At 62.3% G+C, this 57671-nt stretch carries 50 protein-coding genes (1 of these 50 running past the window's edge); 31 read left to right on the forward strand and 19 right to left on the reverse strand.

Annotated elements, in window-relative coordinates:
• Positions 1–158: 158 nt before the first annotated feature.
• Positions 159–1436, reverse strand: a complete 1278-nt coding sequence (locus tag ACQ4WN_RS23080; RefSeq protein ID WP_436553632.1) for a maltoporin — start codon at positions 1434–1436, stop codon at positions 159–161.
• 66 nt (positions 1437–1502) lie between these two features.
• Here ACQ4WN_RS23080 and ACQ4WN_RS23085 point away from each other — a divergent pair, with 66 nt between their 5' ends.
• Positions 1503–1745, forward strand: a complete 243-nt coding sequence (locus tag ACQ4WN_RS23085) for a hypothetical protein (protein ID WP_436553633.1) — start codon at positions 1503–1505, stop codon at positions 1743–1745.
• Between the two features lie 160 nt (positions 1746–1905).
• Entirely contained in the window at positions 1906–3960 is a 2055-nt protein-coding gene (locus tag ACQ4WN_RS23090) for an esterase-like activity of phytase family protein (protein WP_436553634.1), read from the forward strand.
• A gap of 67 nt (positions 3961–4027) precedes the next feature.
• On the opposite strand, the gene ACQ4WN_RS23095 is transcribed toward ACQ4WN_RS23090, so the two are convergent.
• Positions 4028–6118: a S9 family peptidase gene (locus ACQ4WN_RS23095; protein WP_436553635.1), complete on the reverse strand. Its 2091-nt coding sequence runs from the start codon at positions 6116–6118 to the stop codon at positions 4028–4030.
• Positions 6119–6356: 238 nt separating this feature from the next.
• Between ACQ4WN_RS23095 and ACQ4WN_RS23100 the strand changes: the two genes are divergently transcribed.
• Together ACQ4WN_RS23100 and ACQ4WN_RS23105 are read left to right on the forward strand one after the other, a co-directional pair.
• Positions 6357–6953 carry a hypothetical protein gene (locus tag ACQ4WN_RS23100; RefSeq protein ID WP_436553636.1) on the forward strand — a complete coding sequence of 199 codons (597 nt, stop codon included), beginning with the start codon at positions 6357–6359 and terminating at the stop codon, positions 6951–6953.
• A gap of 577 nt (positions 6954–7530) precedes the next feature.
• Positions 7531–9165, forward strand: coding sequence for a methyl-accepting chemotaxis protein (locus ACQ4WN_RS23105; protein WP_436553637.1), 1635 nt, complete (start codon positions 7531–7533; stop codon positions 9163–9165).
• Here the strand turns inward: ACQ4WN_RS23105 and ACQ4WN_RS23110 are convergent.
• The 3 genes from ACQ4WN_RS23110 to ACQ4WN_RS23120 all read right to left on the reverse strand — a co-directional run bounded on the left by ACQ4WN_RS23110 (position 9137) and on the right by ACQ4WN_RS23120 (position 11998).
• Positions 9137–9985, reverse strand: coding sequence for a DUF2071 domain-containing protein (locus ACQ4WN_RS23110; RefSeq protein WP_436553638.1), 849 nt, complete (start codon positions 9983–9985; stop codon positions 9137–9139). The two genes, ACQ4WN_RS23105 and ACQ4WN_RS23110, sit on opposite strands and share 29 nt — an antisense overlap.
• A 61-nt stretch (positions 9986–10046) precedes the next feature.
• Complete coding sequence (locus ACQ4WN_RS23115) at positions 10047–10829, reverse strand: 3-hydroxybutyrate dehydrogenase (RefSeq protein ID WP_436553639.1); 783 nt, start codon at positions 10827–10829, stop codon at positions 10047–10049.
• Positions 10830–10921: 92 nt separating this feature from the next.
• The gene (locus ACQ4WN_RS23120) at positions 10922–11998 is read right to left on the reverse strand and encodes an AraC family transcriptional regulator (RefSeq protein ID WP_436553640.1); all 1077 of its coding nucleotides are present in this window, start codon (positions 11996–11998) and stop codon (positions 10922–10924) included.
• A 139-nt stretch (positions 11999–12137) separates the two neighbouring features.
• Here ACQ4WN_RS23120 and ACQ4WN_RS23125 point away from each other — a divergent pair, with 139 nt between their 5' ends.
• From ACQ4WN_RS23125 to ACQ4WN_RS23145, 5 genes are all read left to right on the forward strand, one after another.
• Positions 12138–13748 carry an FAD-binding oxidoreductase gene (locus ACQ4WN_RS23125; RefSeq protein ID WP_436553641.1) on the forward strand — a complete coding sequence of 537 codons (1611 nt, stop codon included), beginning with the start codon at positions 12138–12140 and terminating at the stop codon, positions 13746–13748.
• Positions 13749–13759: 11 nt separating this feature from the next.
• Positions 13760–15313 (forward strand): glycerol-3-phosphate dehydrogenase/oxidase, encoded by a 1554-nt coding sequence (locus tag ACQ4WN_RS23130; RefSeq protein ID WP_436553642.1) that lies wholly within the window; start codon positions 13760–13762, stop codon positions 15311–15313.
• Positions 15314–15448: 135 nt separating this feature from the next.
• The gene (locus ACQ4WN_RS23135; RefSeq protein WP_436553643.1) at positions 15449–15685 is read left to right on the forward strand and encodes a hypothetical protein; all 237 of its coding nucleotides are present in this window, start codon (positions 15449–15451) and stop codon (positions 15683–15685) included.
• A 4-nt stretch (positions 15686–15689) separates the two neighbouring features.
• Entirely contained in the window at positions 15690–17279 is a 1590-nt protein-coding gene (locus tag ACQ4WN_RS23140) for an FGGY-family carbohydrate kinase (RefSeq protein WP_436553644.1), read from the forward strand.
• A 234-nt stretch (positions 17280–17513) separates the two neighbouring features.
• Positions 17514–19775 carry a TonB-dependent hemoglobin/transferrin/lactoferrin family receptor gene (locus tag ACQ4WN_RS23145; protein WP_436553645.1) on the forward strand — a complete coding sequence of 754 codons (2262 nt, stop codon included), beginning with the start codon at positions 17514–17516 and terminating at the stop codon, positions 19773–19775.
• Between the two features lie 7 nt (positions 19776–19782).
• On the opposite strand, the gene ACQ4WN_RS23150 is transcribed toward ACQ4WN_RS23145, so the two are convergent.
• The 3 genes from ACQ4WN_RS23150 to ACQ4WN_RS23160 all read right to left on the reverse strand — a co-directional run bounded on the left by ACQ4WN_RS23150 (position 19783) and on the right by ACQ4WN_RS23160 (position 23786).
• A complete protein-coding gene (locus ACQ4WN_RS23150) occupies positions 19783–21141 on the reverse strand; it encodes a diguanylate cyclase domain-containing protein (RefSeq protein WP_436553646.1) in 1359 nt (452 codons plus the stop codon).
• A 357-nt stretch (positions 21142–21498) separates the two neighbouring features.
• Entirely contained in the window at positions 21499–22692 is a 1194-nt protein-coding gene (locus ACQ4WN_RS23155; RefSeq protein WP_436553647.1) for an aminotransferase-like domain-containing protein, read from the reverse strand.
• 176 nt (positions 22693–22868) lie between these two features.
• Positions 22869–23786: a DMT family transporter gene (locus ACQ4WN_RS23160; RefSeq protein WP_436553648.1), complete on the reverse strand. Its 918-nt coding sequence runs from the start codon at positions 23784–23786 to the stop codon at positions 22869–22871.
• Between the two features lie 127 nt (positions 23787–23913).
• Here ACQ4WN_RS23160 and ACQ4WN_RS23165 point away from each other — a divergent pair, with 127 nt between their 5' ends.
• The 3 genes from ACQ4WN_RS23165 (at position 23914) to ACQ4WN_RS23175 (ending at position 27612) form a co-directional block, all read left to right on the forward strand.
• A complete protein-coding gene (locus ACQ4WN_RS23165; RefSeq protein WP_436553649.1) occupies positions 23914–25347 on the forward strand; it encodes an aminotransferase-like domain-containing protein in 1434 nt (477 codons plus the stop codon).
• 99 nt (positions 25348–25446) lie between these two features.
• The gene (gene htpG, locus ACQ4WN_RS23170) at positions 25447–27366 is read left to right on the forward strand and encodes a molecular chaperone HtpG (protein ID WP_436553650.1); all 1920 of its coding nucleotides are present in this window, start codon (positions 25447–25449) and stop codon (positions 27364–27366) included.
• 72 nt (positions 27367–27438) lie between these two features.
• Positions 27439–27612, forward strand: coding sequence for a hypothetical protein (locus ACQ4WN_RS23175; RefSeq protein WP_436553651.1), 174 nt, complete (start codon positions 27439–27441; stop codon positions 27610–27612).
• Here ACQ4WN_RS23175 and ACQ4WN_RS23180 read toward each other — a convergent pair.
• Positions 27589–28320, reverse strand: a complete 732-nt coding sequence (locus ACQ4WN_RS23180; protein ID WP_436553652.1) for an alpha/beta fold hydrolase — start codon at positions 28318–28320, stop codon at positions 27589–27591. The two genes, ACQ4WN_RS23175 and ACQ4WN_RS23180, sit on opposite strands and share 24 nt — an antisense overlap.
• A 134-nt stretch (positions 28321–28454) precedes the next feature.
• On the opposite strand from ACQ4WN_RS23180, the gene ACQ4WN_RS23185 reads away from it, so the two are divergent.
• On the forward strand, positions 28455–29492 hold the full coding sequence (locus ACQ4WN_RS23185; protein ID WP_436553653.1) for a hypothetical protein: 1038 nt from the start codon (positions 28455–28457) through the stop codon (positions 29490–29492).
• A 2-nt stretch (positions 29493–29494) separates the two neighbouring features.
• Here ACQ4WN_RS23185 and ACQ4WN_RS23190 read toward each other — a convergent pair whose 3' ends face one another.
• The 5 genes from ACQ4WN_RS23190 to kynU are packed head-to-tail and all read right to left on the reverse strand — an operon-like array spanning position 29495 to position 35384.
• Complete coding sequence (locus ACQ4WN_RS23190) at positions 29495–30520, reverse strand: leucine-rich repeat domain-containing protein (protein ID WP_436553654.1); 1026 nt, start codon at positions 30518–30520, stop codon at positions 29495–29497.
• A 2-nt stretch (positions 30521–30522) separates the two neighbouring features.
• Positions 30523–32628: a hypothetical protein gene (locus ACQ4WN_RS23195; RefSeq protein WP_436553655.1), complete on the reverse strand. Its 2106-nt coding sequence runs from the start codon at positions 32626–32628 to the stop codon at positions 30523–30525.
• Positions 32629–32685: 57 nt separating this feature from the next.
• Positions 32686–33231, reverse strand: a complete 546-nt coding sequence (locus tag ACQ4WN_RS23200) for an RBBP9/YdeN family alpha/beta hydrolase (RefSeq protein ID WP_436553656.1) — start codon at positions 33229–33231, stop codon at positions 32686–32688.
• 9 nt (positions 33232–33240) lie between these two features.
• The gene (kynA, locus tag ACQ4WN_RS23205; RefSeq protein ID WP_436553657.1) at positions 33241–34113 is read right to left on the reverse strand and encodes a tryptophan 2,3-dioxygenase; all 873 of its coding nucleotides are present in this window, start codon (positions 34111–34113) and stop codon (positions 33241–33243) included.
• Between the two features lie 20 nt (positions 34114–34133).
• Complete coding sequence (gene kynU, locus ACQ4WN_RS23210) at positions 34134–35384, reverse strand: kynureninase (protein WP_436553658.1); 1251 nt, start codon at positions 35382–35384, stop codon at positions 34134–34136.
• A 606-nt stretch (positions 35385–35990) separates the two neighbouring features.
• On the opposite strand from kynU, the gene flhD reads away from it, so the two are divergent.
• The 15 genes from flhD (at position 35991) to ACQ4WN_RS23285 (ending at position 49638) form a co-directional block, all read left to right on the forward strand.
• Positions 35991–36308: a flagellar transcriptional regulator FlhD gene (gene flhD, locus ACQ4WN_RS23215; protein WP_034758381.1), complete on the forward strand. Its 318-nt coding sequence runs from the start codon at positions 35991–35993 to the stop codon at positions 36306–36308.
• Positions 36309–36347: 39 nt separating this feature from the next.
• On the forward strand, positions 36348–36911 hold the full coding sequence (gene flhC / locus ACQ4WN_RS23220; protein WP_436553659.1) for a flagellar transcriptional regulator FlhC: 564 nt from the start codon (positions 36348–36350) through the stop codon (positions 36909–36911).
• 103 nt (positions 36912–37014) lie between these two features.
• Complete coding sequence (locus ACQ4WN_RS23225; RefSeq protein ID WP_436553660.1) at positions 37015–37776, forward strand: SAM-dependent methyltransferase; 762 nt, start codon at positions 37015–37017, stop codon at positions 37774–37776.
• A gap of 219 nt (positions 37777–37995) precedes the next feature.
• Positions 37996–38856: a flagellar motor stator protein MotA gene (motA, locus tag ACQ4WN_RS23230; RefSeq protein ID WP_077401985.1), complete on the forward strand. Its 861-nt coding sequence runs from the start codon at positions 37996–37998 to the stop codon at positions 38854–38856.
• 58 nt (positions 38857–38914) lie between these two features.
• A complete protein-coding gene (gene motB / locus ACQ4WN_RS23235; protein WP_436553661.1) occupies positions 38915–39892 on the forward strand; it encodes a flagellar motor protein MotB in 978 nt (325 codons plus the stop codon).
• Positions 39893–39938: 46 nt separating this feature from the next.
• Positions 39939–40487 (forward strand): chemotaxis protein, encoded by a 549-nt coding sequence (locus tag ACQ4WN_RS23240; protein ID WP_101480496.1) that lies wholly within the window; start codon positions 39939–39941, stop codon positions 40485–40487.
• 83 nt (positions 40488–40570) lie between these two features.
• Complete coding sequence (locus ACQ4WN_RS23245) at positions 40571–40936, forward strand: response regulator (RefSeq protein ID WP_034758362.1); 366 nt, start codon at positions 40571–40573, stop codon at positions 40934–40936.
• 43 nt (positions 40937–40979) lie between these two features.
• Positions 40980–43172 (forward strand): chemotaxis protein CheA, encoded by a 2193-nt coding sequence (gene cheA / locus ACQ4WN_RS23250; protein ID WP_436553662.1) that lies wholly within the window; start codon positions 40980–40982, stop codon positions 43170–43172.
• Between the two features lie 31 nt (positions 43173–43203).
• Positions 43204–43710: a chemotaxis protein CheW gene (locus tag ACQ4WN_RS23255; protein WP_034758356.1), complete on the forward strand. Its 507-nt coding sequence runs from the start codon at positions 43204–43206 to the stop codon at positions 43708–43710.
• 195 nt (positions 43711–43905) lie between these two features.
• The gene (locus ACQ4WN_RS23260) at positions 43906–45624 is read left to right on the forward strand and encodes a methyl-accepting chemotaxis protein (protein WP_436553663.1); all 1719 of its coding nucleotides are present in this window, start codon (positions 43906–43908) and stop codon (positions 45622–45624) included.
• 70 nt (positions 45625–45694) lie between these two features.
• Positions 45695–46567, forward strand: coding sequence for a CheR family methyltransferase (locus ACQ4WN_RS23265; protein ID WP_436553664.1), 873 nt, complete (start codon positions 45695–45697; stop codon positions 46565–46567).
• A 9-nt stretch (positions 46568–46576) separates the two neighbouring features.
• On the forward strand, positions 46577–47185 hold the full coding sequence (gene cheD / locus ACQ4WN_RS23270) for a chemoreceptor glutamine deamidase CheD (RefSeq protein WP_034758343.1): 609 nt from the start codon (positions 46577–46579) through the stop codon (positions 47183–47185).
• A gap of 107 nt (positions 47186–47292) precedes the next feature.
• A complete protein-coding gene (locus ACQ4WN_RS23275) occupies positions 47293–48363 on the forward strand; it encodes a protein-glutamate methylesterase/protein-glutamine glutaminase (protein WP_100876375.1) in 1071 nt (356 codons plus the stop codon).
• Between the two features lie 147 nt (positions 48364–48510).
• Positions 48511–48909: a chemotaxis response regulator CheY gene (gene cheY / locus ACQ4WN_RS23280; protein WP_010396677.1), complete on the forward strand. Its 399-nt coding sequence runs from the start codon at positions 48511–48513 to the stop codon at positions 48907–48909.
• 336 nt (positions 48910–49245) lie between these two features.
• On the forward strand, positions 49246–49638 hold the full coding sequence (locus ACQ4WN_RS23285) for a hypothetical protein (RefSeq protein WP_436553665.1): 393 nt from the start codon (positions 49246–49248) through the stop codon (positions 49636–49638).
• A gap of 39 nt (positions 49639–49677) precedes the next feature.
• Here ACQ4WN_RS23285 and panC read toward each other — a convergent pair whose 3' ends face one another.
• The 5 genes from panC to metG all read right to left on the reverse strand — a co-directional run bounded on the left by panC (position 49678) and on the right by metG (position 54489).
• Entirely contained in the window at positions 49678–50517 is an 840-nt protein-coding gene (panC, locus tag ACQ4WN_RS23290) for a pantoate--beta-alanine ligase (protein WP_436553666.1), read from the reverse strand.
• A 54-nt stretch (positions 50518–50571) separates the two neighbouring features.
• A complete protein-coding gene (locus ACQ4WN_RS23295) occupies positions 50572–51498 on the reverse strand; it encodes a segregation and condensation protein A (RefSeq protein ID WP_436553667.1) in 927 nt (308 codons plus the stop codon).
• Between the two features lie 17 nt (positions 51499–51515).
• Positions 51516–51725: a DUF3460 family protein gene (locus ACQ4WN_RS23300; RefSeq protein ID WP_034778041.1), complete on the reverse strand. Its 210-nt coding sequence runs from the start codon at positions 51723–51725 to the stop codon at positions 51516–51518.
• Positions 51726–51833: 108 nt separating this feature from the next.
• On the reverse strand, positions 51834–52313 hold the full coding sequence (locus tag ACQ4WN_RS23305) for a GNAT family N-acetyltransferase (RefSeq protein WP_436553675.1): 480 nt from the start codon (positions 52311–52313) through the stop codon (positions 51834–51836).
• A 19-nt stretch (positions 52314–52332) separates the two neighbouring features.
• Positions 52333–54489, reverse strand: a complete 2157-nt coding sequence (metG, locus tag ACQ4WN_RS23310) for a methionine--tRNA ligase (protein ID WP_436553668.1) — start codon at positions 54487–54489, stop codon at positions 52333–52335.
• Positions 54490–54649: 160 nt separating this feature from the next.
• Between metG and apbC the strand changes: the two genes are divergently transcribed.
• The 3 genes from apbC to ACQ4WN_RS23325 all read left to right on the forward strand — a co-directional run.
• Entirely contained in the window at positions 54650–55738 is a 1089-nt protein-coding gene (gene apbC, locus ACQ4WN_RS23315) for an iron-sulfur cluster carrier protein ApbC (RefSeq protein ID WP_131687374.1), read from the forward strand.
• Between the two features lie 232 nt (positions 55739–55970).
• A complete protein-coding gene (locus ACQ4WN_RS23320) occupies positions 55971–56378 on the forward strand; it encodes a DUF4399 domain-containing protein (RefSeq protein ID WP_436553669.1) in 408 nt (135 codons plus the stop codon).
• Between the two features lie 139 nt (positions 56379–56517).
• Positions 56518–57671, forward strand: the 5' portion of a protein-coding gene (locus ACQ4WN_RS23325) for an alkaline phosphatase family protein (protein WP_436553670.1). 535 nt of this gene lie beyond the right edge of the window; the window shows 1154 of its 1689 coding nt (coding positions 1–1154); it begins with the start codon at positions 56518–56520; its stop codon lies off the right edge, out of view.

Below are 57671 nucleotides of genomic sequence, written 5' to 3' on the forward strand. Positions count from 1 at the left end.
TTTATAGCCTTGCCGGCCATCCAGATATTGCCGAACCACTGTCAGCTTGAACTGCTCGTTGTACTTGGTCATGAAAAAACCCCAAAAGTTGGTGTCCAACTTTTGGGGTTCAGTTCAAGATTCCGCCCTTTTTAATGGCTGCCGTTAGTGACGCTGGCTTAGAACCAGGTTTCCACCTGGAAACCATACGACGTGCCGCTGGTATTGTTGTTGTACACGGGACCGGAGTTGTTCGAGGCGTTGACCGAAGCGGTAGCCGCATCGTTCCATTTGCCGTACGTCACGAAAGCGCGCAGTTCAGGACGCGACCACAGGCCAGGACCGGCCGAGATCGTCGGTGCGATGGTCAGCTTGGTCAAACGCTTGGCCGGCAGGCCGCCCGCTTGCGTTACACGGTCCGTACCCAGTTCGCCCACCAGTTTGAAGTTGTTGGTGAACGCGTACACGGGACGCACGCCGACCGAGGTCCAGGTCGAGGAACCGGTGGCGTTCGACTCGTCTTTTTGCCACAGCGCGACGAATTCCATGCCGAAGTTTTCCATTGGCTGGATGGCCATGTCATTGAAGACGCGCGTGCGCTTCACGTCCGAACCGAACGAAGTGCTACCGGAGGCGCCCAACTGGCCGTTGCCGGAACCACCGACGCCGGGGCCGACGCCGTACTGCACGCCGAAGGTATTGCCGCCGCCGAAGACTTTGCCTTGACGGTGGAATGCCGACAGCTGCCAGCCATTGTGCTTCGGACCGTAGCCGTCGTTATCCTTGCCCTGACCGATGATGTAGGTGGCGGCGATGTCCAGCAAACCATCCTGGTTCACGGGAATGTCGCCGTAGATCAGGTTCTGGCGCACGGCCGAAGTGGTGCCCACCGCGTTGGTCACGGGATTCACGTTGCGCACGTCGTTATCCTTGAAGAAGGCATACGACAGCTTGCCCGTGCCCACAGGAATGCGGTCCAGGCCGGCACCGGTGCCGTTCATGTTGATGTATTGCAGATCCAGCATGTGGATGTCAGGACGGTAGTAGAAACGCTTGCCGACCCAGGCCGTGCCGCCGTTCAGGAAATCGAGTCCCTGCGCTTCCACGTAGGCTTTGACGATACCGAGCTTGCGGTCGCCGAAATCGGAGCTCGGCGCGTAAGCGTTGACCCAGATCGTGGCCAGGTAGTTCACGTCGCCGGACTTGGCGATGGCCTTGGTGTAGCCGAATTCCGTGTAGGCGTCGCACTCATTGCCCAGACGATATTTCATGGTATTGCCGCCCAGACCATAGCAGCTTTGCGGACCGCCGCCGTCAGCGGTAGTGCTGCCGGCGCCAGCGCGCAGGTAGCCGTGGAAGCCTTCCGCATCACCTGGGTACATGGGGCCGGCGGCGGCGGAAGCGCTGGCGATGGCCAGGATCAGGGCAGGTAAGGTTTTCAATGCAGTGCGATTCATGCGGTCTCCAGAAGAATGTAGGTGGTAGCGCTGGCGCCCCCGAGGACGGCCATCGCATACGGTCTAATGCCGAAAACTAAGTCTAGCAGCGCTTTTTTAACCAGCCTGATACAAAACGAACAAGTGACGATACTTTCTTCCAGAGTGTTGTTTTTGCTGCATATCGATACTCTTGCGCATCAACAAGGCAGCCAGGCCTGCCAGCTGCTGGTGCAGACGGAGCGTTATGGCAGCAACATCGTGGCTGACAACTACCGGCAGCACGATTCAATAATGTGGATGACTTCAAGCGCGGCTACCTGCAGGTGAAAGGCATCACGCCCGAGCAGGTCCGGCGCCACGCCGATGGCCGCTCTGGCGGTATCGGCGGGCCTGTTGCGGATACGCCACCGCCGTGACGCCTGTCATGGGCTTGTCACTTTGAACAGTTATCCTCCCCGGCTTGAACCCCACCTTCGCCGAGGAATGCATGAACACTGCTGTAACGTCGACCCCGAAACTGACCCTGCTGGCCATCGCCGCCAGCCTGACCCTGGCCGCTTGCGGCGGCAGCGACAATACGCCGGCGGAACCTTCCAAGCCCGTGGCGCAGACGGGCGTGTTCCTGGACGGTGCAGTGGAAGGCCTCGATTACGTGGCCGGTAGCGCGGCCAAGGCCAGCACCAATGACAAGGGCGAATTCATTTGCAACCCGGGCGATACGGTGGCTTTCAGCGTGGGCGGCCTGGCCCTGGGCTCAGCGCCATGCGGCGCTGTCGTCACGCCGCTGACGCTGGCCGCCAGCACGAATGTGGCGGACGACAAGGTCGTCAACCGCCTGCTGGCGCTGCAACTGCTCGATGACGATAGCGATCCGTCGAACGGCATCAAGCTCACGGCCGAAGTGAAGGCGGCGCTGGCCGGCAAGACCCTGGACTTTGCCGTCGCTCCGGCCGTCTTCAACACGGCCCTGGCCGCACACTTGAGCAGCGTGGGGGGAAAATTCGCCAGCCGCACGGTCGATGCCGAGCGCCGGGCGCTGGTGCGCGAGCATTTCGAAGACACGCTGGCCTCGAAAGCGGGCGCGCCCGTCAACGAAGCGCTGACGCAGGCCAACCCGGTGGGCGAAGTGAAAGTCACCGTGACGCGCTACCAGATCCAGGCGGCGGACAAATACTATGTGCCGTACGAAGGCGCGAATGCGAAGATCAAGGGCGAATTCCCGAACGGTTTCCTGCCATCGTATGGCTCGGGCCTGGCCTACAAGGGCAAGAATGCGGCCGGCGACCTGGAATTCTATGGCTTGACGGACCGCGGCCCGAACGGCGACGGCCCGCAGGTGCCCGACCCATCGGGCAAGGGCACCATCGGCAGCAAGATCTTCCCGTCACCCAGTTTCACTCCCTCGTTCGGCGTGATCACGGTGGGCAAGAACGGTGCCGTGCTGGCGTCCAGCACGCCGATCAAGGTATCGGCCACCGTCAACAGCTCGGGCTTGCCCGTGCCCGTAGGCGCGGTGGGCAATTCGGCCGAGATTCCCGTCATGGATGCGATGAAGTTCGACGCGACCGGCAAGGCTGTCTTCAACGCGGGCGGCCTCGATTCGGAAGCCATCGTCGTCGATGCGAAGCGCAATGCGCTGTGGGTGTCCGACGAATACGGTCCCTTCATCATCAGGATCGATGCCGCCACGGGCGTCATCCAGGCCAAGTACGAGCCAGGCAAGGGCTTGCCGGCGCTGTTTGCCAAGCGCCGCGCGAATCGCGGCATGGAAGGCATGACACTCGACACCAGCAACGACAAGCTGTATGCCTTCCTGCAAAGCCCCTTGTCTGACGGCAGTGCGCCGTACACGGTGACGAAGAAGAATGAACAGGTCGAGCGCTTCGCCCGCTTCACGCGCTGGATCGAATTCGATCCAACGACGGGCACCAGCGGCAAGATGTATGCGTATCCGCTGAATGCGGCCGATTACCAGGATGGCCGCACGGGCAACGCCAAGCTGGGCGACATGGTGGCGCTGGGTGGCGGCAAGTTCCTCGTCATCGAGCAGGGCGCCGCGCCATCGGGCAAGGTCTTCAACAAGCTGATGCTGGTCGAATTGAAGGGCGCTACCGATATCGCGGACGCCGCCTTCAATGCGACGACGTCCGACCTGGAAAAAAGCAGCATGGGCGGTGCCGCCGTCAATGGCGCCGACTGGGCGGCTGTCACGCCGCTCAAGAAAACCCTGCTGCTGGACTTGAACGCCATCGGCTGGGCGGCGGAAAAAGCGGAAGGCCTGACCCTGGTCGACGACTCCACCATCGCGCTGGCCAACGACAATGACTTCGGCCTGAAAACCAAGATCTTTGATGCAAATGGCGTGGAAGTGGAGAATGCCGACGTGACCAAGTGCACGGTCGACGCGAACGGCGCCATCGTCACCAGTGCTGCCGTCGGCTGCACCGCGGGCAATACCATCCGCGTGTCGCGCGGCGACGACCGCGAGCGCCCAAGCCGCTTGTGGATCGTGAAGTTCGCCAAGGCGCTCAATACGTATTGATGTAGTTTGACGGACGAAAAAAAGCCGCACAGCGTGAACTGTGCGGCTTTTTTACTGTGGGCCAGGCTTATTTTTTGGTGTAGGTATTGAGCCAATCGAGCACAGTGTGATGCCACAGCAGCGAGTTGGCCGGTTTCAGTACCCAGTGGTTCTCGTCCGGGAAGACCAGCAGCTTGCTCGGGATACCCTGGCGCTGCAGCGCCGTGAAGGTACCCAGGCCTTGCGCCGTAGGGATGCGGAAGTCCAGGTCGCCCTGTACCACCAGCATCGGCGTCTTCCAGTTCTTCACGAAGTTCACGGGATTGAACTGTTCGTGCTTGGCCGGCGCATCGTAGTACGGGCCGCCGTTTTCCCACTCGGTGAACCACAGTTCTTCCGTCGCGTAAGCCATGCCGCGGTTGTCGAACACGCCGTCGTGGTTGACCAGGCATTTGAAGCCGTCCGGCCAGTTACCGGCGATCCAGTTCATCATGTAGCCGCCATAGGACGCGCCCAGCGCGCAGCTGCGCTCGCGGTCCAGCCACGGGAACTTTTTGGTGGCCGCTTCCAGGCCCTTTTGCAAGTCGACCAGCGGCTTGCCGCCCCAGTCGCCGCTGATGGAATCCGTGAACTTCTGGCCATAGCCGGTGGAGCCGTGGAAGTCGATGAAGACGGTGGCGTAGCCGGCGCCCGCATACACCTGCGGATTCCAGCGGTAGCTCCAGCTATTGCCAAAACTGCCTTGCGGGCCGCCGTGGACGAGGAAAGCGATGGGATATTTTTCACCCGCCTTGGCATTCCACGGCTTCATCACGTGGCCGTAGACGGTGTCGCCATTCGCGCCCGCGAACGAGAATTGTTCATATTCGCCGAAACGCACATCGGCCAGCGCTTGCGCATTCTGTTTCGTCAGCTGGACCATCGGCGCGTTTTCCGACTTCGCGTCGAGCTTGCGCGTGTACAGCTGTGCGCCCGAGGCCAGGTTGGCTTGCGCCAGTACGATGGTATTGCCGCGCACGTCGAAGTCGCCCACGGCGCCCTTGCCCGTCAGCGCATTGACCTTGCCGCTGGCCGCGTCGATGTGGAACAGGCGGTGCTGGCCCACGTCATCGGCGGCGACCAAGAAGGCCTTGCTGTCCGGCGTCCAGCGGAAGTCCGCCACCGAACGATCCCAGTCATCGGCCACGGTGCGTTTCTTGCCCGTGGCGACATCCATCAAGACCAGGTGAAAGCGGTCCGCCTCGAAGCCCGGCTTTGTCATGGCGACATACGCCAGCGTGCGGCCATCGGGCGAGTAGGTGGCTTTCGCATCCCAGGCCGGATTGTCGGCGGTGAGATTGCGTGGCGCCTGGCCGCCGGCGGCAGGAATCGTGTAGACGTCGAAGTTGGTCGACCACGATTCCGTGCGGCCGGCCACGCGCACCGAGAAGGCCACCGTCTTGCCATCCGGGCTGAAATGGTATTCGCTGTTGTCGCCGAACGGCTTCGATGGCGCGTCGCCATCGAGGGTGCCGCTCAGGCTGACGGGCGCGGTGCTGACCTTGCCGCTGGCGTCGATGGGCGCCGAGTACAGTGCATTGCGGCGGCCATCGGCCCAGGTATCCCAGTGGCGCACGAACATCTGGTCGTAGACCATGCCGCTGGCCTTGTTCCTGGCTTTTTCATCCAAGCGTTTTTTCGTGCAGGCGAGGTCCGCGCAATCGAGGAAGACGCCCATGCTGAAGGCCAGGCGGTCGCCCTGCGGCGACAAACGGTAGGTATCGACATCCAGCGCCAGGTCGGTGACCTTGGCCGCTTCGCCGCCGTTCAGGGGCAGCCGCCACACTTGCGAGGAGCCGGAGCGGCCCGAGAGGAAGTAGATGGCGTCGCCGTTTGGCGACCATTGCGGGTCGCTGGCGCTGGACTCGCCGCGCGTGAGCTGGCGCGGCGCCGTGTTCGGCGCGCGCAGGTCGATCATCCACAGCTGCGTGTTGCCGCGGTTCTTGTCCAGATTGGTGCTGCGCACCGTATAGACGACGCGCGTGGCGTCCGGCGACAGCACAGGACTACCCACGCGCTCCATGGCAACCATGTCTTCCACGGTAAAACCGCGCGGCGCGGCCAGCGCAGGTTCTGCAGCAACGGCGGTGGTGGCCATGGCGGCACTGAATGCTCCCAAGAGCAGCAGACGTAAACTCATTCAAACTCCCGTTTTATATTGCGACGTTATCGATATGGTATTGACGTGGCCGGCTGTACCGCCGGCAGCCCGACATCATAGCAACAAAGACGCGCCAGCTGCGGGAGTTGACCGCCGGTTAGCCGGCTGGCAGTGCCAGTTGGTCGAGTGGTCGGGCGCGCAGATGTTTTCTTACAGAAACAGCTGTTTTTGTGCAAAGTGCTAGACTGCCGGCCTTTGACAACTACTCTCGACACCCATGCGCCTGACTTCCCTCGCCCTGACCGCCGCCGCCCTGTTTGCTACCTTGCCAGCCCAGGCGGCCACCATGCCGACGCTCGAAGAAATCCACGCCGCCGTGCAGGCGGGCGTGGCCAAGACCCGGGCCAAAATACAATCGACTTTGCCGGTACCAATCGCCGTCAAGGTCACCAGCTTGACCGGCTGCCAGGATTCGCAGGAAGTGCCGGGCGAAGTGGTGTGCCTGGTTGGCATGAGCGGGGGCATGCGCGATGCTTTCATGGTGCTGCCGCTGCGTAACGAGAACGGTACCTGGGTCGGCGTCGAGCGCAAGGACGCCAGGTTCGCGGGACCGTCTCCGGCCGAGGCGCAAGCGATGATACGCGCCTGGGCCAAGGAAGAAGTGGCGCGCGATCCGGAAGCGGCCAAGGATGTGCAAATGCAGGAAGCGCAAAGCACCATGCAGGTCAAGGCCGTCAACGAGTGCGATGTCAAGCGCAAGACGGGCTACCTGGTATGCGATACGGAATTGAGCGTGCCGAGCCGTCCGGAAGGCATCAAGACGGAACTGACCTTCATGCTGGAAAGCGGCAACTGGCGCTACGTGCCGCGCTAGGCAGCCGACCGCCCTCCGCTCTCGCACCAGCCTGAACCTTCTCCCTGCATAGCGCCAGCGCCTTTTCGGGACGTCTGGCGCTGGCGCACCCCATTCCTTTCCTGCACATCATGCCTATGTGGTGGCCCATGAGGCCGCCGGCAGGCATGCGCCTCCATCATCGGCAGGATGCATACAATTCCACGAAATCAATATAGCTGAATTAATATATTTATTGATTAGTTATTTATATCCAATGAAAACGATAGAATTGGTGATTATTTTTGAATTAGTGGTCATTGTGCTAGATAAACTAATTTATTTGTTTTAATCATTATTTTGTGCGTATGATAGTGATAATGCGAAAGTAAGCGCCGCGATGCCAATGTCTGGAGAGCCGCCTTGGTGAAAAAAATAACGAGTAGCGAACTGCTGCTGGGAATGTATGTCGAGCGCCTGCCAAGGCTGGAATAAAGTGAATTTTGTTATCAATAAGATATTAAAATAAAGGCGCCAGTGCCGCATCCTTTTCCCTGTCTGGCGACCGTTCCTTGTCCGCATACCCGTCAGCGTACGGGCTACTTCTGAGGATGTGACCATGCGACTCAATCTTCCCGTCAACGATACCGAGATCAAGCTGAGCGATACCGAGACCATCGTCTCGACTACCGACTTGCAAGGCAATATTACGTATGCGAACCCGTACTTCATCGCCGTCAGCGGTTACAGTGCGGAAGAATTGATCGGCGCGCCGCAAAACATCCTGCGCCATCCGGACATGCCGGTCGAAGCGTTTGCCGATTTCTGGGCCACCATCCGCTCGGGGCGTTCGTGGAGCGGCATGGTCAAGAACCGTTGCAAGAATGGCGATTACTACTGGGTGCTGGCGAACGTGACACCGGTGGTCGAGGATGGCGTCGCTGTCGGCTACATGTCCGTGCGCACCAAACCGACGCGCCAGCAGGTGGCGCAGGCGTCCGCCCTGTACGCGCGCATCAAGGCGGGACAGGCCGATGGCATCGTCATCAGCCAGGGCGCGGCCGTGCGCACGGGCTGGTTGGCCAGGCTGGCAAGCTTGCGCGACCTGGCGCTAGGCAAGCGCATCGCCTGGAACCTGGGCTTGCTGAGTCTGGTATTGCTGCTGCAACTGGCGTGGAATGCGGGCGTGCTGCCGGCCAGTGCGGGCGGCTGGCTGACGGGCCTGTCTGTGGTAGCGCTGTGCGCGACCCTGTATTTCTGGCACAGCTTGCACCGCGCCGTATTGCAGCCCTTGCAACAGGCGCGCCAGGCGTGCGACGTGATGGCGGGCGGCGATCTGACGGGCGAGCTCGATACCACGCGGCGCGACGAGATGGGGCAGCTGCTGCGCTCGCTACGCCAGTTGCGCGTGAATTTGCACTCCATCGTCGGCGATGTGCGCGGCAATTTCCTGCGCATCAGCATGGCCAGCCAGGAAATCGCCGCTGGCAATATGGATTTGTCGGGCCGCACGGAAGCGCAGGCGTCCGCCTTGCAGCAGACGGCTTCGAGCATGGAGCAGCTGGCGGCCACGGTGCAGCAAAACAGCGGCAACGCCGTGCAGGCCAGCGACATGGCGGGCAAGGTACATGGCTTGGCGGGGCGGGGCGGTGAAATCGTCGGCCAGATGGTGACGATGATGGCCGACATTAACGCTTCATCGAAGAAGATCGGCGACATTACCGGCATTATCGAAGGCATCGCCTTCCAGACGAATATCCTGGCCCTGAACGCGGCCGTCGAAGCGGCGCGCGCGGGTGACCAGGGGCGTGGTTTTGCCGTCGTGGCGGGCGAGGTGCGCAGCCTGGCTCAGCGCAGCGCGTCGGCCGCCACGGAAATCAAGCAATTGATCACGGCCTCGCTGGCACAAGTGCAGGCCGGTGCGAAGCTGGCGCAACAGGCGGGCGTCAGCAGTGCCGAGATGCTGGGCGCCGTGCAGGGCGTGCACGGCATCATGGAAGAGATTGCGTCGGCCTCGCGCGAGCAGAGCCATGGCATCGGCCAGGTCAACATGGCTGTCACGCAGATGGATGAAGTGACGCAGCAGAACGCGGCGCTGGTGGAGGAATCGGCGGCCGCTTCGGCGTCGCTGCAAGACCAGACCCTGCAGCTGGAGCAAGCGATGGCCCTGTTCAAGCTGGAACGGCGGCGCGGTGGCCAGGCAGGCGCCGCCACGCCCCGGCGCGCTACAGCAGGCGCTCTGACAGCGCCTTGAAGGGAACCTTGGGCACGAGGAAGGCAAACGGTTTTGACACGGGCGGCAACTGCTCCAGCAAGCCGCATTCGGCGCGCAAGGCAGTCAGCGCTTGCACTTGATCCAGATCTACGGGCAAGTCGATTTCACCGAAGACCAGCTGGTCGTTGCGTGGCACATGCGCGATGGCCGCATCCTGGCAAGCGAGGAAGGCGACGGCATCGTGCCAGTTGCCGAACAGCGCTTGCCAGTCGGTATCGAGGCAATGGGCCGCTGTGATCTCCGCCTGCACCTCCAGCGCTGGCGCGCTGCCGGCGCCGCTGGCAATGGTGCAATTGGCTTGCGTGGCGCTGACCTCCAGCGTCATCCCGGCGGCCAGGTGCGTCGGTAATATATCGCTGAACAGGCGCGTGCCCAACGCATGGGGCAAGCTATCCATGATGTTTTTCAGAAAGTACACGCAGGGCACGTCCGGCGCGCCCGCTGGCGTGTGCTCCAGGTACAAGCGCCAGTTGCTTTGCAGGGGCGATGGCAGCAGCTTGCGTAACGGACCGGGCAGGGCCGGGCCGAAATGCCCGTGGCGGTAGGTCAGCACGGTAAATGGCGTCTTGCCGCCGCGCTGCCACAGGGTCACGCCGGCGGGCAGCAGTTGCTGCGCGGCAGCGGCGTCCACCAGCCAGCTCACGTAGACGACGTCGCGCACGTCGCTGTGCAGGGTCAGGAAGGGCAGGCGGGACATCATCGCCTGGCGTAGGTTGGCAAAACGTGTGCAATTGGCGAGCGCGGCAAACAGGCGCCCCGGCCAGCCCACGCGCGGATGACGGTAAGAGTTGTCTTGCAATTGGGAACTTTCAGATGCGGTGATGCAGGCGGACGGCGCCGCCTGCCGGAGACGCTAGGTGTTATTGCATATGCCAGCCGTGGCTGACGACGATCGATTGGCCGCTCAGTGCCGTCGACGGGAACGCTGCCAGGAACACGGCTGTTTGCGCCACGTCCTGGGTGGTGGTGAATTCGCCGTCGATGGTGTCTTTCAGCATCACTTTCTTGATCACGTCTTCTTCGCTGATGTTCAGCTGGGCCGCCTGTTCGGGGATTTGCTTGTCGACCAGCGGCGTGCGCACGAAGCCGGGGCAGATGACATTGGCGCGGATGTGGTCTTTCGCGCCTTCCTTGGCCACTACCTTGGCCAGGCCCAGCAAGCCATGCTTGGCCGAAACGTAGGCGCTCTTGAAGGGCGAGCCTTCGTGCGAGTGCACGGAACCCATGTAGATGATGGCGCCGCCGCGGCCGGCCTTGATCATTTCGCGCATGCAGGCGCGCGTGGTGAGGAAGGCCCCGTCCAGGTGGATGGCCAGCATCTTTTTCCATTGATCGAACGGGTAGTCGACGACAGGGCTGATGATCTGGATGCCCGCATTGCTGATCAGGATATCGATGCCGCCGAAGTGGGCCGCAGCATCCGCCACGCCCTTGTCGACCTGCGCTTCGCTGGAGACATCCATGGCGACGGCAAACGCCTGGCCGCCCGACTGCTTGATTTCCTCGGCCGTCTTGCTGGCCGCTTCCAGGGCCAGGTCGGCGATGACCACCTTGGCACCTTGTTTTGCGTATTCAATGGCCATTTCCTTGCCGATACCACTGGCGGCGCCGGTAATCAGTGCGACTTTGTCTTTGAGTTGCATATTAATCCTTTGCATTGCGTGTTGGAGTGATCGTGGGAAGTCAGACTATGCCAGTATAGCCAGAAAACGTGCCGCGCATGGCCCGCGCACGCCTACAAACCGGCTTGCCTCGCCTGTAACTCTTGCAGGCGCCAGGCGCCGGGATTGGTGCCCGCCCAGGTGCGAAACGCGTGATTGAACGCGCTTTGTTCCTGGTAGCCGAGCAGGAAGGCGATATCGACCAGCGACAAGTCCGGCTCGCGCAAATAATCGCGCGCCAGGCCATAGCGGGCCTGGTCCAGCAGAGCCTGGAAACTGGTGCCCGCATCGGCCAGTTTGCGCTGCAGGGTACGTGGCGTGACGGCCAGGGTGGCGGCAACGCTGGCCAGCCGGGCCGAACCCTGGCGCAAGCCCGCCACGATGGCTGCATGGACCTGTACCTCGATGGCGCCGCCGTTCCCTGCGGCAGCCTGGCGCTGCGCGAGCAGTTGTTCCGCATGCTGGCACAGCACGGGGTACAGGCTGACGTCGGCGTTCGGCACGGGCCAGTCCAGCAATTGCGCGTCGAAGCTGGCCGTGTTGGCGGGGCCGTTGAAGGCGGGCAGGCTGCCCAGCACGCGCACGTATTCGTCGCGATGCGCGGCGTGGCGCAGCAAGTCGCCGCCGCCATCATGGGTAAACGTTAGCCGGGCCGGCGGCAGCGGCAGGCCCGCCAGCCAGTCGCCGCAGACTTTGACGCCGGCAAAGACGCTGTCGACCAGATGCCGGCTGGCGCCCGGATAGTGGCTGGCCCAGCGGTAATGCGCGACGGCGCCATCGCGCTGCAATGTCGAGCGGCCCAGGTCATGCGCCAGCCGTTCATAGCGGGCCGTCTGTTCCAGTGCCTGGCCCACATTGCTGCAACTGAGTAAAATCAAGCCATACGCGCTGTACGTGCCCATGCGGACTCTCTGGCCCACGTGCAGGCCGAAATGCGCGTCGCCCGCCAGTTGCGCGCCCGCATCGAGCAGGCGCACGTAGTCGCGCGCGGCCAGGCTGGCCGCTGGCGCTTCCAGGCTGTGCGGCGCCACGCCGGCTGCCTGCGCCAGGCTGACGTTATCGATGCCGTGCGCGCCCGCCGCTTCCAGCAGCGGCTGCAGATAGGCGCCCGCGACCCTGCCTTCCGCGTGTTGGCTGTCAGTGCCTGGCATGATGGAACAATGCAATTGTCATGAAAAACCAATACCCTTCGTCTCTGGCGGCATATGCTCTTGATCTAGCAAGAAAATCAGGCAGGGACAGTATAGCAAGCCGCCGTGGCGCGCAACTGAGCAAACACAGGGGATGTCGATGCAACGCTGGAATGGCTGGGGGGACGAGAGCGTCACGTATGCGCTGAGCGCGGAGGCGCTGGCTTTTTTGGGTGAGCGCCTGGGGCCGGGCAACGGCATGCTCGATGCCACATTTGACGAGGCCTGCGCGCGGGTTCCCGCTTCGCGCCTGGCGCCGCATCCGCTGATCGACACCACGCCTGCCACGCGTGTGCGCCATGCGCTCGGTCAAAGCCTGCCTGACTGGTTCAAGCTGCGCCACGGCCGCATCGGCGCGGTGCCCGATGGCGTGGCCTTTCCCGACAGCGCGCTGCAGGTACGCCAGCTGCTTGAGTATGCGCGCCAGGCGTGCGTGGCCGTGATACCGCACGGTGGCGGCACCAGCGTGGCCGGGCACCTGACGGTGGCGGCGGGGTCGCGTCCTGTGCTGTCGCTGAGCCTCCGGCGTTTGTCTGCGCTGGGCCATCTGGACCGCGAGGCGCAGCTGGCCACGTTTGGCGCGGGCGTCTACGGCCCCGACCTGGAAGCGCAGCTGCGCGCGCATGGCTATACCCTGGGTCACTATCCGCAGTCGTTCGAATATTCGACGTTGGGCGGCTGGATCGCCACGCGCTCGTCGGGCCAGCAATCGCTGCGCTATGGCCGCATCGAGCAGTTGTTTGCGGGTGGCGAAGTGGAAACGCCGGTCGGCACCTTGAGCATCCCCACGTTTCCCGCTTCGGCGGCCGGCATCGATTTGCGCGAAATGGTGCTCGGCTCCGAAGGGCGGCTGGGCATCCTGACGCAGGCCACCGTACGCATCTCGCCGCTGCCGCCCCATGAAGCATTCCACGCCGTGTTTTTCGCCGACTGGGGCCAGGCGCAGGCGGCCGTGCGGGCGCTGGCCCAGTCGCGCCTGCCCCTGTGCATGCTGCGCCTGTCGAACGCGCTGGAAACGCAAACCATGCTGACCCTGGCCGGCCACAGGAAACTGGTGGGACTGCTGGAGCGCTACCTGTCCCTGCGCGGCTGCGCACAAGGAAAATGCATGCTGATGGTAGGCGTCAGCGGAGACGCGAAACCGGCGCGCGCGGCCCTGCGCAGCGCCCTGGCGCTGGCGCGGCGGCACAAGGGCGTGCATGTGGGGCGGCACATGGGCGACAAGTGGAAACAGGGGCGCTTTCGCAACGTTTACCTGCGCAATGGCGCCTGGGAACACGGCTATGTCATCGACACGGTGGAAACGGCCGTCGACTGGCCGCGCGTCACGCTCATGATGGCGGCGCTGGAGCAGGCGGGGGCCGGCGCGCTGGCCGCGCATGGCGAGCAGGTGCACGCCTACACGCATCTGTCGCATGTGTATGCACAGGGCGCCAGCGTCTACACCACGTATGTGTACCGGCTGGCACCCACGTATGACGAAAACATGGCGCGCTGGCGCAGCCTGAAGGACGCGGCTTGTGCCGCCATCGTGGCCAACGGCGGCACCATCAGCCACCAGCATGGCGTGGGCACGGATCACGCGCCGTGGCTGGCCGCCGAAAAGGGCGAGCTGGGGATTGCGGCCATGCGCGCGCTGCTGCGCCAGTTCGACCCGCAGGGCATGATGAACCCCGGCAAACTGCTGCTCGAGGCCGGGGGGGGATTGTGAGCAGGGAGGATTTGCCTGGCGTCCTGGCGCGCGACTGGGATGTGCTGATCGTCGGCGGCGGCATCACGGGCGCCGGCATCCTGCTGGAAGCATCGCGGCGCGGCTTGACGGCGCTGCTGGTGGAGCAGCGCGATTTCGCCTGGGGTACGTCGAGCCGTTCATCGAAGCTGGTGCACGGCGGCTTGCGTTATCTGAAGCAGGGTCAGTTCGCGATGACGCGCGAGTCGGTGCATGAGCGGCAAGCCTTGCTGACGGATGCGGCCGGGCTGGTCGAGCCGCAAGGCTTTGCCTTTGGCGACTACGTCGGCAGGAAACCGGGGCGGCGCCAGTTCATGCTGGGGCTGGCCATCTATGACGTGATGGCGGGCCGGCGCGCGCGCCGCTATGTCGCCGCAGACGATTTTGCCATGCTGGCGCCGCACATCCAGCGCGAAGGCTTGCAGGGCGGCATGCTGTACCAGGATGCCAAGACGGACGATGCGCGCCTGGTGCTGCGCGTGCTGCACGAGGCGCGCCGCCATGGCGGCGTGGCCGTCAATTACCTGGGCGTGGCATCGCTGCTGCGTGAAGATGGCAAGGTCGTGGGCGCCATGCTCAAGGATGCTGTCGATGGCACGGCGCCTGCCGTGTGCGCGCGGCTGGTGATCAGCGCCACGGGCGCCTGGGCTGACGGCTTGCGCGGCCAGGTGGGAGAAAAGCCGAAGCTGCGGCCCCTGCGCGGCAGCCATCTGCTGCTGCCTGCCTGGCGCCTGCCGCTGGCGCAAGCTGTCAGCCTGATGCATCCGCAGGATGGCCGTCCCGTTTTCGCCTATCCCTGGGAAGGCGTGACACTGGTGGGTACCACCGATGTCGACCACGGTGCCAGCCTGGACCTGGAACCGGCCATCACGCGCGGCGAACTCGATTACCTGCTGGTGGCGCTGCGCTGGCAGTTTCCACAGCTGGCGCTGGGCGAAGTCGACGTGCTGGCCACGTTTGCCGGCGTGCGCCCCGTGATCGACAGCGGCCAGCTTGATCCGTCGAAGGAAGCGCGCGAACATGCGCTATGGCTGGAAAGCGGCTTGCTGACGGTAGCGGGCGGCAAGCTGACGACGTTTCGCGCGATCGCCCTCGACGCACTGCGCCGCGCCGCGCCACTGCTGCCGGGCTGGCAGGCGGATTTGAAGCCCTTGCCTATTTTTGACGCCACGCCGCCCCTGTCGGGCAAGGCCTTGCTGCTCGATGGCGAACAGCGCGCGCGCCTGCTGGGCCGTCTTGGTGCGGCCGCGCAGGCGCTGTGCGATGCGGCGCACGACGGCGAACTGGAGCAGATTCCCGGCACGCAGACCCTGTGGGCGCAGCTGCGCTGGGGCGCGCGCAACGAGGACGTGCAGCACCTGGACGACCTGCTGCTGCGGCGCACGCGCCTCGGGTTGCAGCTGGCAGGCGGCGCGCTTGCTATCATGCCGCGCCTGCGCGCCATCTGTCAGCGTGAACTGGGCTGGGACGATGCGCGCTGGGAGGCGGAACAGGCGCGCTACCTGGCCCTGTGGCGCCGTCATTACAGCGTGCCGCAAGACGCATGACGCCACGATAAAAACAACGATAAAAAATATATAAAGGAGAGCATCATCGAGACCATCCTGTTTGGCCAGCCCCTGGCGCTGGGCGACGCCCGCATCACCTACGACAGCCTGTCGCCGCTGGACCTGCGCCAGCCCGTGGCTGTCCTCGTCGATGACCTGGGCGAAGACTTGCTGCAAATTACGTGCGCGAATGGCGATATCGTCGACGTAGGCTGGTATCCGGCCTGGAACGAACAGGGACGCTTGCGCGTGGTGGCCGTGCGCGGGCAGGACTGGGAAGCACCCGTGTTCAGCACGCAGCCGGAAAAAGATCCGCAGGCACTGCTGCAGGCGCTGCGCGCCGCGCTGGCCGCATTGGCTCAAGCGGGCTGAGGCCATGGCCCGCATATCCGGCCAGGGGCCGTACATTCTTGCCATTGACAATGGCACGCAAAGCGTGCGCGCACTGCTGTTCGACCGTGAGGGGACGTTGGCGGCGAAGGCGCAAGTGTTCCTGGAGCCGTATTACTCCGAGCACCCCGGCTGGGCCGAGCATGACGCCGACGGTTACTGGCAAGCCGTGTGCGAAGCGTGCCAGCAGTTGTGGCGCAGCACCGTCATTGAAAAATCGTCGGTCGCAGGCGTGGCCGTGACCACGCAGCGCGGTACGGTGGTCAACGTGGATGAACATGGCGCCCCCCTGCGCCCTGCCATCACCTGGCTGGACCAGCGCAGCACGCGCGACATTCCCCGGCTGGCGCCGTGGTGGCGCGCCGCCTTCCGCGTCACGCGCCTCGAAGGCACGATCACGTACTTCCGCCGCGAGGCCGAAATCAACTGGATCAGCGCGCACCAGCCCGACATCTGGCGCCGCACGCACAAGTTCCTGCTGCTGTCGGGCTTTCTGAACCACCGCCTGTGCGGAAAGTATATCGATTCGACGGGATCGCAAGTGGCGTACATCCCGTTCGACTACAAGCGCCATGCCTGGGCCGGGCGCTTCGACTGGAAATGGCAGGCGCTGGCGATTCGACGCTCCATGCTGCCGGAGCTGGTGACGCCGGGCACGCGCATGGGCGCCATCACGGCCGCAGCGGCGGCAGCGACGGGCATCCCGGAGGGCACGCCCTTGCTGGCGGCAGCGGCCGACAAGGCTTGCGAAGTGTTGGGTGCCGGCTGCGTCGAGCCGCATGTGGCGTGCCTCAGCTACGGCACCACGGCCACCATCAATACGACCAACCGCAACTACGTGGAAGTGACGCGCTTCATTCCGCCGTATCCGGCTGCCATGCCGGGCGCCTACAGCACGGAAGTACAGATTTTCCGCGGCTACTGGATGGTCAACTGGTTCAAGGAGCAGTTCGGCGACCGCGAGCGGGCGGCGGCGGCCGACGATGGCACGGGCCTGTCAGCCGAGGCGCTGTTCGACCGCCTGGTCGAGACCGTGCCCCCCGGCTCCATGGGCCTGATGCTGCAACCGTACTGGAGCCCGGGCATCAAGGTGCCGGGTCCGGAAGCGAAGGGTGCCATGATCGGCTTTGGCGACGTGCACACGCGCGCGCACATCTACCGCGCCATCCTCGAAGGCCTGGCGTATGCGCTGCGGGAAGGCAAGGAGCGCATCGAGCGGCGCAGCGGCATTGCGATTACGGAGTTGCGCATTGCGGGCGGTGGCTCGCAAAGCGACGCGGCCATGCAACTGACGGCCGACATCTTCGGCTTGCCCGCTGCGCGCGCCCACGTGTATGAAAGTTCGGGCCTGGGCGCAGCCATTGCCGCCGCCGTAGGCCTGGGCTGGCATGCGGATTTTCCCGTCGCCGTGAAAGCCATGACACGCAAGGGCAAGGTATTCCAGCCGCACCCCGGGCACAGCAAAGTCTATGAACAACTGTACCGGCGCGTGTACCAGAAGATGTATGCGCGGCTGCAACCGCTGTATCGCGAGATCGCCGACATCACAGGCTATCCGCAGCAAGATGGTTTTTAAATCGCATTGCGAATCATTCGCATTCAGTATATGATGTGTTCCGCATTTCACTAAGGCAACTTATCCCGGTGACTGCAGTGCGCCGCCGGCCATGCGCTGGCGGCATGTCCGCGCGGGCAGAGTTCCGCCGCAACGCTTCCTTCAACGCCGCCGCTTGATTGTGCACCGCCATCCTCTGCCCCAGCATTTTTTCATTCCACAAGCATGAAGTAGCAAACCCAGGCAAGGATAGCGATGAAGAGCAGCAAACAACGATTGACCCCGCTGGCCGCCGCGCTGGCGCTGGCATTGGCCGGCGCGCATGGCCATGCGTGGGCCGCCGCGATGGCCGACAAGGCCGATGCGGTGCAGATGCCCGCCATCAGCGTGTTTGGCGAGGCCATCAGCGCCGGCACGGCCGGACGCTCGTATATCAGCAGCGCCGACATCGAACGCCAGCAGGCCGACAATGTCGCGTCCTTGCTCGACACCTTGCCCGGCGTGGACCTGGCCGGTACGGCCCGTCCCAGCGGCCAGAGCCTCAATATCTGGGGCTTCAATAAAGTACAGGACGTGAAAGTCATCCTCGACGGCGTGCCCAAGGGCTTTGAAAAATACCGCCAGGGTTCCATCTTCATCGAGCCGGAACTGATCAGGCAGATTGAGGTCAACAAGGGCGCGCATACCAGCCTGTATGGCAATGGCGGCTTCGGCGGCGTCATCACGGTCGAGACCAAGGATGCGCAAGACCTGCTGGAAGGCGGCGAGAACGTAGGCGCCATGCTGAAGTATTCGCGCCACTCGAACAATGCGGAAAACGACGCCACCGTGGCCGTGTATGGCCGTAGCGCTGATGGCCGCTTCGATGCGATGGCGTTTACCACGCAGCGCAAGTCGGACGATTTGCGCAAACCCGATGGCAAGCCATTCCGTTTTTCCGCCATCGACGCGCCATCGAGCCTGGCGAAGCTGAATATCCGGCTGACGCCGGAGCAGTTGCTGACCCTGACGGCCATGAAGAGCGGCAGCTCGGGCTGGGGCCCGTTTGCCGCCATGGGCGAGGATGTGCCCACGCCGACCGAAGCGGAAATCAAGAAGTACGGCCTGGAAGAGGCGTGGCAGCGCAAGGCCGTCTACCGCGACCAGGACGACGACACCTATTCCGTGAAATGGCAGTACGCGCCGCAGGACAATCCATGGATCAAACTGACGGCCAGCGCCGGTTATTCGCACACGGACCAGCATGACAGGCGCCTGCCGTCCGCTTCGCCGGGTTCCTACCTGGGATCGCTGGGCAACGAGAGCTGGGCCTCGTACGTGGACCGTATCGCGGAGCTGCGCAACGAAAGCGTGTTGACGACAGGCGCCATTTCGCACGTGCTGCAAACGGGCCTGCAATGGCACAAGAACGTGCGCGACACCCTGATGTATTACCCATCGTCGACGGCGCTGAAGGACCCCAGCTATAACTATGGCTATTTCCAGCCGTATTACATGCCGGCCGGGCGCCAGGAAACCACGGGCCTGTATCTGCAGGATGCGATGACGTATGGCGACCTGACGGTGACGGCGGCGCTGCGCCACGACCGGGTCGTCTCCGCAGGTGTGCCGAATAAGGCCTCGCGCTACAACAGCCCGCTGGCGGCGGCCGGCCACGACTTCAGCGAAAAGGTGCACGAAGACTGGTCACCCCGCCTGGGCCTGTTCTGGAAGGCGTCGAGCAGCATGGCGCTGTTCGGCGACCTGAGCCGCACCTGGCGCGCGCCGACGATCGACGAGATGTATTCGAACGAATACTATGTGTCGTCCAGGCTGGGTTCATCGACGCCGGGCACCAGCCGCGACCTTGCCGTCGAGCGTGTGACGGCCATGCGCATGGGCGTGATGCTGCACCGGCAGAACGTGTTCATGGAGCGCGACGACGTGCAGCTGCGCCTGACGGCGTACCGCAACAAGGTCAGCGACAATATCGGCCCGCGTCTGGGCATCCTGATCGAAGGCTATGTGCCGGGATCGGGCAAGGTGCCGCCCGCCCTGTCGTCCTACCGCAACCTGGCCGGTTTCCGCACGCAGGGCGTGGAGGTCGAGTCCTACTACAACTCGCCGCGCCTGTTTGCCAGCGCTTCGCTGTCGAAACAGCGCGGCACGCGCACCGGTTCCCAGCGCGACCCGTGGGGCCGGGACGAACCCGTGTCGACCATCGCGCCGGACAAGCTGATGGCGGGCCTGGGCTGGCGCATGCCCGACCTTGGCGCCAGCATAGGCTGGCAGGGCCGCTTCGTGGCGAAGCAGGACCGCGTGCTGCCGGTCGGGAATGTATACCGCCTGCCGCCATCCAAAGGCTATGCGCTGCACACCCTGTTCGCTTCGTGGAATGGCAGGCAGGGCATCTGGCGCGGCACGGAAGTGCGCCTGACGGTCGATAACGTCTTCAACCGCAACTACATGCCGTATCTGAGCGAAGCGGTGACGGGCGTGGGGCGTAATGCAAAGCTGAGCGTGTCGCGGAAGTTTTAAGCGCGTGCTAACGTAAAACCAGCGCCTTGACCGTTTCCCAGGCCGTGCTGCCCGAATGCGTGGCGCGTACCTGGTTGCGTCCTCCTTCCTTGGCCACGTACAGGGCGCGGTCGGCGGCGACGAATAGCGCTTCGCGGTCGTCCAGCTGGTGCGGGTAGATGGTCGCCACGCCGATGCTGACGGTGATCCACTGTGAGGTGGCGGAGCGCGGATGCGGCAGTCGCAGTGCTTCGATCTGCGTGCGGATGGCTTCGGCCATATGCAGGGCGGCGTCGGCATCCGTGTCGGCGAACAGCAGGACGAATTCCTCGCCGCCGTAGCGGGCCGCCAGGTCGCCCGGGCGGGCGGCATGCGAGGCGATGGCTTGCGCCACCTGTTGCAGGCAGCTGTCGCCGGCCGGATGGCCCAGGCTGTCGTTGTACAGCTTGAAGTGGTCGACGTCGAGCACCACCAGCGACAGCGCGCCGCCGCCGCGCACGGCCCGCTGCCACTCTTTTTCCAGGAAGCTGTCGAAATGCCGGCGGTTGGCGATCTTTGTCAGCGGGTCGAGGTAGGCGGCGCGCTGCAAGGCGTCTTCCGATTGCTTGTGGTGCGTGATGTCGTGCAGCAGGCCGATATACAGGGGCTCGCGCAGATACATGGGCGTGAGCGTCAGGTCCATGCTCAGCGCCGCGCCGTTGCGGTGGCGGATTGCCACTTCGCGCGTGCCGTGGTTGTGCGCCGTTTCCGGATTGGCCGCGTACATGGCGAAGTAATCGAGGTACTCCTGCGTCACCAGGGGGCTGAGCAGTTCAGCGATCGAGTGTCCGGTCAGTTCATTTTCGCGATAGCCCAGGTACTGGTCGCAGGCGGGATTGGTGTACTGGATACGCCCGTCCGTCTCAATGATCAGCAAGCCCTCGGCCATGTTGTTGACGATGGTGCGCAGGCGCTCGGCCTGTTCCTGCTGGTTTTCATTGTTGCTGTGGATGTGCAGCTGGGCGCGCACGCGTGCGCACACTTCGGCCATGCGCAGCGGCTTGCCGATGTAGTCGACGGCGCCGCAGTCGAAGCCGGCCACCACGTCTTCCGTCTCCGTCTTGGCGCTCATGAAGATAACGGGAATGCGCTGCGTCAGCGGGTGCTGCTTGAGGCGGCGGCAGGTTTCGATGCCATCCAGGTCCGGCATCAGCACGTCGAGCAGGATCAGGTCGGGATGGGCGCGCTGGGCGATCGCCAGCGCCCGCTCGCCTGACGTGGCAACATAGGTTTGATAGCCCTGTTCACTCATCAGCTTGCGCAGCAGCTCAAGGTTGGCCTGCGCATCATCGACAATCAAAATGGCGGCTTCATGCCGCTGGGAATGCCCCACACTGCCTGGACTCATTGCTACCGGCCTTCTCTGATGTACTCTGCGATGCCAGCATTTGCTGCACTTTCGGGGATGCCGAAGCCCTGCATGCCGTGGTGGCCGCAGACTGCGGACCGTGAGCGCATGTACACGTGCAGTCAAAAGCTGACCGGGTTCAAATCTGATACAGCGCTCAAATCATACCGCTTTGCCAATTTTTTGGGTGAAAAATCGATGTTACACGAGGCGGTAAAATATTATCTTTATGATACTCTTAGAAATAAATAAATGAAGTTGCTATCGTGAAGGCGGATTTTAGGCGGAAAAGACGCGTGCCCGTTGGCGCGAGGGCAGCTGGTTACGCCCCGCAGAAGGCGGGGCGTGGAGGGGGAGTTACATTTTTGCGGCGATCAGTTTGCCCAGGATGGCGATGCCTTCGCGGATGCGTTCCGGCGGCACCGTCACGAACGACAGGCGCAGGGTGTGCGTTTCCGGCGTGTTCGCATAGAATGGCGCGCCCGGCACGAAGGCGACCTTGTTGGCGATGGCTTCATCGAGCAGTTTCATGGCGTCGATGTGTTTCGGCAGCGTGACCCAGATGAACATGCCGCCTTCCGGTTTGGTCCAGGTGACGCCGGCCGGGAAGTGCTCGTCCAGCGCCGACAGCATGGCCTGGCACTGGTTGCCGTACAGGCTGCGGATGCTGGGAATATGCTGGTCCAGGAAGCCATCCTTGATGACTTCATGTACGACCATCTGCGTCAGCTGGGACGTGTGCAGATCGGCCGCCTGCTTGGCCAGTTCCAGGCGGCGCACCAGCGGCATCGGCGCCACCACGTAGCCGAGGCGGATGCCGGGCGTGAGCACCTTGGAGAACGAACCCATATAAATGACGCCGTCCGGATTCATGTTGATCATCTTCGGATACGGCTCGCCGCTGTAGCTCAGGGCGCCGTACGGGTCATCCTCGATCAGCGGCAGGCCGTGGCGGGCGCAGGTTTCCACCAGTTCCACGCGGCGCGCCACGGACAGGCTGCGGCCCGTCGGGTTCTGGAAGTTCGGCAGCGCGTACAGCAGGCGCGCGCCATCGGCGACGGGGTTGATCGACGACGGCACCAGGCCTTCGTCATCGGTATCGACGGAAACGAATTCGGGACGGTAGACGGAAAACGCCTGCAGAGCGCCCAGGTAGCTGGGGGTTTCCACCAGCACGCGGCTGCCTTCGTCGATCAGCACCTTGCCCAGCAAGTCCAGCGCCTGCTGCGAGCCGGACGTCATCAACACTTGTTCGGGCATGATGCTGCTGCCATTGCTGGACAAGGAGTCGGCGATCCATTGGCGCAGTGGCAGATAGCCATCGGTCGGGCCGTATTGCAGGGCGACCTTGCCATTGTTCGACAGGACTTTGTCGAAGGCGGTCTTCATTTCTTCCACGGGGAAGGTGGCGGGCGATGGCAGGCCGCCGGCAAACGAGATGATCTCGGGACGCTGCGTGATCTTCAGGATTTCGCGGATGAACGAGCTTTGCAGCTGTTCCGCGCGTTCGGCAAAGCGCCATTGGATCGGATTCGGATTTTCAATTTTCATACGAGTCTCACAGAAGATGCCGAGCTGCGCCGGCTGGATTTGTTGGCCCGCTTGTGGCGGTGCGTGCGCAAGCGGCGCCGGATAGGCGTCGCCATGGTGCTGCGGTATTGTACGGCTTGCACGGCGCTCTGCCCATCCGCACGCGCAAGGGCGTTGCAAACGGGCGTCAGGCCAAGCTATTTCAGCTTGCGTCCGATGGCCACCACGGCGATCACGGCGCCGGCAAACAGCAGGCTTTCTCCCGTTAATGGCTCGTTCAGCAGCACGGCCGCGCCCACCAGCGAGAGGAAAGGCTGCAGCAGCTGCGTTTGTCCCACGCGGGCCACGCCGCCCAGCGCCATGCCCCGGTACCAGAAAAAGAAAGCGATAAACATGGAAAACACGGAGATATACGCAAAGCCCAGCCAGGCCGCGCCGCTGGCCTGCGCCATCAGCGCGCGTTGCGGCCAGGCGTTCCACAGCACCACTGGCAGTACGAAGGGCACGGCCAGCAGCAGCGCCCAGGAAATCACATGCTGGCCCGGCATGGCTTGCGCCAGGCGTCCGCCTTCGGCATAGCCGAGTGCCGCCAGCAGCACGGCGGCAAAGATCAGCCAGTCGGCCAGGTGGAAGCTGCCGCCGCCCTGGCGCAGCGCGAACGCCACCACCAGCGCCGTGCCGAGCAAGGCCATCAGCCAGAAGCCCGGAGAAGGGCGTTCCTTGCCGCGCAGTACGGCAAACACGGCGGTGGCCAGCGGCAAAATGCCCACCAGCACGGCGCCGTGCGAGGCGGGCAGGCTGCGCATGGCGATCGACGTCAGCCAGGGGAAGCCCAGCACGCAGCCCAGCGACACGAGCGCCAGCGGCAGCCATTGTTCGCGCCGCGGCAACGGTGCGCGCTGCTGCCATAGCCACAGACCGGCCAGGCTGGCGGCCACCAGGGCGCGGCCCAGGGCGACAAAGGTGGGATCGAGTTCGGCCACGGCCAGGCGCGTGAAGGGCAGGGTCAGGCTGAAGAGGGCGACGGCGATCAAGCCCAGCAGCAACCCCTTACGGTCATCGCTGAAGCGGTGCGGGCGGGTGGTAGAGGTGGCGGTGTTCGTGAGTGAAGGCATGGGTTTCCTGGTGCGTGCGGTAAGGGAAAGGCATGGATTTGTGTGATCCATGCTGCTATCCTAGGCGTGAATAGCAGTACAGTACAAATACACTTCCACGCATAATTTCACATACTGTCATGGTCATATGAGTAATACACCTGCCTTGCCACCCCTACCCTTGCTGTCGCGCGCCTCGGGCGAAACCCTGATCGACCAGATCGCGCGCTCGCTGGCGGGGCGCATCGACGACAAGCTGCTGCGTGGCGGCGCGCGCATGCCTTCGATCCGCCAGTGCGCGGCCAGTTTGAGCGTGTCGTGCGCCACGGTGGTAGCCAGCTACGACAAGCTGGTGGCGCGCGGCTACCTCGAATCGCGGCGCGGTGCCGGCTTTTTCGTGCGCGAGCGCTCGCCATTGAACACGCCGGTGCCGCCGGCTGGCGCGCAGGATGCGGCGGCGCAGCCGATGGATGTGGTCTGGCTGATCCGAAACATGTTTCGCCAGACGCCCGCCATCCCTGCGCCCGGCTCCGGCATGCTGCCCGCCGAGTGGCTCGACGGCGACCTGGTGGCGCGCGCTTTGCGCGACGTCAGCCGCCAGCCCGGCAATTTCCTGCTGGGCTATGGCGCGCCGCAGGGGTTTCTGCCGCTGCGCCAGCAGTTGCAGCTGAAACTGGCGGGGCTGGAAATCGCCTGCCCGCCCGAGCAGATCGTCACCACGGTGGGCGTGATGCAGGCGCTGGACCTGGTGGCGCGCGAGTTTGTCCGCCCTGGCGAGACCATTTTCGTCGACGATCCCGCTTATTGGCTGATGTTCGGCGCCTTTGCCGCCATGGGTATGAACGTCGTCGGCATCCCACGCCTGGGTGATGGCCCCGATATCGCCGTGCTGGCCGAGCTGGCCGCCTTGCACCGTCCCAAGCTGTACGTGATCAATTCGGTGCTGCACAACCCCAGCTCGACGTCGCTGTCGGCGGCCAAGGCTTTCCAGGTGCTGCGCCTGGCCGAGCAGCACGATTTCCTGCTCGTCGAGGATGATATCTATTGCGACATGCACCCGGGCGGCGCGGTGCAGCCGGCCACGCGCCTGGCTGCGCTGGACCAGCTGCGCCGCGTGATTTACCTGGGCGGCTTTTCCAAGAGCCTGGCGGCGAACCTGCGCGTGGGCTTCATCGCCACCTCAAAGGAGCTGGCGCAGCGCCTGGCTGACCGCAAGATGCTCGCCACGCTCACCACCAGTGACATCGGCGAGCGCGTGGTGTATAAAATCCTTTCGCAAGGGATGTACCGCAAGCATGCGGAGCGCCTGCGTACGCGGCTGGACAGGGTGCGTGAGCTTACCTACCGCAAGGTCGAACAGGCGGGCTTGCGCTTCGATCCTGCGCCGGCCGGCATGTTCGTGTGGGCGGACGCGGGTTGCGACACGAATCTGCTGGCCGAAAAGGCGCTGGCTGAAGGGCTGGTGCTGGCGCCGGGCAGCCTGTTTTCCCCGCGCCAGTTGCCGTCGACCCGCATGCGCCTGAACCTGGCCACCGTGCAGGATGAGCGCATATGGGCGTTTTTCGCCCGCGCACTGGGCTAAAACAGGACATTGCAGGACATTCGGCGGGGGCTCTTGAAATTGCTTGTACCATCCCCAACTCCGAAGAATCCGTCCCATCCACAAGACTATGAGGTAAAAATGGCTGTCTCCGAAAAGCAAACCCTGGGTTTTCAGACCGAAGTGAAGCAAATGCTGCACCTGATGATCCATTCCCTGTACTCGAACAAGGAAATCTTCCTGCGCGAATTGATCTCGAACGCGTCCGACGCGGCCGACAAATTGCGCTTCGAAGCGATCGATAACGATGCCCTGTATGGCAACGATCACGAATTGAAGATCAAGGTCAGCTTCGACAAGGATGCGCGCACCATCACCATTTCCGACAACGGCATCGGCATGACCCGTGACGAGGCGATCTCGCACCTGGGCACCATCGCCAAGTCGGGCACCAAGGAATTCTTCGGCAAGCTGTCGGGCGACCAGCAGCAAGACGCAGCCCTGATCGGCCAGTTTGGCGTGGGCTTCTATTCGGGCTTCATCGTCGCCGACAAGATCACCGTCGAAACGCGCCGCGCCGGCGTGGACGCTGCCGAAGGCGTGCGCTGGGAATCGGCCGGCGAAGGCGATTACAGCATCGAAACGATCGAAAAAACGGGCCGTGGCACGGACATCATCCTGCACCTGCGCGAAGGCGAGGACGAATTGCTGTCGAGCTGGAAAATCAAGTCCATCATCCGCAAATACTCGGACCATATCTCGCTGCCGATCGTGATGCAGAAGGAAGAGTGGGACGACGAGAAAAAAGAAACCGTCCTGAAAGACGAATTCGAAACCGTCAACCAGGCCAGCGCCCTGTGGGCCCGCAACAAAGCCGACATCACGCCGGAACAGTACGACGAATTCTACAAGCACGTGTCGCACGACTTCCAGTCGCCTTTGAGCCACACGCATAACCGCGTGGAAGGCCGCAGCGAGTACACGCAGTTGCTGTACCTCCCGGCCAAGGCGCCGTTCGACATGTGGGACCGCAACAAGCGCGGCGGCATCAAGCTGTACGTCAAGCGCGTCTTCATCATGGACGATGCCGAGCAGCTGATGCCGACCTATTTGCGCTTCGTGCGCGGGGTGATCGACTCGGCCGACCTGCCGCTGAACGTGTCGCGTGAAATCCTGCAGGAATCGCGCGACGTCAAGGTGATCCGCGAAGGTTCGACCAAGCGCGTGCTGGGCATGCTGGAAGAGTTGGCGAACGCGGACGAGCAGGACAAAAAGGACAAGTACGCCGTCTTCTGGAAGGAATTCGGCCAGGTGCTGAAAGAAGGCATCGGCGAAGACGCGGCCAACAAGGAACGCCTGGCCAAGTTGCTGCGCTTTGCCTCGACCGCCAACGACAGCGACGAGCAAATTACGTCGTTCGCCGACTACGTGGCGCGCATGAAGGAAGGCCAGGACAAGATTTACTACGTCACGGCCGACAATTACGCTGCCGCCAAGAACAGCCCGCACCTGGAAATCTTCCGCAAGAAGGGTGTCGAAGTGCTGCTGCTGACGGACCGCGTCGATGAATGGATGCTGTCCTTCCTGCAGGACGTCGAAGGCAAGGAACTGGTCTCCGTCGCCAAAGGCGGCCTGGACCTGGGCGCGCTGGAAGACGAAGCGGAAAAGAAAGAGCACGAAGAAACGGAAACCTCGTACGCCGACCTGGTGGGCAAGATGAAGGCCGTCTTGGCCGACAAGGCCAAGGACGTGCGCGTGACGTTCCGCCTGACCGATTCGCCAGCCTGCCTGGTGGCCGATGAAAACGAATTGTCGGGCAACCTGCTGCGCATGCTCAAAGCTGCGGGCCAGAGCGCGCCGGAATCGAAGCCGATTCTGGAAATCAACCCGAACCACCCGCTGGTGACGCGTTTGAAGTACGAAGATGCGCAAGGCGGAAAATTCGGCGACTGGGCCAACATCCTGTTCGACCAGGCCATGCTGGCCGAAGGTGGTTCGCTGGCCGATCCGGCCAGTTTCGTCAAGCGCCTCAACGAGTTGCTGCTCAATACGGCGAAGTAATCGCCTTGCTGTCGATGTAATCAAGCCGGCCCTTTCTTCGTGAAAGGGCCGGCTTTTTCTTTAAGGAGCTTCATGAAAATCCGCCTGATGGCGGGCCTGGCCTTGCTGCTGGTGTTTAATGTGTATGCGGGCACGAATTTGCTGCTGGCGCTGCTGCCGCCGGGGCGCAGCAAGCCGCTGCTGTGCGCCTTGAGCTGGCTGGCCGTGCTGGCCAGCACGCGTTTAATCAGATTCCGGCGCGGTTGACAGGCCCTTGAGAAAAGCAGCGACCGCATCGGCAGCCGCTTCCGGCGCCGCCTGCAGCAGCATGTGCGGCGCGTCGATATCGACCAGCTGCGTGCCTGGCGCCTGGCGCAGTATCTGCAAGGCGTTTGCCGGCGGCACCAGGCGGTCGTGGCGGGCACGCAGATACAGCACCGGCAGGCTGCCGCGCGCGAAGCTGGGAGAGGCATCTGTTTCCAGCACGGCGCGCAGGCGCTGGCGCAGCACGCTGGGCGGCACCTGCGCCAGCGCCGCTGCCAGTTCCGCCTGCAGTGGCGGCGTGGCGTAGGGCGCCAGCAATGCCTGGCGCAGGGCGAAGCCGGGCAGGGCGCCAAAAGGGACGAGGTCCAGCAGGTGGCGCAGTGGCGCCAGCATCGGGCGCGGATTGCGCACGAACGAACAGCACAGGATCAGGGCGCGCATGCCGGGCGGCGGATCGGCGCGCAAAGCTGCCCCCAGCGGTCCTGAAAACGATTCGGCCAGTACGACGAAAGGGCGCTCCTGCGGCAAGCGTTCGCGCACGAACGCTTCGAGTGCCGTATAGTCAAACGGTGCGACCGGATAGGCGATGGCCTGGGTCTCGATGGCAGCTTGCGCGCGCAGGGCGGCCTCAAAACGGTGAAAAAGTCGGCCCGTGCCATCCATGCCGGGCAAGAGGACAAGCAGTGTTGAGGCGGGGGGAGATTTCGTCATTGCGGCCATCATAACAGCCGCACCGGCACACGTGCCGTCTACCAGCCGCACCGCATGGGGGCTGGCGCCATGCTAGAATCGCCAGCGCGCCATGCGTGGCCGGTATCGCGGCCAAATCCCCGACAGACAGAATCATGCATATCAATTTTTCGAATTACCGCACCCTGGGCGGCGTCTTGCTGGCAGCCGCTTGCGTCCTTTCCCAGCCCGCTCGCGCCACGGCGGCGCCCTCGGCGCCGGCCGGGAAAAGCCTGTCTTCCCTGGCGGCCGGCGGTCCCTTGCCGCGCCTGAGCGACGATGTGCAGGTGCGTGCAGCCCTGTTCGATTTCTTCGGCTACGCGCGCGGCAGCTACACGGAAGACGACGAACTGCTGCTGGTGCAGGCGCTTGAAGCGATCAGCGAAAAGCGCGACGCCACGCGCACCGCGCTGGCCGATGGGCGCCAGTTGCTGGCGTCGATGAATGACCGCAATCAGGGCCGCGAACGGGGCGCCATGCTGCTCGACAAACGCGGTGCCATCATCGCCTTTGGCCTGGTCAATGGACATTGCCACCTTGAGGGCCAGCCTCTGGCGAAAGTCTGCAATCCCGATCCGAATGCCGTACTGACGGTGTTCCACCGCAAGGGCATGCTGGTCGGCGAAGCGGCGCCCTTGCTGGCCTGGGCCCGGCAATTGCCGCCCATGCTGGCGCTGATTGCGGGCGACAAGGAAGCGGGCGCCGATGGGCAGAAGATCGCCAGCGTCGAATATGTGCTGGCGCAGCCGGCCTTGCCGGGCTGGAACCGCGCCCAGCTGCCGCCTGCGTATCCACCGGCGCTCTTGCCGCTGCTGCTCGATAAATCCACGGTGCTGACGTCGGCCGGCGCCGGCGTGTTTGCCTATCCGCTCACGCTGAAAGGCAAGAAGCAGAATAATGTGCTGGACCATGCCGAAGGCCGCCCGCCTCGCGACCTGGAAGTGGCGCTGCGCAGTTACGCCAGTTTCGATGCGGTGGTGGAGCGCTACCGCCAGTTAGCCAAGGGCGCCAGATTGCAACGCAACGAGCGCACGGCCTATCTCGATGGCGACATGGGGCAGGGCAGCTACCGCGTCTACATCCGCAACACGGGTGCGGACGGCGTGATGATCGACGTGGCGCTGTGGCAGCGCAAGCTGGCGGCCAGCCGCTAGCATCAATAGACGCGCGCCGTGTCGTAGCCCAGTTGCGCCAGCTGCGCGGCGATGGCGTCGTCGCGTGTTTTCCTGCCGGTGCGCAGGCGCGCATGCGCCAGGGACGCGGGCAAGCCATGCGCCAGGAGCGCGTCGATGTCGAGCATGGTCTCGGATGCCGACAGCTGGCGCAAGGCGGGCAGGGTGGCGAGGCCGGGCAGGCTGTCGAGCGTCTTGCAGGTGTGCAGGTCCAGGCTTTCGAGCATGGGATTGGGGCCCAGCGCGATCTGCCGCAGCTTGATCTGGTCTTCGACCCATAGCGCCTGCAGCAGGGGGAAACGGCCGATATCGCCCAGCGTTTCCAGGCCGCGCACACGTATCACTTCCAGTTTCCTCAACAGCGGCGCCTCGATGTGCGCGAGCGATTCGCGGCCACCCAGCTGCAACAGCAGCCTGTCCAGGCGGGCCATCTCCGATATGAATTCCAGCGGCACCTTGTTCTTGATGCGGTATAGCGACAGCTCATGCAGCACCGGCAGGCCAGCCAAAGTGTCGATATGCTGGTGGTGGCCCTCGATGACCAGGCTGGCCAGATGCGCATAGTGGCGCAGGGGGGCCAGGTCGATATTGTTTTTGGCCGATTCACCCAGTTGCAGGTATTCGAGGCCGCGCAAATTGTCCAGCTGCAGGATGTCGGCTTGCGCCAGCTCGTACACGCCCAGGCTCAGTCGCTTCAGGTGGCGCAACTCGCCCAGGGTTTCCAGATACAGGGCGTTGCGGTGGCAGTCGATGGACAGGCTGGCCACATGCGGCAGCGCGCGCAGGATGCGGGCATCGAACTCCCTCGGATCGTAACCGTAGATACGGATGGTCAGCGCCGTGCCGCAGGTGGCGGCCAGGGCATCGAGGTCGGCCAGCAGCGGCTCCGGCTCGCCCAGGGCATTGAACTGCACCAGCACATTCTGGCCAGTCGCGATGGCGGCGCGGATCGCCCCGGCGTCGATGCGCCCGGGGTTCTGGATGCACTGCATCTGTCTCGTTTGCGTCATAGTCACAGTCCGATGGGGTAGGTCACTTGCCTGGGGGGAGGGCAGCCTTCCGGCCCCGGGAACGTCTGCTTGCCCGTGTCATCGTAACGCTTGCCGCAATCGACGAGTACGCGTTTGCGGAAGGTGAAAATACTGGCTACCTTGCCGTTCGGGTGGTAGCAGATATTGTCGCCATCGCGCTCGGCCGAAGCGTAGCTGATCATCGACTGGCCATTCACCGTGCGCGTGCTGTGGCCGCTGCGCGGCTCCGTGCATTTGAGCTGGCCGCTTTCGTAATACGCGTTGACGACGGAAGTGTCGGCGGCGCGGTCGACCAGCAGTTCGTCCTTGCGCTTGCCGTTCGGGTAGTTCGAATAACCTTCCTGGCGCTGGCCGTACTGGAAGGCGTAGAAGTACTGCGGCTTGCCGTCCGGGTAGTACATGTGGTGGTATTCGCACACGTCGTCGCGCGTGCTGCCGTACTCTTTGAAGGTGCAGCGGTGGATGTCGTTGAGCAACTGGCCGTCTTCGTAGTACTCGCGCAGGTGTGTGAGCAGGCGGCCCTGGTCGATGACGGCCAGGCGTTCCGGCTTGCCGTTCGGGTAGTAGCGCGCGTCGAGGCCCTGCTTCTTGCCGTTGTCCCACAGCGTATCGAGGCGCAGGATCTTGCCGCTGTCGTCGAACGCCTGTTCGCGCCCGTCCAGCTGGCCGTTGCGGTAGGTGGCCGTGTAGACCACGTATTCCTTGCCGGCCGGGCCAAGATAGCGCGTGCGTGCGCCATCGAGCACGCCCGCCTGGTAATGGTCGCGCACGCGCAGCGCGCCTTGCGCATCCGTGTCGAGGGCCTCGCCCTGTTTTTTGCCTTTCACGAAAGTGACGCTTTGCGTGACCTTGTCCTTGAGCTTGAGCTTCCACGGCCCGTCGCGCAAGCCGTCGATGAAGTTGCCGTCGCCATCTTCCGTGATCCAAGGGCCATGGCGCGTGCCGTTCACGTAGTTGCCGCGCATTTGCAGCTTGCCGCCCATGCGGCGCTCGTGCGGGCCGTTCAGCTGGCCGCCCGCGTAGGTGTCGAAACCCGTCACTTCCTCTTGATCGGCATAGTTGATGACGGTCCAGCGGCCTTCGCGCTTGCCGGCCCGGTACATGCCGCTCTCGCTCTGCTTGGGATAATTGAAGTACCACATGCCTTCCTGCAGGCCGTTGACGTAGTGGCCCTTTTCGCTGCCTTCGTGCATGCCCTCGCGTACCCACAGTCCCTGGCGCTTGCCCTTCACGTACTGGCCCCGCTCGACCACCGAGCCGTCGTCCCAGGCCAGGCTGTAGATGACGGACGGGCCGTCTGCGCTGCCCGCGAATTGCTTTGGCGCCGTTTCCCACGTCACTTGCCACAGGCGGTAGTTGGGCAGGATGCCGGCGCCCGCATCGCTGTACAGGGTGTAGCTGGCGGTGAGAAAACGCTCGCCCTTTTTCTGGAAGGTTTTTTTGTAGGTGATGGCGTCCTTGCCGCCTGGGGCCACGGGCTTGCCGTCATCGCTGTAGTAGCCGACGATGGTGCCTTGCGTATGGTCGATGGCGTCGAAGTCCGCATTGCCGCTCTTGCCGCGCGCAACGCTGTAATCCATCGGCGCCAGTTTCGTCAGCGCGGCCTTGACCTGGCCCGCATTGGGGGCGGCGCTTTGTGCCACGATGCGGTTCAGTGCCGGCTGCAAGCCATCGAGGCGCCGATATTTTCCGGAGCTGCGGTGGTAGCGGTAGGCGCGCAAGCCGTTCTTGTCGCCCTGGCGGAACAGCACCAGCATGGTCTGCACGCTGTCGTCCGTTTCCTTGTCCAGCGAGGCGTAGAAGACGGAACGGATGACGGCATTGTCGAACTGGTCGAGCAACATGGGTTTCGCGCTGCTGCTCTTGCACTCGCAGTAATAGCCATTGACGCCTTCTTTTTCCTTGAGAAAGGCGATATCGAGGCCGCTGTCTTGCGAAGCGCTGATGGCGGGGTGGGCGAGGCTCTTGCCTTCGTAGAAGGGCGCGCCGTGGGCGAGGGCGGAGCAGAGCAGCAAGGGCAGGAGAACTGGCAAGAGCGGACGTTTCATCGTGAGGCTGGCGCCGGGGCGCCGCAATGGAAAGGCCACGATTCTGCCTGTGTTCTTACTTGCGGGCAAATACTGGTCTATCGTGCGCGCCCCGATTCAGGGCTGGTGCGCGGCGCAAAAATCCAGCAGCATCTGTTCGCCTTCCGGCCACGGGCCATAGCCGGCGTCGCCATTGATATGGCCGGCGTCGCCGATCATGGTCAGTTCGCTGCGCCAGGCGTCGGCAAACGCGCGTGCCCGCGCGAAGCTGACATAGGGATCATCGCCGCTGGCCACCACCAGGCTGGGAAACGGCAAGGCTAGCAGCGGCATGGGCCCAAAGCCCGTCGTGCCGGCGGGATAGGAGGGCGCTTCCACATCGCTGGGAGCGACCAGGAAAGCACCGGCGATCCTGTGCGGCGAGCCACTGGCAGCCCAATGGGCCACCAGCGTGCAGGCCAGGCTGTGCGCGGCAAGCACGGGCGGGCGCTCGCAAGCGGCGATGGCGCGGTCGAGCTCCATCACCCATTCGTCCTTGTCCGGCGTCTGCCATTCCCGGTGCGGCACGCGCGACCATTGCGGGTGGCGCGCTTCCCAATGGGTTTGCCAATGCTGCGGCCCGGAATTCCACAGGCCAGCCAGAGTCAGAACGAGAGGCGACATCGATGCTCCTTAAAGCTCTGTACGTAAAGCAAACAGTTCGGGGAACAATACCACGTCGAGCATCTTGCGCAAATAGCTCACGCCAGCCGTGCCGCCCGTGCCCGTCTTGAAGCCGATGATGCGCTCCACCGTCGTCACATGGCGGAAGCGCCAGAAACGGAAGGCCGTTTCCAGGTCCACCAGCTTTTCGGCCAGCTCGTACAGGGCCCAGTGTTTCGACGGGTCGCGGTAGACTTCCAGCCAGGCCGCTTTTACCGAGTCGTCGGCTGCGGTCGGCAAGGTCCAGTCGGCGTTCAGCCGCTCGGCGGAGATGGGCAAGCCGCTGCGCGCCAGCAGTTTGATCGATTCATCGTAGACGGATGGCGTGCGCAGGGCGGCATCGAGCACCTTGTAGGTATCGGGTGCCGTCGTATGTACATTCAGCAGGGCGGCGTTCTTGTTCCCCAGAATGAATTCGATTTCGCGGTACTGGAAGGACTGGAAGCCGGACGAGGCGCCGAGGTAGGGACGGATGGCCGTGTATTCGGGCGGCGTCATGGTGGCCAGCACGTCCCAGGCATGCACCAGCTGGTCCATGATGCGCGCCACGCGGGCCAGCATTTTAAAAGCGGGCGCCAGGTCACCGCTTTGCAGGTTGGCGCGCACGGCATGCATTTCGTGCAGCATCAGTTTCATCCACAATTCGCTCGTCTGGTGCTGCACGATGAACAGCATTTCGTTGTGGTTCGGCGATAGCGGATGCTGGGCCGTCAGGATGCGGTCCAGCGCCAGGTAGTTGCCGTAGCTCATCGATTCACTGAAATCCATCTGCGCGCCATGCCATTCGGCACCTTGCTGGGCACCCGCATGCATGGGGCAGCCGCTGCTGTTTTCTTTACTCATGGTGTTGTCTTGGTCCAGGTTCAGGTGACGGCATCGCGCTTGGCGGCGATGTCATAGGCTTCGGTGTCGAGGATGTCGCGCAAGATTTCCACGGCATCCCACACGTCGGCAAAGCTGGTGTACAGCGGCGTGAAGCCGAAGCGCATGATGGCCGGCTCGCGGTAGTCGCCGATGACGCCGCGCGCGATCAGTGCCTGCATCACGGCATAGCCGTGCGGGTGCGTGAAGCTGACCTGGCTGCCGCGCCGCGCATGCTCGCGCGGCGTGACGAGGCCCAGCGGATGGTCGGCGCAGCGCTGTTCCACCAGGGCGATGAACAGGTCCGTCAGGGCCAGCGACTTGCGGCGGATAGCTTCCATGCTCGTTTGCGCAAAGATCTCCAGGCCGCATTCGACCAGGGCCAGCGAGATGATGGGCTGCGTGCCGCACAGGGCGCGGGCGATGCCGTCGGCCGGGGTGTAGCCCGGGTCCATGGCGAACGGCGTGGCGTGGCCCCACCAACCGGACAAGGGCTGGCGGAAGCGCGCCTGGTGCTTTGCCGGCACCCAGATGAAGGCCGGCGAGCCGGGGCCGCCATTCAGGTATTTATAGGTGCAGCCGACGGCCAGGTCGGCGCCGGCGCCGTTCAGGTCCAGCGGCACGGCGCCGGCCGAATGGGCCAGGTCCCATAGCGCCAGCGCGCCCTGCGCGTGGCAATGGCTGCTGATGGCGGCCATGTCGTGCTGGTAGCCCGTGCGGTAGTTGACGTGCGTGAGCATGGCGACGGCGCAATCAGTAGCGATGGCTTGCGCCAGTTCGTCCGGGCTGTCGACCAGGCGCAGCTGGTAGCCACGGTCGAGCCAGGCGGCCAGACCTTGCGCCATGTACAGGTCGGTGGGGAAGTTGCTGCGTTCGCTGACGATGATTCTGCGCGCGGCATGCGCGGGATCGCTGGCCTGCATCTGCAGGGCGGCGGCCAGGGCCTTGAACAGGTTGACGGAGGTGGTGTCGGTGATGACCACTTCGCCCGTGCCGGCGCCCAGCAGCGGGGCCAGGCGGTCACCCAGGCGCTTGGGCAGATCGAACCAGCCAGCCGTATTCCAGCTGCGGATCAGATCCGTGCCCCATTCGGCCGTGATGACGTGCTGGGCGCGGGCCAGGGCCGCTTTCGGCCGTGCGCCCAGGGAATTGCCATCGAGGTAAATTACGCCTTGCGGCAAGTCGAATTGCTGGCGCAGGGGCGCCAGGGGATCGTCAAGGTCGCGCGCGCTGCAGTCATGTCGAGAAATCATGGTGGCTTTCATGTCGGTACTTATCTTAATGGCACGATATTGCTTGAGGCCTAAAGTATTGTGCGTAAGCAGGCAGTGTAGCAAATCCGCGTCAGAAAGCGGAATTTCCGCGCCGGACGGGGGGCGGAAAGTACCACCCTGTGGGGCGTCAACGAAAAAAATCACGATTTTTAAAAATATTTTCAAAAATCCCTAAAGTTCTGCGATTCGCCGCCGTCAACGATTACATGAACGGCGTCAAACCGGCCAAAAAAGAATGCAGCTTTTTTAAATATTTTTCAAAAAAGCCCTAAAGTTCCCGCCAAGGCAGCCGTTATCTAGGTAAGCAGGCTTGATTCTGATCAAGCTGTTGTAAGAAAGTGATATTTTTTACAGGCCTGAAGTGGGGTAAATCCCACTCCGCGCCCACCCTCCACATCCGCGCCGTTACTGGCGTGCGACCATGATCGAGCAGTGTTTGTCAGACAAACACCTACTGTCCTGCCCGCCATTTGCCGACCAAAAATACAGTCCTTCGCCTCTGTTGCGTTTGATGTTGCTCCTGCAGAATGTATCTCACTGGCAACAAACAATACCAGCTGAATTCAACGGATTGAGGAGATGGAAATGACTGCTAACGATATGATGGCTGAGATTCGCGACGCTAACCTGAGCTACCTGATGCTGGCCCAGCAAATGATTCGTGCGGACAAGGTAACGGCCATCTTCCGTTTGGGCATAGCCGCCGAAATCGCCGAATTGATCGAAGGCATGAGTAATGCGCAGATCCTGAAGCTCGCTGGCGGCAACATGATGCTGGCACGCTTCCGTTTCGACGACAGCGCCATCCTGGGCATGTTGACGAATTACAATAAAGACCGCTCGCTGGCCCAGTCGCACGCCGCTATTCTGATGGCTGGCCAGGGCGTCGAAGAAATCGCTTAAGTTTTTAAATGTGTACTCGTCAGTCGCGGAGTCGTCAGCATGGCCAAGAAAAGTGTCGTATCGGAAGCGCAGGAAATCCAGCTGGCCATCGAGTTGATACAGCTGGGCGCGCGCCTGCAACTGCTGGAGACCGAAGTCTCGCTGTCGCGCGAACGCCTGCTGAACCTGTACAAGGAATTGAAGGGCGTCTCGCCGCCCAAGGGCATGCTGCCCTTTTCCACTGACTGGTTCCTCACCTGGCAGCCAAATATCCATTCCTCGCTGTTCATCAATATCCACAAATTCCTCGTCGACCACGCTGGCGCCACCGGTATCGAAGCCGTGATGAAGGCGTACAAACTGTATCTGGAGCAAATGCCGCCAGAGGCCGGTGAAGAGCCGCTGCTGTCGCTGACGCGGGCCTGGACCCTGGTGCGCTTTTTCAGCAGCAAGATGCTGAACATGGCGCCCTGCGGCAAGTGCGGCGGCAAGTTTGTCGTCAACTGCCTCGACCTGAACGCCGATTATGTCTGCGGCCTGTGCCACATGCCTTCGCGTGCAGGCAAGACCAAGAAGGCGCGCGATGAAGCTGCCGCAGTCGCGTTGCCGCGCGTGACCGCCTGATACTGCCTGCGCTTCGTTCGAGCCGGAGCCGGTCGCCAGACCGGACTCCGGCTTTTTCATGGTGCTTTCGCTTACACTGGCGTTTTCCTCCGATGACTGTCCCATGCTGCAACAAATTCTGCGCGCGCCCGCGCTCAAGGCCATCCTGATCCAGGTGCTGGCCTTTCCCTTGATGTTGCTATTGGTCTATTGCCTGGCGCGCGCAGGCGTGGCCATGTCGTTGCCGCTCGTGGCCTTGCTGCAGGGCGTACTGGCGGCGCTCATTACCTGGCGCGCGCGTCTGGCGCGCTGGTGGTGCGCCATCGGCCTGCTGTTTGCGCCCGCGCTGCTGGCGGCCAGCCTGTTGCACTGGCCTCCGGCGGTGTTCCTCGCGGCCTTTGTTTTCCTGCTGAGCCTGTATTGGTCCACGTTTCGCACACAAGTGCCGTTTTACCCGTCGGGGCCGCGCGTATGGCATGCGGTCGCCGGGCTGATCGCGGACCGTCCTGGCGTGCGCCTGATCGATATAGGCAGCGGCCTGGGCGGCCTGGTGCTGGACCTGGCGCGGCGCCGGCCCGATGGGCAGTTTTCCGGCATCGAACTGGCGCCGTTGCCGTGGCTGGCAAGCCGCCTGCGCGCGCGGCTGTCGGGGAGCCGCGCGCGCTTCCTGCACGGCGATTACGAAGCGCTCGATTTCAGTCGCTACGATGCGGTGTTTGCTTACCTGTCGCCAGCGGCGATGGCGGCCCTGTGGAGCAAGGCGGAAAGGGAAATGTTGCCCGGTAGCATGCTTTTTAGTTACGAATTCCAGATTGCCGCACGCGAACCCGATAAGACCATCGCCGCCACAGAGGGTGGCCCTTTGCTTTACATATGGTGCTTTTAAGCAATTGTCTGCGTTATTTGCTTGCCCGGAGGGCAATCTCACGTTATTGTAGTTCCACACGGCATTTTCTTGGGATTGCGTTGAAAAGCGGGGCTTTTCAATTAACTTCCAGTTACTCTTTTTGCCACTGTCTTCGTTGGCGGCACAGCCGCCAGAGGACAGGAACAGGTTTGGACATGCCGGGCACACAGCCCCGGCCATTATTGGGAGTCAGGGCACTTGTTAGTCATCATCGGATACATCATCGTCTGCGCCTCGGTCTTTGGCGGCTTCGCGCTGGCCGGCGGCCATCTGGCGGCGCTGTTCCAGCCGCTGGAGTTGCTGATGATCGGCGGCGCTGCGCTGGGCGCCTTCCTTGTTGGTAACAATAACAAGGCGATCAAGGCGACGATCGCCGCCTTGCCCAGCCTGTTCAAGGGTTCGCGCTATACCAAAGAGCTGTACATGGAACTGATGTCGCTGCTGTTCGAAGTGCTCAGCAAGGTGCGCAAGGAAGGCTTGATGTCGATCGAAGGCGATATCGACAAGCCCGAAGAGAGCCCCCTGTTTTCCAAGTATCCTGCCGTGCTGGCCGATCACCACATCGTCGAATTCATGACCGATTACCTGCGCCTGATGGTATCGGGCAATATGGATGCGTTCCAGATCGAAAACCTGATGGACAACGAAATCGAGACGCACCATCACGAAGGCGCCGTGCCGGCCCACGTGATTGCCAAGGTCGGCGATGGCTTGCCCGCTTTCGGTATCGTCGCCGCCGTCATGGGCGTGGTGCACACGATGGAATCGGTGGGCATCCCCCCGGCCGAGCTGGGCATGCTGATCGCGCACGCGCTGGTCGGCACCTTCCTCGGTATCTTGCTGGCGTATGGTTTCGTGGGTCCCCTGGCCAGCCTGCTGGAGCAGAAGCTGGAAGAGTCGAGCAAGATGTTCCAGTGCGTGAAAGTAACCCTGCTGGCCAGCCTGAACGGGTATGCGCCGGCGCTGGCCGTGGAGTTCGGCCGCAAGGTCCTGTTCTCGACCGAGCGCCCGACGTTCAACGAGCTGGAAGACCACATCAAGAAATCGAAAACGAAGTAAGCAGTGAACATACGCCTGGACACCATGAGTCATTTGCAGCACACGGAAGGGGGACGCCATGGCCGATGAAGGCATGCGCCCGATTATCGTCAAGCGTATCAAGAAGACGGCTGGCGGCCACCATGGCGGGGCGTGGAAAATCGCCTACGCGGACTTTGTCACGGCCATGATGGCCTTTTTCCTGCTGATGTGGCTGTTGGGCTCCACCTCGAAGGGCGACTTGAACGGCATTTCCGAATTCTTCAAGACACCGCTGAAAGTGGCGATGGCGGGCGGTTCCGGCAGCGGCGAGAGCAATTCCGTGATCCAGGGCGGCGGCCAGGACCTGTCCCGCCAGGATGGACAAGTGCGCAAGACGCAGGAAGAGCAGCAGCGCAAGTCGTTTGACCTCAATTCCGCCAAGGCCGCGCTCGAACGCGAGGAAAGCAAGCGCCTGCAGGCGCTCAAGGCGCGCATCGAAGCGACCATCGACGCCAATCCCCTGCTGAAAAAATACAAGAACCAATTGCTGCTCGATATCACCAGCGAAGGCTTGCGCATCCAGATCGTCGACGAGCAGAATCGTCCGATGTTTGCGCTCGCCAATGCCAATCTGCAACCATATACCAAGGAAATCCTGCACGCCATCGGCTTCGTACTTAATGAAGTACCGAACCGCATCGGCCTGTCCGGGCATACGGATTCGACGCCTTACATGAGCGATGCCGGCTACAGCAACTGGGAATTGTCGGCTGACCGCGCGAATGCATCGCGGCGCGAACTGGTGATTGGTGGCATGAAGGAAGAAAAAGTATTGCGCGTGGTGGGCCTGGGCTCGGCCGCCCACCTGGACAAGCTCGATCCCTTCAATCCGATCAACCGGCGCATCAGCATCATCGTCATGAACAAACGCACGGAAGAAAATGTTCTGCGTGATGGGTCGGCGATAGAGCTGCCGGTGACCGATGCCGCTTCCGCCGCTGTCGCTTCAGGGTTGGCGGCCGGCGCGCCGCCTGCGGCTGCGCCAGCTCCCAGCCCGGCAGCGGCGAAAAAATAACACGCAAGGCTGTCGACGCGTGGTGTATTGAAATAATGAGACCTTTATGACAAGAAAGAAAATACTTGGCTCGCATGTAAAACGCCTGCTGTCTGGCGTGTCGGACCATGGCCGCAAGCACTTGACGGAGGTGGAAACCGATCTGGTGCAGACCGGCATCTTGCTGGAAGAGGCGATCGAGAAGCTGTCCTTCAATTTCATGGCGATACACGCAGCCGTCGCTGCGCAGCAAGATACCATCGCCATGCTGCTCGAAGGCGGTATTCCGGCCGAGCAGCAGCGGGAAAAACTGCTGGCATTGCAGGACGAAGTGGGGGGCTACGTGAATGCCGCCATCACCAGCCTGCAGTTCCAGGACATGACCAGTCAGCTGATCGAGCGCACCTTGAAGCGCGTGACGGGCTTGCGCGAGTTCCTCGGTACCTTGGGTTCGCATGGCGCGGAGATGTTGCCGGAGAGCGACAATGAAGAAATTGTCGCCTTGCTGGGGCGGGTCAGCATGGCGCTGGCGATTCAAAGCCTGGAGTTGCGCAGCGTGCTGCGCAAGGCTGTCAGTCAACAGCATTTGGAAAGTGGCGACATCGAGCTGTTCTAGCATGCCAGTGCGGAATGCTTGCGGTTGCATGGATTGATTAATCAAATACTCGGGCAGGATGCCCGGAATAAGTGGGAGCAAAGATGGCCAAAACGATACTTGCAGTGGACGATTCCAGCTCATTGCGCCAGATGGTGGCGTTCAGTCTGAAAGCCGCCGGTTACCAGGTGGTGGAGGCCGTCGATGGCCAGGACGGACTGGAAAAAGCCAAGCTGCAAACCGTGGACCTGGTATTGACGGACCAGAACATGCCGCGCATGGATGGCCTGGAGCTGATCAAGCTGCTGCGCGAACTGCCGACGTACCAGAAGGTGCCCATCCTGATGCTGACGACGGAGTCGTCGGACGAAATGAAGTCGAAAGGACGTGCCGCCGGCGCCAATGGCTGGCTGGTCAAGCCCTTCGATCCGCAACGCCTGATCGAAGTGGTCAAGAAGGTGATCGGCTGATGCCAGCCGCGCAGCGCAACGATGCAATTGACGGAGTCACTCTATGACCATCGATATTAGCCAGTTTTTCCAGGTCTTTTTCGATGAGGCCGAAGAACTGCTGGCTGAAAAAGAACGGCTGCTGCTGGCCGTTGATATTGCGGCGCCCGACGCCGAAGACCTGAATGCCATTTTCCGTACCGCCCATTCGATCAAGGGCGGCGCATCGACGTTTGGCCTCTCCGACATGAGCGAGGTGACGCACATCCTCGAGTCGCTGCTCGACCGCATTCGCCAGGGCCAGATGGCCCTGACGGCGGAACACGTCGACGCCTTTTTGGCGGCCAAGGACATCCTCAAGATGCAGCTCGACGGCCATCGCCTGGGCAGCGCCGTCGACCAGGATGCCGTGGCCAATGTGCGCATGATGCTGCAGTCGTTCTCGCAGGACGTGCCCGTGGCCGCGCTCACGCCCGTCGCGCCAGCCTTCCATACGGCCGAAAAGGCAGCCGTCAGCCACGCCGGTGGCCAGCGCTACCGCCTGGAGCTGCCAAAGATGGAGGAGCGTGAAGTCGATGCGCTGGCGGCCGAGCTGGGCTTGCTGGGCGACGTCGCCATGTCCACCCTGGCCGACGCACGCAAGGTATTGGAAGTGACGACGTACGAAAGCCTGGACGATATCCTGGCCATCTGCTCGTTCGTGCTCAATCCCGACGACATGGTGATCACGCAGGCGCCGCCATTGGCGCCAGGCGAAGCCGAAGCGGCCCGCGCGGCGCAGGAAAAAGCCCAGGGTTATGGTTTCTTCGACCCGCTGCCAGTGGCGCCTGCCGCGCAGGGCGCGACGGACCCCGGTTATGGCTTCTTCCAGCCGCTCGAGGACATCCGCGCCGCCGCCGGTGTGCAGAGCGACACCGAGCAGGGCTATGGTTTCTTCCAGCCTTTGGCCCAGATCCGCGCCGATGCCGCCAAGGCGGGCAGCGCCGGCGTGCCGGCCGTGGCGAGCGCCGTGGCCGAGGTGGAGCAGGAAAAGAAACCGGCCAAGAAAGAGGGCGAGAAGGCCGGTACCGAATCGTCGTCGATCCGCGTCTCGATTGAAAAAGTCGACCAGCTGATCAACCTGGTGGGCGAGCTGGTGATCACGCAGGCGATGATCGAGCAGCGCGCCGCTGCGCTCGACCCGATGCTGCACGAGAAACTGCTCGACAGCGTCAGCCACCTGACGCGCAATACGCGCGACTTGCAGGAAGCGGTAATGTCGATCCGCATGATGCCGATGGATTTCGTCTTTTCGCGCTTCCCGCGCATGGTGCGCGACCTGGCGACCAAGTTGGGCAAGAAGGTCGATTTCATCACCAATGGCGCCGCCACGGAACTGGACAAGGGCCTCATCGAGCGCATCGTCGATCCGCTGACGCACCTGGTGCGCAACAGTATCGACCATGGCGTGGAAATGCCGGCCGCCCGCGTGGCCGCCGGCAAGACCGAGGCAGGTCGTTTGTTCCTCTCGGCCAGCCACCAGGGCGGCAATATCATCATCGAAGTATCCGATGATGGTGCGGGGCTGAACCGCGAGCGCATCCTGGCCAAGGCGCAGCAGCAGGGACTGGACGTGTCCGAGACGATGAGCGACGCCGAAGTGTGGCAGCTGATCTTCGCGCCCGGCTTTTCTACCGCCGAAGCGGTCACCGACGTGTCGGGCCGCGGCGTGGGCATGGATGTCGTCAAGCGCAATATCAGCGCCATGGGCGGCGTGGTCGACATCCGTTCGGCGAAGGGTTTCGGCACGACGATTTCCATCTCGCTGCCGCTGACCCTGGCCATCCTGGACGGCATGTCGATCCGCGTTGGCGACGAAGTATATATTTTACCGCTGGGCTTTGTCATCGAATCGCTGCAACCAGCCGTTGAGGATATCAAGGACATCGCTGGCCGCGGTCAGGTGGTGAAAGTGCGCGGCGAATACCTGCCCTTGATCCCGCTGTATCAGATGTTCGACATCGCGCCGCGCTTTACCAGCCCCTCGGAAGGCATCTGCGTGATTCTCGAGACGGAAGGGCGCAAGGCAGCCCTGTTTGTCGACGACCTGGTGGGACAGCAGCAGGTCGTGGTGAAAAACCTCGAATCAAATTACCGCAAGGTGGTCGGCATTTCCGGCGCCACCATCCTGGGCGATGGCGGAGTGTCGCTGATTCTCGATGTCGCCGCCCTGATCCGTTCCTCGCGCCAGCTGGCCGACGAGTCCATTTTTTCGTAATACCGATAGATAAAAGATAGGAAAACGCACCATGTCAGATACTCAACAAACATCCGGAAGCAATGCGGGCGACGGCAAGGACATCGCCGGCCGTGAATTCCTGGCCTTTACCCTGGGCTCCGAAGAGTACGGCATCGATATCCTGAAGGTCCAGGAGATCCGTGGGTACGAAGCGGTCACCCGCATCGCCAACGCGCCTGAATTCATCAAGGGCGTGATCAACCTGCGCGGCATCATCATTCCCGTGGTCGACATGCGCATCAAGTTCAACCTGGGCACGCCCGTGTACGACCAGTTCACGGTGGTGATCATCCTGAACATCGGCGGTCGCATCGTCGGCATGGTGGTCGACAGCGTCTCCGACGTCACTACCCTGACGCCGGAGCAGGTCAAGCCGGCGCCGGAAATGGGCACCGCCTTCTCGACCGACTACATGATCGGCCTGGGTACCATCGACGAGCGCATGCTGATCCTGGTCGACATCGACAAGCTGATGTCGAGCAGCGAGATGGGCCTGATCGACAAGCTCGCGGCGTAAGCAGCCGCATGGCAGCAAGGCGGCGCCCGGTGCGCTGCCGTTTTGCCACGCAAAGTATCACTACAGATATGCATGTACCGGCGCGAGCAGCATCTTGAGGCGCGCCGGCAGGCTGCAAGGTCCGACAGAGACCAGGCCACAACACGGCGCCGTCCGGTTGAACGGGCGCCGTTCACATAAATATTGGAGACTGTAATGAGTTTGCGCGATTTCAAGATAGGCACCCGGCTGGGGATAGGTTTTGGCAGCATTCTCGCCATCCTGGTGGTGGTCGTCGTTTCGGCGAATGCACTGAATTACCGAAACAAGGCCCAATTGCTCACGGGCCTGGAGCTGGCAAGCGAAAAGAATACGCAGGCGTCGCTGATGAAAAGCGCGATGCTGGAAACCGGTATCGCCATGCGCAATATCGGCCTGCAGGGCGATGTTGGCCTGATGCAGGTGGAAGAGGGCAAGGTGCGCGAGCAGCGCAAGCTGTACGACGGCGCGCGCGGCAAGCTGTCCAGCCTGGGTCTGTCCGATGGCGAGAAGGCGCTGCTGGCCAATATCGCCAAGGTCGACGGCGAAGTCGATGTCGCCTTCAAGGAAGCGATGGGGCAGGTGCTGGCGTTTAACAGCGAGGGCGCAGCCAAGGTGATTGCCACCCGCATCGACCCCTTGAACAAGACGACCCTGGCCGATATCAACAAGCTGCTCGACTTGCAGCGTGTGGCCCAGCAAAGCTTCATGGACGACTCGCTGGCGGCCGATGCGCGCCTGATGACAATACTCTTCATCCTGGGCGGCGCGGCGGTGGTGATCGGCGCCTGGTGCGCCATCTTCATCACGCGCTCGATCACGGTGCCACTGTCCGGTGCAGTGGCGGTAGCGCAAAAGGTGGCAGCCGGCGAGCTGACAGCGCGCGTGGTGGTCGAGGGCAAGGATGAAACGAGTGCGTTGCAGCAGGCGCTCAAGGACATGAATGAGAGCCTGGTGCAGACGGTCAGCGACGTGCGCAATGGGACGGACACCATTACCGTGGCGTCGCGCGAGATCGCCAGCGGCAATGCGGACCTGTCGGAGCGCACGGAAACGCAGGCCAGTTCGCTCGAAGAGACGGCATCGTCGATGGAAGAGCTGACGTCGACCGTGAAGCAGAACGCGGACAACGCGCGCCAGGCCAACCAGCTGGCCGTGTCGGCATCGTCGGTGGCGGAGCAGGGCGGCAAGGTGGTGGCGCAAGTGGTCGATACCATGGGCTCCATCAAGGACAGTTCGCGCAAGATCGTCGATATTATCGGCGTCATTGACGGCATTGCGTTCCAGACGAATATTCTGGCCTTGAATGCGGCCGTCGAAGCGGCGCGTGCAGGCGAACAGGGACGCGGTTTTGCGGTGGTGGCGTCCGAAGTGCGTAATCTGGCCCAAAGGTCCGCTGGCGCAGCGAAAGAGATCAAGGGCCTGATCGGCGACTCGGTCGACAAGGTCGATGCCGGCAGCCGCCTGGTGGACGAGGCAGGACAGACCATGGGCCTGATCGTCACGTCGATCCGGCAGGTGGCCGATATCATGGGCGAAATCACGGCGGCAACGCAGGAACAGAGCCATGGCATCGAGGAAGTGAACCAGGCCATCGCGCAGATGGACCAGATGACGCAGCAGAATGCGGCGCTGGTCGAGGAAGCAGCGGCGGCCGCCGAGAGCATGCAGGAGCAGGCGCAGAAACTGGCCGACGCCGTCAGCATCTTCAAGCTCGACGGCGAGAGCGCGGCGCAGGCGGCCATGCCGGCGCCCGTACCGGTGAAAGCGGCGGCACGGCCTGCACCGGCAGTGGCGGCAACGACACGGCGGTTGGCAAAGACGGCGCAGGCCGGCGCGCCACCGCCCTCGAAAAAGCTGGCGGCGGCCGGCGGCGACGATTGGGAAGAGTTCTGACGCCAACCCGGTCCCGCTAGTTATACTTGCAAAGGCATTGGTCAGAGTAGTCATAGAGAGGTAAAAACAAATGCCGCAAACTAAAACGGATTCGGTCAAGGAATTTGATTTCACCGGCAAGGACTTCGAACGGGTCCGCGCCATGATTTACAAGCGGGCCGGCATCGCGCTGGCCGACAGCAAGCAGGAGATGGTTTACAGCCGCCTGGCCAGGCGCCTGCGCGCGACCGGCATCTCCTCGTTCGTCCGCTATCTGGACGACCTGGAAGCGGGCCGCATGGGTGACGAGTGGGAAGCGTTCACGAATGCGCTGACGACCAACCTGACGTCGTTCTTCCGCGAGGCGCATCACTTCCCGCTGCTGGCCGAGCATGTGAAAAAACTGAGCGGTCCGATCACCATCTGGTGTTCGGCCAGTTCCACCGGCGAAGAGCCGTACTCGATCGCCATGACGGTGTGCGAGGCGTTCAATACGCTCACGCCGCCGGTGACCATCATCGCCACGGATATCGACACGAATGTGCTGGCCACGGCCGCCAATGGCGTCTACAACCTGGACCGGCTCGAGAAGATGCCGGCCGATCGTGCGCGGCGCTTTTTCTTGCGCGGCAAGGGCGACCGAGAGGGGCAGGTGCGGGTGCGCCCGGAACTGCGCCAGATGATCACCTTCAAGCCGCTCAACCTGCTGGCCGACAGCTGGCCCCTGACGGGCCAGTTCGACGTCATCTTTTGCCGTAACGTGATGATTTATTTTGACAAGGCGACGCAGCGCAAGATTCTGTCGCGCTTTGTGCCATTGATGAAGCCGGATGCCCTGCTGTTTGCGGGCCATTCGGAGAATTTCCTGTACGTGTCGGATTCATTGAAACTGCGCGGTAAAACAGTCTATGAGCTCGATCAGCCTCGGGGCGCCGCGCCCAGGGCATCGTCGCATCGTACATGAGAGTGAAATATGAGCCTGGAATCCAAAGAGCAATTTGCCACTAACGTCTATTACGACCGGACGTTCAATTGTGACGCCGCCAAGATATTGCCTGGTGAGTATTACTTTACCAACAAGGACATGCTGATCGTCACCGTGCTCGGCTCCTGCGTCTCGGCCTGCATCCGCGACCGTGTCACGGGCCTGGGCGGCATGAACCATTTCATGCTGCCCGACGGCGGCAGCGATCCGAATAGCCCGATTTCAGCGTCGATGCGCTATGGTACTTACGCCATGGAGATCCTGATCAACGATTTGCTGAAGGCTGGCGCGCGGCGCGAGAACATGGAAGCGAAAGTGTTTGGCGGCGGCGCCGTGCTGCGCGGCTTCACGGCGATCAACGTCGGTGAACGCAATGCGGCTTTCGTCATCAATTACCTGAAGGCGGAAAAAATGCGCGTGGTGGCCGAGGACTTGAATGACATCCACCCGCGCAAGGTGTATTTTTTCCCCCGCAGTGGCAAGGTGCTGGTGAAAAAGCTGATGCAGACGCATAACGACACGCTGGTGCGCCGCGAACTCGATTACGCAAGCCGTCTCAAGGTTGCTCCGGTGGGCGGCGAGGTCGAACTGTTTTAAGCGCCGGACCAAACCTGCCGCGCGTCGCGCTTTGCGGCCTGCGACAGGTTTGTCGGACGTGTTAATTTGATAAAGAATAAGGGCCGCAAGGCCTGGAAGGGTATTTTATGAAGATCAAAGTATTGATCGTGGATGATTCGGCGTTGATCCGCAGCGTCATGACGGAAATCGTGAATAGCCAGCCCGACATGGAAGTGGTGGGGGCGGCGCCCGATCCGCTGGTGGCGCGCGAGATGATCAAGCAGACCAACCCCGACGTGCTGACCCTCGACGTCGAGATGCCGAAGATGGATGGCCTCGACTTCCTGGAAAAACTCATGCGCTTGCGTCCGATGCCGGTGCTGATGGTGTCGTCGCTGACCGAGCGCGGTTCGGAAATCACCATGCGCGCGCTGGAACTGGGCGCCGTCGATTTTGTCACCAAGCCCAAGATTTCCATCCAGAGCGGCATGCGCGAGTACACCGACATGATCGCCGACAAGATCCGCGCCGCCTCGAAGGCGCGCATCCGCGCGCGCACTCTGCCGTCGGCTGGCGACAGGGTGGCCGCACCGCTGCCTGCGCTGCGCAGCCCCTTGACGTCGAGCGAAAAGCTGATCATCGTGGGTGCCTCCACGGGCGGCACGGAAGCGATCCGCGAATTTTTGATGCAGATGCCGTCCGATTGTCCCGGCATCCTGATCACGCAGCACATGCCGGAAGGCTTTACGCGCTCGTTTGCGCGCCGCCTCGATTCGCTGTGCAAGATCTCGGTGCAGGAAGCGGCAGGCGGCGAACGCGTGCTGCCCGGCCACGCCTACATCGCGCCCGGCCATTCGCACCTGACCCTGACGCGCAGCGGCGCCAACTACATGACCAAGATCGACCAGGGCGAACCGGTCAACCGTCACCGCCCCTCGGTCGATGTGCTGTTCCGTTCGGCCGCGCAATCGGCAGGCAAGAATGCCGTTGGCGTGATCCTGACCGGCATGGGCAAGGATGGCGCACAAGGCATGTTGGAGATGAAGGCCGCAGGAGCGTATAATTTCGCGCAGGATGAAGCCAGTTGCGTGGTGTTCGGCATGCCACGCGAGGCGATCGCCGTCGGTGCTACGCATGAAGTCGGCGCTCTGACGGCGCTGCCCGGCATGGTGTTGGGACATCTGGCTGCGCATGGCATGCGTGCTTTGCGCGTGTAAGCCACGTTTTGTATGATCTGGGGCAAGTTTGTTCGCCTAAAAGCAACGAAAATGCTATCCTACAACTTGCTGCCGTAGTGTCGACCATAATGTCGGCATTCATGTCGATATTATTAACAAACCGCTACAGAAACAACGGAGTTATTCATGGCTGATCCAAAGATGAAATTTTTAGTCGTTGACGATTTTTCGACGATGCGCCGCATTGTCAGGAATCTGTTGAAGGAACTGGGTTATGCCAACGTCGATGAGGCGGAAGACGGCGTGATGGGCCTGGCCAAGCTGCGCGCGGAATCCTACGATTTCGTCGTCTCGGACTGGAACATGCCTAACATGGACGGCCTGACGATGCTGCAGCATATCCGCGCCGATCCCGCACTGGCCAAGCTGCCCGTGCTGATGGTGACCGCCGAAGCGAAAAAAGAAAACATCATCGCCGCCGCGCAAGCTGGCGCCAGCGGTTATGTTGTCAAGCCGTTCACGGCCGCGACCCTCGATGAAAAGCTGAACAAGATTTTCGAGAAGCTGGAAAAAGCCGGCGCCTGATCCAGGCTTGACCGTTATCAAGAAAAACGCTGCCCGTGCAAACCGGCAGCGTTTTTTTCGTCCACCAAGGCCTTTGGGCGGCCCGCCATTCGCGCGCGGGGACTCCGCGCTTGCCCCGTCCGGGCGGGGCGTTCCTGTCCAATACTGACTAATCGCAACTAGTTGCGAAGTGGAATTAAACATTTCTCAAAGTTAACTTTACACGTCAAATAATTTGGCTCATGATCGCTGCAGTATTCCACCTTTGTCCCCGACCCCGACAAGAAGGAGCGCACGATGCGCCGAACACCCGTATTATTTTTCGCCCTGAGCACAGCCCTGCTAACGGCCTGTGGCGTGAGCCTTGAACAAGCCGCCGTTGCGCCTGTCGCATCTGTCGAGATGCAGGAGGCTGCCGCGCCGTTACCTGCCGACGCTGATGGCCGGCATGCTTATCTGCACCGCGTGGGTGGCCATGATTATGTCAGCCTGAGCCAGCATGGCCCGCAGGGCGGCTTGCCGATACTCACGGGTGCGCAGCGCGGTGCGCATGCCATCCGCCTGCTGGCAGCCGATCCGGCCCAGGCACGGGCCATCCTGCGCAGCCTGAGGCTGCCTGCGAACCAGCGCAAGCTGTGGGCGGGAGAGGAAATCGTGCTCGATGCAGCCAGCTATGACATGCTGCAGGCGGCACGCGGCCGCAACAAGCCGCTGTTTGCCGAGCTCAAGCTGGTTGGAATGGTGAAGTAAGGGGAGAAACGGGGCCGAACGGCCCCGTTGTGACAATGCTTAAATTTCCAGGTTGTCGATCAGGCGAGTCTGCCCCAGCTTGGCGGCAGCCAGCACCACCAGCGGTTCGCCGGCGGCCAGTTCGGCCGCGCTCGGCGCTTGCAGGTTGGCGCGCTTGCGCACGGCGATGTAGTCCGATTTCCATCCGCGGCCATCGAGCAGCCGCATCGCTGCCTGTTCCAGTTCGCCCACGGCCAGGTTGCCTTTGCGCACTTCCTCCGCGACAAAATTGAGGCCCTTGAACAGTTCCGGCGCTTCCGCGCGTTCGCTTTCCGACAGGTACATATTGCGCGAGGACAAAGCCAGGCCATCGTCGGCCCGGTACGTTTCGGCGGCGATGATTTCCGTCGGCAGCGCGAACTGGCGCGCCATGTTGCGGATGATCATCAGTTGCTGGTAATCCTTCTTGCCGAACACGGCCACTCTTGGGCCCACGCAGGAAAACAGTTTGGTGACGACCGTGCACACGCCTTCGAAGAAGCCGGGCCGAAATTCCCCTTCCAGGGTATTGCCCAGGTCATCGGGCGGGCGCACGCGGTATTCCTGCGGTTCCGGATACAGTTCCTTTTCCGTCGGCGCGAACAGCACGTACACGCCTTCCTTTTCCAGCTTGGCGATGTCGGCCGCCATGGTGCGCGGGTATTTCTCGAAGTCTTCGTTTGGCCCGAATTGCAGGCGGTTCACGAAGATCGAGGCGACGACGGGGTCGCCATGCTTGCGCGCCAGGCGCATCAGCGACAAGTGGCCTTCATGCAGGTTGCCCATGGTGGGGACGAACGCCGTGCGCAGCTGTCCGCTGAGCTGGTCGCGCAATTCTTCGATGTCGGAAATAATTTTCATGGATTGCTTTCGCTAAAACCCCGTTGTACGGTGGTCAGTGACAAAGGGAGGGGATCAGGCGGGCGAATACGCCAGCCGGACGTAGATGGGGGCAAACGGTTCTGCTTGCGTGATTTCGATCAGGGTTTCCTTAGCCAGTTCCAGCAGGGCCACGAAGTTGACCACCACCACGGGCACGCCGCCGGCAATGTCGAACAGCTCGCTGAACTCGACAAAGCGCGACGATTGCAAGTGGCGCAGGATGCTTGACATGTGCTCGCGCACGGACAGTTCCTGGCGGCTGATGCGGTGATGCTGGGTCAGCTTGGCGCGTTTCAGCACGTCGAGCCACGCCTGCTGCAAGTCCACCGGTTCCACGTCGGGCCAGGTGGGCGTCAGGCTTTGCTCGATGAAAATCTGCGTGCGCACGAAATCGCGCTCGAACTGGGGAATGGCGTTCAGGTCGTAGGCGGCCAGCTTGATCTGCTCGTATTCGAGCAGGCGGCGCACCAGTTCGGCCCGCGGATCGCCGCCATCTTCCTCGACGTCGCTCTTGCGCGATGGCAAGAGCATGCGCGACTTGATCTCGATCAGCATGGCCGCCATCAGCAAGTACTCGGCGGCCAGTTCCAGGTTGCGCACACGGATCTGGTCGACATATTTCAGATATTGCAGGGTCACCTGCGCCATCGGGATATCGAGAATGTTGAAGTTTTGCTTGCGGATCAGGTAGAGCAGCAAGTCGAGCGGGCCTTCGAAGGCTTCGAGGAAGATTTCCAGCGCATCTGGCGGAATGTACAAATCCGTCGGCATGCGCAGCATGGGTTCGCCATACAGGCGGGCGATGCCCAGGGGATCGGCGGCGGGCGCCCCGTCCGTGCTTGCAGATGCTGCAGGGTCGCCGCTGCCGTCGCCGTCAGCGACAGGTTCGGGCGACTCGATGACTGCGCCGGCACCGGAAGCGTCGGCTTCCGGCGTCACTGCAGACTCTTCAGGCAACATCGTGCCGGTTCCAGATCTTAGTTCTTGTTCTGGTAAACGTAAGCCTGTTGCTTGACAGCCGATGCCAGCTGGCGTTCCTGCTCATCGATGCTGACGGCCGGCTTGTCCCACAGCAGGGCTCGGCCCGCTTGCTGGCCCGCTTCCATGCCTGGATTCTTGGCCTTCAGTTCAGCGATGAACAAGGTGTGGTCGGATACGTAGTTGTTGTGTTTTGCAGGCAGTTTCATATTCTCTTCTGAGTGTCTTATAAGTAAGGTCAGCCGGCCGTATTTTACCGCGCCGTGTCGCTTGGCGGGTTGTTGTATCGGCAAGTCCGGGGGCGAAATTGCTAAAAATCAATAACGCAACAAACGCCGCATCACCATCGGCGCCGGTTCGGCGGGGTTGGCGTGCGAATATTCCAGTTCTTCGGCCAGCTCGAATTCGAAGGCCGCATAAAAATCGATCAACTTGCGCTGGTCGCGCCGCACGGCCAGGCGCAATTCCTCGGCCTGGCACGACAGGCCGTGATGAATGATGGCTTCCAGCAAGTGCTGCGAGACGTGGCTGCCCCGGTAGGCGGGCAGCACGCCCATGCGTGAAATCTTCCAGATGGCAGGGTCGCTGTCGAGCGGCATCCAGCGCAGCGAACCGGCTGGAATGTCGTCGATCAGCAACACAAAGCCGCCGCCGTGGCGCAGTTGCTCTTCCACCTGCTGCGCCGTCTCGTGGTGTCCACTGGACGAGGCCGCCACCTTGCCGGCCCACGCAGCGCGGGTCAGATCGGCCATCAGTTGTGCATCGGCATTCGTTGCTTCGCGCACCACGATATTCATCATCGGTCCTTGTGGTGGCTTAGCGGATGCGCATGCCAGGTTCGGCGCCCGGCCACGGGTTCAGGATGTAGATGCCCGGATTTGCTTTTTCATCGGCGGCGGACGCTGCCATGACCATGCCTTCGGAAATGCCGAACTTCATCTTGCGCGGCGCCAGATTGGCCACCAGCACCGTCAGCTTGCCGATCAGTTCTTCCGGTTGATACGCCGAGCGGATGCCGGAGAACACATTGCGCAAGCGGCCTTCGCCCGCGTCCAGGGTCAGGCGCAGCAGCTTGTCGGAGCCATCCACCAGTTCGCAGTTGACGATTTTCGCGATGCGCAAGTCGACCTTGAGGAAGTCGTCGATCTTGATCTCGGGCGCCAGTTCCTCGATGGCGGCTGCGGCCGGCGCAACGGGCGCGGCGTCATTGGCGGCGTCGCCGGCGGGCGCGGCAATGGCGGCGGCCGCCTGCGGCGCGTCGAACAGCGCTTCGATCATCTTCGCATCCATGCGCGTCATCAGGTGGCTGTAGGCGCCGATGGTACGGCCCAGCATGCTGTTCGAGACGGCGTCGCCGAACACTTGCGTGTCGGCCCAGGTAAATTGCTCGTCGTTGAGGAACGACGCCACGTTCTTCGCCACGCCGGGCAGGACCGGCGACAGCAGAATCGTCAGCTGGCGGAACAGGATCAGGGCCGTGGTGCACACGTCGTGCAACTCGGCTGTCTTTTCCACGTCCTTGGCCAGAATCCATGGCTTGTTTTCATCGACATACTGGTTGGTAATGTCGGCGATTTCCATGATTTCGCGCAAGGCCTTGCCGAATTCGCGGTTCTCGAAGTGCGCGGCGATGCTGGCCTGGCGCTCGACGATGACGCCGTTCACGTCCACCGTCAGTGCGCGGTTGATCCAGCTTTGCGCGCCTTCCGACAGCGTCGATGCCAGCTTGCCGTCGAAACGCTTGGCGATGAAACCGGCGCAGCGGCTGGCGATGTTCACATATTTGCCGATCAGGTCGCTGTTCACGCGGGCGACAAAATCTTCACCGTTGAAGTCCAGGTCTTCCACTTTCGAGTTCAGCTTGAAGGCGATGTAGTAGCGCAGCCATTCCGGGTTCATGCCTAGGTCCAGGTAGCGCAGCGGCGAGATGCCCGTGCCGCGCGACTTCGACATCTTTTCGTTGTTGACCGTCAGGAAGCCGTGGACGTTGACTTTCAGTTTGTCGATCACCGGGTGGCCGGCAAATTTCAGCATGGCGGGCCAGAACAGCAAGTGGAAGGAGACGATGTCCTTGCCGATGAAGTGAATTTGTTCCGTGGCAGGATCGTTCAGCAGGGCGTCGAAATCGAGGCCTTTCTTGTCGCAATAGTTTTTCAGGCTGGCCAGGTAGCCGACCGGGGCATCCATCCATACATAGAAGAACTTGCCCGGCGCATCGGGAATCGGGATGCCGAAGTAGGGTGCATCGCGCGAGATATCCCAGTCGGCCAGCTTTTCACCCGCTTCACCCAGCCATTCGCTGACCTTGTTGACCATTTCCGGCTGCAAACGGCCTGGCGTATTCAGCCAGCTTTTCAGGAATTCGAAGCAGCGCGGGTCGGACAGCTTGAAGAAATACTGTTCCGACGGCTTCATCACGGGCGTCGCGTTGGTAAACACGGAGAACGGGTTGACCAGGTCGGTCGGCTGGTAGGCGGCGCCGCACACTTCGCAATTGTCGCCGTACTGGTTCTTGGCGCCGCATTTCGGGCATTCGCCCTTGATGTTGCGGTCGGCCAGGAACATGCCTTTGACGGGGTCGAAGAAACGGTCGACGGTTTTCGTGACGATCAGGCCCGTATCGCGCAGTTTGCGGTAGATCGATTGCGACAGGTCGACGTTTTCCGGCGAATCGGTCGAATACCAGTTGTCGAAGGCGATATGGAAGCCATCGAGGTATTGGGCGCGGCCGGCGGCGATGTTGGCGACGAATTGCTGCGGCGTGATGCCTTCTTTTTCGGCCGCGATCATGATGGGCGTGCCATGCGTATCGTCGGCGCCCACAAAGTGCACTTCACGGCCGGCTGCGCCATCGCGTTGCATTCGCTGGAACCGGACCCAGATATCAGCCTGGATGTATTCCATGATGTGGCCAATGTGAAAAGCGGCGTTTGCGTAAGGCAGGGCAGTGGTGACGAACAGCTTGCGAGTCATGATTGATGCACTTTTGGGATGGATAATAGGTCATTTTAACAGCGGAAAGGCAATATGAGCAGATGCAGCGCTGGCAAGTGATGCTTTTGCCGCCATCGCGTCATGCAAATTTGCGCTAGACTGCGCGTATTGCACATATGTAGTACACACGGAGATTTACATGAGCATCACAGTAGAAGACGTCAAGGCCGCGCTGGCCCAGGTTATTGATCCAAATACACATAAAGATTTCGTTTCCAGCAAAACCGTCAAGAATCTGAAAGTCGATGGCGATGATATTTCGCTCGACATCGAGCTGGGCTACCCCGCCAAAAGCCAGATCGATCTGATCCGCAAGTCCGTGCTGGCCGCCCTGCGCGTGCTGCCGGGCGTGGGCAATGTCAGCGTGGGCGTGTCGTCGAAAATCATTTCGCACACGGTGCAGCGTGGCTTGAAGCCGATGAGCAACGTGAAAAACATCATTGCGGTCGCTTCCGGCAAGGGTGGCGTGGGTAAATCGACCACGGCCGTGAACCTGGCCCTGGCCCTGGCCGCCGAAGGCGCCACCGTCGGCATGCTCGACGCCGATATCTATGGCCCGTCGCAGCCGATGATGCTGGGCATCAGCGGTCAGCCGAAGACCCTCGATGGCAAGAGCATGGAACCGATGGAAAACCATGGCCTGCAAGTGTCGTCGATCGGCTTCATGATCGATCCGGACGAACCGATGGTGTGGCGCGGCCCCATGGTCACGCAAGCGTTGCAGCAACTGCTGGACCAGACCAACTGGCGCGACCTCGATTACCTGATCGTCGACATGCCGCCAGGCACGGGCGACATTCAATTGACCCTGTCGCAGAAAGTGCCCGTCACCGGCGCCGTGATCGTCACGACGCCGCAGGACATCGCGCTGCTGGACGCGCGCAAGGGCCTCAAAATGTTCGAGAAAGTCGGCATTCCGATTTTGGGCGTGGTGGAAAACATGAGCACGCACATTTGCTCGAATTGCGGCCATGCGGAAGAAATCTTCGGCGCCGGCGGCGGCGCGAAGATGTGCGCCGACTTTGGCGTGGAATTCCTCGGCGCCTTGCCGCTGACCATGGCAATCCGCCAGCAGACCGATTCCGGCACGCCGACCGTCGTGGCCGAGCCGGATGGCCCCGTCGCCGTCATCTACAAGCAGATCGCCCGCACCATCGCGATTAAAGTGGCGGAAAAGGCGAAGGATATGACGAGCAAGTTCCCGAGCATCGTCATCAAGAACGACTAGCGGCTGGGCGGCCTTGCAAACCTACTGTGCAGCTCACTTTCGGGTCGGCGTTACTCACCGTACTAAAGTACGGTTGCGTTACTCAACCCGACATTGAGCTTGCTCGCTACGGTTTTCAAGGCCACCGTGGCACTGTTGGATTTATCCATGGAGTTAACTGCTCCCCGGCGCCAGCGTTAGCGGGAATATGGTTTCATGCAGTCCGTGTTGTTATTAAACAAGAGGAGATATCATGCAATTGACCACCGTATTCCTGCGCCGCAGTATCGCCGTGATCGCAGGCAGCCTGCTGGCCGCCAGCGCCTTTGCCCAGTCCGTTTCATTTGTCGAGCCCGTCGATGGCGCGACAGTGACTAGCCCGTTCAAGGTGAAGTTTGCCGTCAGCGGCATGGACGTCAAGCCGGCCGGCGACATGACGGCGAAGACTGGCCACCATCATCTGCTCATCAATATGGGGCCGATGAAGGCGGGCGAAATGATACCCATGGATGACAAACATTTGCATTTCGGCAAAGGGCAGACGGCAACGGACGTCACCTTGCCACCGGGCCAGTACACGCTCACCATGCAGTTCGCCAACGGCGCGCACCAGTCGTATGGGCCGGAGTTGAGTAAAAGCATCAAGGTGACGGTCAAGTAATCGCGCATATTGATTCATGTCGGCATCAGGCCGGGTTCCAGCGATGGAGCCCGGCCTTTTTCTTGTTATTGCTTTTTGTCATCATTGCGTCATATAGTCGGCGTACGCTGCCCGATGGCCTAACTTTGGATGAGTGCATATGAGCAAGAATTTCTCCCTTTCCCGGCAACTGGCGCAGGCGCTGCTGCTGGTAGCCAGCGTGGCGGTGTGCCAGGCGCATGCGGCCAAAGTGCTTCCTGCTGCTTCTGCCACTGCGACGCAGCCGAAACTGGTGGTGGTACTGGTGGTGGACGGCTTGCCGCAGGAACAGGTGACGCGCTACCGCGACCAGTTCGGCCAGGGCGGTTTCCGCCGCCTGCTGGAGCAGGGCGCGTGGTTCAGCGATGCGCACCAGGCGCATGGCATCACGGTGACCGCCATCGGCCATTCGGCTGTGCTGTCGGGCGCTTACCCGTACCAGCATGGCGTGATCGGCAATAACTGGATCGATCCCGTGACGAAGAAATCCGTGTACTGCACCGAGGATGGCAATTTCCACTACATTGGCGAAGCAACGCAACCGGACGATGGCACGGCGCCGACCAGGCTGCGCGTGAGCACCCTGGGCGACGAGCTGCGCTATGCCACGGGCGACAAGGCCAAGGTCGTCACCGTCTCGGGCAAGGACCGCGGTGCCATCCTGCTGGCCGGGAAAACGGGCACGGCCTATATGTACATGGAAAAGACGGGCAACTTCGCCAGCAGCACCTATTACATGCAGCAGCATCCGCAATGGGTGCAGCGCTACCAGGCCGCCAGGCCGCAGGATCGTTATTATGGCAAGAGCTGGACGCCGCTGCTGGCCGATGCGGCCTATGCGCGCGACGCCCGTGATGATCTTGTGGCGGCCAAGCCGGGCACGCGCAACACCTTCCCGTTTGCCTACTACAGCGACAGCGGCAAGCTCGATGGCGAGTACTACAGCCGCTTGAAGTCCGGTCCCTTCCTCGACGAGCTGACGCTGGAATTTGCCCGCGCCGCCATCGATGGCGAAAACCTGGGCCGCAATCCGGCTGGCGTGCCTGATATCCTGGGCGTGAGCCTGTCCGCACACGATTATGTGAACCACGCCTACGGTCCGGAAAGCAAGATGTCGCACGACCACCTGCAGCGCCTGGACCGCATGCTGGCTGGCTTCTTTGCCGACCTCGATAAAAAAGTCGGCATGGACAATGTGCTGGTGGTGCTGACGGCCGACCATGGCTTTGCCAACGTGCCTGAATTTACGGAAGCGCGCGGCGGCTTTTCCGCCAA

The organism is Janthinobacterium pasteuri (assembly GCF_051380775.1).
GTDB lineage: Bacteria > Pseudomonadota > Gammaproteobacteria > Burkholderiales > Burkholderiaceae_D > Janthinobacterium.

Excerpts from the sequence above, each read along its gene's own strand:
- ACQ4WN_RS23080 (WP_436553632.1), bottom strand. The coding sequence starts at position 1,436 with ATGAATCGCACTGCATTGAAAACCTTACCTGCCCTGATCCTGGCCATC.
- ACQ4WN_RS23085 (WP_436553633.1), top strand. The coding sequence starts at position 1,503 with ATGCCGAAAACTAAGTCTAGCAGCGCTTTTTTAACCAGCCTGATACAA.
- ACQ4WN_RS23090 (WP_436553634.1), top strand. The coding sequence starts at position 1,906 with ATGAACACTGCTGTAACGTCGACCCCGAAACTGACCCTGCTGGCCATC.
- ACQ4WN_RS23095 (WP_436553635.1), bottom strand. The coding sequence starts at position 6,118 with ATGAGTTTACGTCTGCTGCTCTTGGGAGCATTCAGTGCCGCCATGGCC.
- ACQ4WN_RS23100 (WP_436553636.1), top strand. The coding sequence starts at position 6,357 with ATGCGCCTGACTTCCCTCGCCCTGACCGCCGCCGCCCTGTTTGCTACC.
- ACQ4WN_RS23105 (WP_436553637.1), top strand. The coding sequence starts at position 7,531 with ATGCGACTCAATCTTCCCGTCAACGATACCGAGATCAAGCTGAGCGAT.
- ACQ4WN_RS23115 (WP_436553639.1), bottom strand. The coding sequence starts at position 10,829 with ATGCAACTCAAAGACAAAGTCGCACTGATTACCGGCGCCGCCAGTGGT.
- ACQ4WN_RS23120 (WP_436553640.1), bottom strand. The coding sequence starts at position 11,998 with ATGCCAGGCACTGACAGCCAACACGCGGAAGGCAGGGTCGCGGGCGCC.
- ACQ4WN_RS23125 (WP_436553641.1), top strand. The coding sequence starts at position 12,138 with ATGCAACGCTGGAATGGCTGGGGGGACGAGAGCGTCACGTATGCGCTG.
- ACQ4WN_RS23140 (WP_436553644.1), top strand. The coding sequence starts at position 15,690 with ATGGCCCGCATATCCGGCCAGGGGCCGTACATTCTTGCCATTGACAAT.
- ACQ4WN_RS23145 (WP_436553645.1), top strand. The coding sequence starts at position 17,514 with ATGAAGAGCAGCAAACAACGATTGACCCCGCTGGCCGCCGCGCTGGCG.
- ACQ4WN_RS23150 (WP_436553646.1), bottom strand. The coding sequence starts at position 21,141 with ATGAGTCCAGGCAGTGTGGGGCATTCCCAGCGGCATGAAGCCGCCATT.
- ACQ4WN_RS23155 (WP_436553647.1), bottom strand. The coding sequence starts at position 22,692 with ATGAAAATTGAAAATCCGAATCCGATCCAATGGCGCTTTGCCGAACGC.
- ACQ4WN_RS23160 (WP_436553648.1), bottom strand. The coding sequence starts at position 23,786 with ATGCCTTCACTCACGAACACCGCCACCTCTACCACCCGCCCGCACCGC.
- ACQ4WN_RS23165 (WP_436553649.1), top strand. The coding sequence starts at position 23,914 with ATGAGTAATACACCTGCCTTGCCACCCCTACCCTTGCTGTCGCGCGCC.
- htpG (WP_436553650.1), top strand. The coding sequence starts at position 25,447 with ATGGCTGTCTCCGAAAAGCAAACCCTGGGTTTTCAGACCGAAGTGAAG.
- ACQ4WN_RS23175 (WP_436553651.1), top strand. The coding sequence starts at position 27,439 with ATGAAAATCCGCCTGATGGCGGGCCTGGCCTTGCTGCTGGTGTTTAAT.
- ACQ4WN_RS23180 (WP_436553652.1), bottom strand. The coding sequence starts at position 28,320 with ATGACGAAATCTCCCCCCGCCTCAACACTGCTTGTCCTCTTGCCCGGC.
- ACQ4WN_RS23185 (WP_436553653.1), top strand. The coding sequence starts at position 28,455 with ATGCATATCAATTTTTCGAATTACCGCACCCTGGGCGGCGTCTTGCTG.
- ACQ4WN_RS23190 (WP_436553654.1), bottom strand. The coding sequence starts at position 30,520 with ATGACGCAAACGAGACAGATGCAGTGCATCCAGAACCCCGGGCGCATC.
- ACQ4WN_RS23200 (WP_436553656.1), bottom strand. The coding sequence starts at position 33,231 with ATGTCGCCTCTCGTTCTGACTCTGGCTGGCCTGTGGAATTCCGGGCCG.
- kynA (WP_436553657.1), bottom strand. The coding sequence starts at position 34,113 with ATGAGTAAAGAAAACAGCAGCGGCTGCCCCATGCATGCGGGTGCCCAG.
- kynU (WP_436553658.1), bottom strand. The coding sequence starts at position 35,384 with ATGATTTCTCGACATGACTGCAGCGCGCGCGACCTTGACGATCCCCTG.
- flhD (WP_034758381.1), top strand. The coding sequence starts at position 35,991 with ATGACTGCTAACGATATGATGGCTGAGATTCGCGACGCTAACCTGAGC.
- flhC (WP_436553659.1), top strand. The coding sequence starts at position 36,348 with ATGGCCAAGAAAAGTGTCGTATCGGAAGCGCAGGAAATCCAGCTGGCC.
- ACQ4WN_RS23225 (WP_436553660.1), top strand. The coding sequence starts at position 37,015 with ATGCTGCAACAAATTCTGCGCGCGCCCGCGCTCAAGGCCATCCTGATC.
- motB (WP_436553661.1), top strand. The coding sequence starts at position 38,915 with ATGGCCGATGAAGGCATGCGCCCGATTATCGTCAAGCGTATCAAGAAG.
- ACQ4WN_RS23240 (WP_101480496.1), top strand. The coding sequence starts at position 39,939 with ATGACAAGAAAGAAAATACTTGGCTCGCATGTAAAACGCCTGCTGTCT.
- ACQ4WN_RS23245 (WP_034758362.1), top strand. The coding sequence starts at position 40,571 with ATGGCCAAAACGATACTTGCAGTGGACGATTCCAGCTCATTGCGCCAG.
- cheA (WP_436553662.1), top strand. The coding sequence starts at position 40,980 with ATGACCATCGATATTAGCCAGTTTTTCCAGGTCTTTTTCGATGAGGCC.
- ACQ4WN_RS23255 (WP_034758356.1), top strand. The coding sequence starts at position 43,204 with ATGTCAGATACTCAACAAACATCCGGAAGCAATGCGGGCGACGGCAAG.
- ACQ4WN_RS23260 (WP_436553663.1), top strand. The coding sequence starts at position 43,906 with ATGAGTTTGCGCGATTTCAAGATAGGCACCCGGCTGGGGATAGGTTTT.
- ACQ4WN_RS23265 (WP_436553664.1), top strand. The coding sequence starts at position 45,695 with ATGCCGCAAACTAAAACGGATTCGGTCAAGGAATTTGATTTCACCGGC.
- cheD (WP_034758343.1), top strand. The coding sequence starts at position 46,577 with ATGAGCCTGGAATCCAAAGAGCAATTTGCCACTAACGTCTATTACGAC.
- ACQ4WN_RS23275 (WP_100876375.1), top strand. The coding sequence starts at position 47,293 with ATGAAGATCAAAGTATTGATCGTGGATGATTCGGCGTTGATCCGCAGC.
- cheY (WP_010396677.1), top strand. The coding sequence starts at position 48,511 with ATGGCTGATCCAAAGATGAAATTTTTAGTCGTTGACGATTTTTCGACG.
- panC (WP_436553666.1), bottom strand. The coding sequence starts at position 50,517 with ATGAAAATTATTTCCGACATCGAAGAATTGCGCGACCAGCTCAGCGGA.
- ACQ4WN_RS23295 (WP_436553667.1), bottom strand. The coding sequence starts at position 51,498 with ATGTTGCCTGAAGAGTCTGCAGTGACGCCGGAAGCCGACGCTTCCGGT.
- ACQ4WN_RS23300 (WP_034778041.1), bottom strand. The coding sequence starts at position 51,725 with ATGAAACTGCCTGCAAAACACAACAACTACGTATCCGACCACACCTTG.
- ACQ4WN_RS23305 (WP_436553675.1), bottom strand. The coding sequence starts at position 52,313 with ATGAATATCGTGGTGCGCGAAGCAACGAATGCCGATGCACAACTGATG.
- metG (WP_436553668.1), bottom strand. The coding sequence starts at position 54,489 with ATGACTCGCAAGCTGTTCGTCACCACTGCCCTGCCTTACGCAAACGCC.
- apbC (WP_131687374.1), top strand. The coding sequence starts at position 54,650 with ATGAGCATCACAGTAGAAGACGTCAAGGCCGCGCTGGCCCAGGTTATT.
- ACQ4WN_RS23320 (WP_436553669.1), top strand. The coding sequence starts at position 55,971 with ATGCAATTGACCACCGTATTCCTGCGCCGCAGTATCGCCGTGATCGCA.